We start from the raw sequence: 47,561 nt of genomic DNA, 5'->3' as shown, positions 1-47,561 counted from the left end.
ATATCTACCAAAGACCCAAGAAGTTCGAACAATATAGTATTCATCTAAAATATCACTCACTGCTTCTTCACCAAGCAATTTGGTACGTCCATATTCATTTTGAGGATTTGGCGTGTCATTCTCTTTATAAACACCATCTTTTTTTGTACCATCAAAAACATAATCTGTGCTGATATAAACTAGTTTTGCGCCTACAGATTTAGCCGCTTTAGCAACATTTATCGTACCATCCACATTGATTTTCTCATCAAGTACCTTACCTTCATCTTCAGCTTTATCAACGGCTGTATAAGCAGCGCAATGGTAAATGAGCGTTGGTTTCACTTTTTGAATAAATGAAAGTGTTGCTTTCTCATCCGTAATATCCATTTCTTGCGCATCTGTTGACACATACTCCAATCCTTTTTCATCTAATAAATGACGCAACTCCGTACCAAGTTGTCCATTTCCACCAGTTAGTAATATCATCGTTTATCATCCCTTCAAAAAAAGCAGGTTCCCCTGCTTTCAATTATTGTCCATTTGCAGCATAATTTTTTTCTACTGCCTCTTTCTCAGTAGTCCACCAATCTTTATTGTTGCGATACCAAGCAATCGTATCGGCTAGACCATCTCGGAAATTGGTAAATTCAGGTTGCCAACCAAGTTCTTCTCTCAATTTGGTTGAATCAATTGCGTATCGCAAATCATGTCCAGGTCGATCCTTCACATGATCATAGGCATCTTTTGGTTGATCCATCAGTTCTAAAATCAATTCAATCACTGTCTTATTGTCTTCTTCACCGTCGGCACCAATCAAATAAGTTTCTCCAATTCGACCTTTGGTTAGAATCGCCCAAACAGCTGAAGAATGGTCATTCGTATGAATCCAATCCCGAACATTTTTACCTTTCCCGTAAAGTTTAGGTCTGATTCCACTCAAAATATTAGTAATTTGACGAGGGATAAACTTCTCTATATGCTGATAAGGTCCATAATTATTTGAGCAGTTTGAAATAGTTGCTTGTAAGCCAAAAGAGCGTACCCATGCTTTCACTAACAAATCAGAGCCAGCTTTAGTCGATGAGTATGGACTTGAAGGGTTATACGGTGTTTTATCTGTAAATTTTTCTCCTTCCCCTTCTCCATGGCCAGGAAGATCTTCTCTCAACGGAAGGTCCCCATACACTTCATCTGTTGAAACATGATGATACCTTACATTGTATTTGCGACACGCTTCAATCAATGTATAGGTGCCAATGATATTTGTCTGAACAAAAGGAAACGGATCCTTTAATGAATTATCATTGTGAGACTCTGCTGCATAGTGAACAACGGCGTCGGTATCTTGCACAAGTTTGTCCACTAAATCATGATCCGAGATATCTCCTACAACTAACTCAAACCGTTCTTTTGGTAATCCGCTTAAGTTGTTTTCATTTCCCGCATAAGTTAATTTATCTAGAACTGTCACATGGACGTCAGGATGATTATTGATCACATAATGTACGAAGTTGGAACCGATAAACCCAGCTCCACCAGTTACAACGATTTTTTTCATAGCGTTCACTCCTTAGATTTCACCATAAACAAAGGGATTTTCTGACTCAAACTCTTTTAAAGTTGGATGTTTTGTATCTTTTTCTGATAAAATCGCTTTTTTAACGTCGATTGGCCAATCAATCGCCAAATCTGGATCATCAAAAGCAATTCCCCCATCTGCAGGAGCATTGTAATAATTATCACACTTGTACATAAAATTCACATTTGGTGTCAGAGTTACAAACCCATGAGCATATCCTCTTGGGACTAACAATTGTCTGTGATTATGCTCCGTTAATAAATACCCCTCCCATTTTCCATAAGTAGGGCTCCCTTTGCGAATATCCACGATTACATCAAGAACCGCTCCAGTCACTACTCGAATCAACTTAGTCTGAGCAGCCTCTCCCTTTTGGAAATGGAGTCCTCTTAAAACACCAGCTTCCGCAGATAGAGAATGATTATCTTGTACAAAATCATAATCAATCCCTTCCTCTGCAAATTTTTCCTTTGAATAACTTTCTGTAAAGAAACCTCTATGATCTCCAAAAACGTCCATTTCAATCAATTTTACATCTGCTAAATTTGTATCCATTACTTTCATAAGAGTAGCTCCTTCTATTCAGCTGCTAATCGCAATAAATATTGTCCATACTGATTTTTTTTCAATGGTTCAGCTAAAGCAATCAATTGATCTTTAGTGATGTATCCCATACGGAAAGAAATTTCTTCTAAACAGGCAACTTTAAGATTTTGACGTTTTTCGATCGTTTCAATAAATGTGGATGCTTCGAGTAAAGTTTCATGGGTACCTGTATCTAGCCAAGCAAATCCTCTTCCCATGACTTCAACAGATAATTTATTTCTCTCAAGGTAAACCTTATTAATATCAGTGATTTCTAATTCTCCACGGGCGGAAGGTTTAATATTTTTGGCGATTTCGACTACATCGTTGTCATAAAAATATAACCCAGTCACTGCATAATTCGATTTAGGTTGCATTGGCTTTTCTTCAATTGATAATGCATGCATGTCTTCGTCAAATTCAACTACTCCAAAACGTTCTGGATCATTGACATGATAACCAAATACGGTAGCTCCTGTTTCTTTGCTTGCCGCACGTTGAAGCATTTTAGATAGTCCGCCACCATAATAAATGTTGTCGCCTAAAACTAGACAGACACTATCATTTCCGATAAATTTTTCTCCGATGATAAAAGCTTGTGCTAAGCCGTCAGGACTAGGTTGGACAGCATACTCAATTTGTAAGCCAAGATCCTTTCCATCGCCAAATAATTCTTGAAACCGAGGGGTGTCTTGCGGAGTTGAAATAATCAGAATCTCCTTAATGCCTGCTAACATCAATGTAGACATTGGGTAATAAATCATTGGTTTGTCATAAATTGGCATCAATTGCTTAGAAGTTGCTTTTGTTAATGGGTACAGGCGTGTTCCTGAACCACCTGCTAAAATTATCCCTTTCATGATGAACTCTCCTTATTTAGTATTTTACTTGTTTTCCCACCAAAGCATTATCTCATTTCTATAATACTTTGTCATTTGATTCAAAAGAATGAAACAAAAATGTAATTTTTATTTACCGAAAATTTTTCTTTTTACTATACTAGAAATTAGTGCCCATCGCCAGCAAAATTGTTGTTTGAATGAAGCAGTTGTACTTATTTCACTCGTATTCTCTCCATGTCTGCGATACAACGTCAATGGTTCATGAAGTAATTTAACCCGATTTCCAGCCATCACTCCGATCCACATATCATGCATGGGGATTGCCTTGGGAAATGGCAGAATAGCTGGTTTGAGTTCCTTACGAAAAGCCATACCAGCACCAATGTATTTGTTTTTTAAAATATTCTTAAAAAAACCAGTTTGAACATTTCGATACGCAAAGTAAGAATCTTCAACTGGTACAAGATCCTTATCAACAATAACCAAATCCGAAATAACCACTAAAGAGTTTTTATCCTCTTCAAATATTTTTTTTGTCTGAGCCACTTTATTGGGAAGCCAAACATCATCTTGGTCTGCCAAAAAAATAATGTTCCCTTTTGCATGTCGAATTGCATTCTCAAAGTTTTTAATAACACCTTTTTGAGGACCATCGATTATTTTGATCCTTTTATCTGTGTGGAAACTTTCAAGAATTTTTTTGGTGTTATCGCAGGATCGATCATCTGAAATAATCAACTCATCTGTCTCTGATAGTTGTTGTAAAATGCTGTCTAATTGTTCTTTTAGATATTTTTCCCCATTATAAGTGGCAACACAAACTGAAATCATGATTGTTCCTTTCTAAACGAACGATACTCCGCCCATGTTCTACGATAGAAGGGACGTTTTTTGGCTGACAAAAGCTGTTTAATCGTGCGAAGAAACAACTGATTTCGATGATCCTTTTGCTTCTCTTTATCAAAATTCATATAAAAGTAAGATTCACTCTTAATAATTTGGTCATACCGTTCTTTTGTCATCGTTTGATAATGCATCACAGATAGATCATGTTCAATTATTTCACCTACAACTAAAACAGCATATTTTTCTTGGTAAAGGCAATAAAAAAGCCAGTGATCTAAAAAATCAAGTGGAAAATTTTTATTAAATCCCTTTAGTTTTTTTAGGGCATTTATGGTCACCGCAGTTCCAGAATTTATTGCCATAAGACGACTCGTTTTCTTTCCTACTCCTGGATAAACTAGATTTCTATTGATATAGCGATCAGCCATGACTGGTGAAATTTGTTTTCCTTCGCTAAAAACTAAAGGAACAATTGCCCCAACATTATTATCTATAGACAGACCAAGTAGCAAATCTAAGTATTCCTCTGTTAGAACTGTATCTTGATCCAAGAGTAACAATAAATCATGTCCTTTTGCTAAAGAAAATCCTTTATTGTATGCTTCTGCTAATCCAGAATTAGTTTTATCATGAATATAAGTTACGTCTGAATGACAAAAAAATTCGTCTTCTTGCTTTCTTTTACTATTATCATATATTAACAACTGAATTTTTTTGTTATGAATCGCGTTTTCTAATATCACTGCAGCTAACGATTCTTGCCATTTTTTTTCGTATAAAACGACTGTCACAAACAATCGATTCATTAAAAAAACCTCCAGCCCCATTTATTAAAAAACTTCGTCATTGATTGCATAAAGACACAGAAAAGTTTTAAACTCCTGTGCGCCCCTTTTCCATACAAGTGAACAACTTTTTCAAAGGGAGTATATAATATTCGATAGCCAGCTTTTTCATATCTCAAGCATAAATCATTGTCTTCAAAATACATGAAAAAGCGTTCATCAAAGCCACCAATCTCTTTGAATTTTTCAATATCAATTAACATAAAACAGCCTGATCCCATGCGAATATAACTTGTTTTGTCTTGGGGAAGATTTTGGCATTCATAACTAAATAGACGTTTTCTGAACACTTTCTTTACCCAAGATAATGGGACAAAACGCAAAAAATAGTCAAATACAGCCAATCGTTCTCTTACAAGATGCTGAATGGTACCATCTTCATTTAGAACTTGAGGCACAACTATTGCTGCATCATTATTTTGAATTCTTTTTAATAAGCCATCTAAGGAATTTTTTGACACAAGAATATCAGGATTACAAATAATTCCATATTTTTCAGTCGCATGCATCAATAATTGATTGTGTCCATGCCCAAACCCTAAGTTATCAGAAGCTTGAACAACAGTAACAAATGAATACTGTTGTAGTTTGGCAATATATTCTGAATCAGAGCCATTATCGAATATTTTCACCTCGAAGCGTGGATCATCAGCTATGGCAATACCTAGCTGATCTAGCGTCTTAAAAATATCACGGCTATTATGAGTTACAATACTGATGATTGTTTTGTCCATTTTTGAATTGTCCTTATTTCTAATAGTATTTAAAATGCTAGTCAGTGGATTATTATAACATATCCCTCGAGGTAAAAAAAGAGAGGTCAAATTAAGTGACACCTGCAAAGAAAACATATTTTAAAAACTCCTTTTTCATTGCTTTCATAGACAGAAACTTGAATATTCAATTCTTAAAGGGGGCTTAAATGATTTGTCTTTTCATCTACTCTTAATTCGAGAAAAAACCAGCTAGATAAAATTTCTAGCTGGATCTGTCTACTCTTAGTGAGATATTCATGTAATTCGAATATCCCCTATGGATAAATACGATTCAATAAGCGTGGGAATGGAATGGCTTCACGCACGTGTTCGATACCTGATAGCCATGTAACGGTCCGTTCAAGACCTAGACCAAAACCGGTATGTGGAACTGAGCCATACTTGCGAAGATCTAAATACCAAGAGTATTCATTTTCATCTAATCCGTGGTTACGGATTTGTTCTAGCAAGAATTCATAATCTGTAGCCCGTTCTGAGCCACCGATGATCTCCCCATAGCCTTCTGGTGCAATCATATCTGCACAGATCACGACATCATCTCTTGTTGGATGTGGTTTCATATAGAAAGGTTTGATGGCTTTTGGATAGTTAAGAATAAAGACTGGTTGATCAAATGAGTTTGCAATAAATGTTTCGTGTGGCGAACCAAAATCGTCACCCCATTGAATGTCCTCAAAGCCATTTTTTTGCAATAGTTCTACGGCATCATCATAAGAAATACGAGGGAATGGTAATTTCGTATACTTTTCAAGAATGGCACGATCTCTGCCTAAAACATCTAATGCATAATCACAGTTGTCCAAAACGCTTTGTACAAGGAAAGCAACGTATTGTTCTTGTACTTCCAAGCTTTCTTCTTGATGCATGAAAGCCATTTCCGGTTCGATCATCCAGAATTCGATTAGATGACGACGCGTTTTAGACTTTTCTGCACGGAAAGTCGGTCCGAATGAAAAGACTTTACCAAATGCCATCGCTGCAGCTTCCATATATAATTGACCAGATTGAGATAGGTATGCTTTTTGATCAAAATAGTTGGTTTCAAAAAGATCCGTTGTTCCTTCCGGTGCAGACCCTGTCAAAATTGGTGGATCAATTTTGATAAAGCCATTATTATTGAAAAATTCATAGGTAGCACGAATCACTTCGTTACGGATCTGCATGATGGCATGTTGTTTTGAAGAACGTAGCCATAAATGGCGATGATCCATCAAGAAGTCGGTGCCGTGCTCTTTCGGTGTGATTGGGTATTCATGGCTTTCGCCCACTACTTCAATGCCGCTGATGCCGATTTCGTAGCCAAATTTCGAACGGCTATCTTCACGAATCTCACCAGTTACTAGAACTGCCGTTTCTTGATTTAAATTTTTGGCAAGCTGAAAGACTTCTTCGCCCACTTCGGTTTTTACCACGATACCTTGAAAATATGCGGTACCGTCACGTAATTGCAGAAAGGCAATTTTTCCACTTGATCGTTTGTTTGCGACCCAAGCACCAATCTGTACTGTATCGCCAACATGTTTTTTTGCATCTAAAATTTGAATAGATTCCACACGTTTCTCTCCAATCTGATAATAAGGGTTCCATAAAGCATTTTAAGCTTTTCGGCTTTTCTTTTCAACAAAATCCTGCAAACGTTTTGCGGCTTCTTCCAAGGTTGCCCAATCGGTTGCATAGCTGATCCGTAAATTGTCTGGTGCACCAAACCCAGCACCAGTAACGACTGCTACTCCGGTCTCTTCCAGAATTGCTTCCACAAAATTATTGATGTCTTCATATCCGCACATATTCATTGCTTCCCTGACGTTTGGGAAAAGGTAAAAAGCGCCTTGCGGTTTTACTAATTGAAAACCTGGAATGGCTGCAACAATCGGATAGATTTTATTTAATCGGTCTTCGAATTGCTGACGCATGATTTCAATGGAGTCTTGATTCCCTGACAGTGCTTCAACAGCAGCATATTGACTGACAGCTGTAGGATTGCTAGTTGCTTGAGAAGCAATATCCGTCATCGCTTGAATGATTGTTGGATCGCCGACGGCAAATCCAATCCGCCAACCAGTCATGGCATATGTTTTTGAGACACCATTAATGATGATCGTTTGCTTACGAATAGCCTCAGACAAGCTAGCAATCGGCGTAAAGGAGTGGCCATTGTAAATCAAACGACCATAGATATCATCAGAAACAATCAAAATATGATGTTCAACTGCCCACTCTCCAATAGCCTGTAGTTCTTCTTTCGAATAAATTGCTCCCGTTGGATTGGAAGGCGAATTCAAAATAATGGCTTTAGTCTTAGCTGTTCTAACAGCTTCTAGTTGAGAAACCGTTACTTTAAATTGCTCAGTTTCCGCAGCATAGACGAAGACTGGTTGCCCTCCTGCTAGTTTCACTTGCTCTGCATAGCTGACCCAATATGGCACAGGAATAATCACCTCATCTGCTGGATCGATCACTGCTTGAAACAACGCATAAAGCGCAAATTTAGCGCCATCTGTTACGATCACTTGGTTGGTGTCATACGTTATGCCATAAAACTCCTGCAGATAGCGTAGGATGGCTTCTTTTAGCTCAGGGATCCCAGCTGTCGGGGTATAAAAACTTGCCTTCCCATTTTCAATGGCTTGGATAGCGGCTTGACGAATATTCTCAGGAGTAATAAAGTCGGGTTCTCCTACCGTCAAACTCAATACGTCAACGCCTTGCGCTTTTAACGCCTTAGCCTTGGCAGCTGCAGCTAATGTAACTGAGGGCTCTACTTGATACGCTCGTTTGGAGAGTGTCATGTCAACCATCCTTTCTCTAAATCAAATATTATTGATGGCATTGATTTCCTTGCCGTCTTTAAAACCTAGCAAATAATAATGAAGTTCACCAGAAGCATCTTTCGTCATGATTTCCCAAGCAGCTTGCTCTTTAAACAATCCTAAAGTAGCTTTCTGGATCGTTTCTTCTGGATGCTTTTCGGCAACCAATTGACGAGCGGCTTCTTCCGTTAGACCATCTGATTGTTTAAAAACTGACACTTTTTCACCGCTTTTAGGAATAATGACGACGATTTTATTTTCTTTATCATCTGTACCAACTAAACTAAAAGAAGAGGCTTGACGATTAAACCAATAAAATTGATCGACCTCTTTCAAATCCGTATACTTTTGAGCAATTTCGATTGCTTCATTGCGTGCCTGTCGCATCGGACGAGTCGAACGGATGTAGAAAATCGATGAGAATATGATAACGATCAATAAAAAAACGATCGCACCCAGTAAAATCATCACACGGCGTTGTTCTTTGTCTTTCGTTTTCACTCGTTATCCTCCATAAAAATAATATGCTCTATTATAGCAGATTTCAGCTATCTTTTAAGAAAAATGTTTTTTTGGTGTTTCTTCTGCTCCAGAATCAAAAAACGCCCGTATGTCCTCGGTCATTTCTTGTGGTGTAGCTTCTTTGACCGGCAGATTTTTTGGCAAACCTTTAAGTATTCGCTTGCCATACTTCGTAGAAAGAATCCGACGATCAAGAACCACCATTACTCCTTGATCATTTTCCGACCGAATCAGACGTCCCAACGCCTGACGCATTCGGATAATTGCTTTTGGCAATGCATCCTCCTTGAAAGGATCAATACCTTCCGATGCTAAAAAAGCATGACGTGCTTGAACAAGCGGTCGTTTGGGGTTCTCAAATGGTAAGCGCGTCACAACCGCGATTTTGAGCGCTTGACCGGGTAAATCGATGCCTTCCCAAAAACTATCTGTTCCAAAAAGAATCCCATTTTCCGCCAGTAAAAAGCGCTTGATGATTTTCTCGCGACTACCGCCAGTCCCTTGTGCTACAAGTTCTCGTCCTTGTTCCAAGGCTTTTTTATGCAGTTTTTCATAGACCCGTTTCAATGTTTCATGAGCAGTGAATAATACAAGTGTTGGCTGCAAATTTTCAAATAGCAACGGTGTTAATGCATCGGCCAAATATTGCGCGTATTCTTCATTCGTTGCTTGCTGAATCGAGATTCCTTGTTTGACAATAAACAGGCGTGCTTGCTTTTCATAATCATAAAATGCCGGAATCGTTTTGACCGTCACTTCAGGAATGCCTAATCGGTGAGCAAAGTAAGATTTGTTACCAGGAATTTTCAATGTACCGCCTAAATAAAGAATATGTTTGTACCTTGAATACCATTTGCTTTCGATAATTTGATTTCCCTGCAGGTCTGCCACTTCAATAATCGCTGCAGCAGTCCCTGCTTTTTTCTTGATCCAATGGACATACCGAGGTTGCCAATTCATCAGCCACGATTGGACCGTCGCTGCCTGTACCTCCATATCATGGAAATAATCGAACAAGCGGGCAATCAGGATGCGCTCCCGAGCCAATCGCCGTTCTTCTGTCGCCATGAAGGTTGTCTGCAATCGCTGTTGGATTTCTAAAATTTCTTTATAATACAAATGAATTTTTTGATGGAGACGATCTTGCTGCAAGCTGCCATCGTAAAGATCCTTGCGTTGGACAAGTGTCAGTTCTTCCCCGTTGATCACGAGTGTTTCAAAATAGGCTTCTAGCGTATCGATAATCAATTTGATGGCATCGATATACAATGAAAATAAATGGGAAAGATCGAATTCTTCAGCGACGAGTTGCTTGATCTCTTCAAACAAACCTTCTTCATTCATTTGCAAAAATTGTCGTTTGAACTGTTGGGAATCAAAGGAATTTTGCGAATATCTTTCGGCAATCTCCGGCAAATGCTGGACTTCATCGATCAGCAGAAAGTTACTCGTTGGCAGTAGTGGATACTGACGCCGATTTTCCTGCATCAAAAATGCATGGTTGACAATCAGCACATTGCTTTGTGTCATCTTATTATAGAGATGGCGCACAAAATCCTGCTCATAAAAAGCTTGATTCTTTGCCAAAAAATCCACCCCTCGATGACGGATTTCCAAAAACAGCGGATGATCAAGACGCACAAGATTCAATTCATCAAAATCTCCGGTCTCAGTTTTGGTCAGCCAAACTAAAAGTCCCATCTGGTACTGGGCATACTGTTTTTGTTCAAGCGGTTGTTCTAATGTTGCTTTGAACCGCTGGAGATCAATGTAGTGTTGATGGCTTTTCACAACAGTTGCCAGCAACGGTTGTTCCAGTACTTGATTGACTAATGGGATGTCTTTAGCCAATATCTGATTCTGTAGCAAAATCGACGTGGTACTGACGATTAATGGATTTTTTGGAGTAGCTAAGTAGCTTGCAGGAAATAAGTACCCGATGGTTTTTCCCATGCCGGTTTCTGCCTCAATGATCAGATTTTTTTCTTCATGAGAAAAGTGATCATAAACAGCATTCATCAACCGCGCTTGTTGTTTTCGATAACTGAGGCGACCATCAAAACATTTGATCTTATCCGCTTTAACTTTAGGATACTCTCCTTGAAAATAGCTTGATTCAAACAATGGCACACTCTTTTTTCGTAGAACCAATCCATCGATTTCTTCCAAATGTTCAGGAAGCGGCTCTTCGGTACGTTCACTGACGATCCGCTGAATATACTGACTGGTCTGCATCCCCATTTGACCGCTCAACTGGGCGATTTGCTTTAAAGTCACCCATGGCAGTTCACGCATGATCGATTCGATGTACAGCAATAATGCCGCGGTCACTTCCGCATCGCTATCCGCCTGATGTGGATTCTCATGAACAAATCCGATACTTTCAGCCAGATCTCCCAAACGAAAGCTGCTTTCTGTCGGCAAAAAAACTTGCGCCAATTCCACGGTATCGATTCCTGGAATCTCAAGGGGCGGCATCCCGCATCGGATTAATTCTTGACTTAAGAAATGATAGTCAAAATAAATATTATGAGCCACAAAGACTGTTTGTGTTAACAAATTATAAATCGTATAAGCAACATCTTCGAAATACGGTGCTCGTTTCACTTGTTGATTGGTGATATGAGTCAAATTCTGGATCTGCTTTGATATTCTTCGATCCGGATTGATATCTGTCGCAAATCGATTAATGACCTGACCATCTTGGATCAAAACACAGCCAAATTGGATGATTCGATCAATGGCAGGATCAGTCCCCGTTGTTTCAAGGTCGACCACAGCGTATATGGGTTTCATTTCGCTTCCTCCTTACGCACTTCTTGCATTATACTACAAAATCTTTGCCTCTTACATCTGTTTTAGCCAATAACGAGGAAATCAAATTTTGAGATCAATCAGACGAGAAGCTTGATTTTAGGACTAAAGTCCTCATACGTTCATCCTATCAAAAATCAATGGACCATCCGTATCTTTCGACAAAGGTCAGGAACTTTTTTATAATTTAATTAAGAAGGAGGCGTTTAAATGAAACGGTTTGAAAATAAAAGGGTTATCGTGACGGGTGCAGCATCCGGCATTGGCAAAGCAGTTGCCCAGCAATTTCTGGATCAAGGAGCAGTCGTTGGTCTATTAGACATTGATGAAACAGAATTGAAGGCATTTGTAGAAGCTACTGAAGGTCAATCGATTTATCGTGTGGTTGATGTATCAAAAGGAGAAGAGCTCTTACAGGCAGTCACAGCGTTGGCACAAGAGTTGGGTGGTGTCGATATTCTCCACGTTAATGCAGGGATCAATGGAACCTGGACCCCTATCGAAGAGCTTTCACTAGATGATTGGGATACGACCATTACAACGAATCTTCGCAGTACTTTTGTCACAGTTAAAGCAGCAATTCCTTTTTTAAAAATCAACGGCGGCAGTATCGTGATCACAAGTTCGGTTAACGGCAACCGAATTTTCAAAAATTTCGGCGCTAGTGCCTACAGCACATCTAAGGCTGGTCAAGTTGCTTTCATGAAAATGGCGGCACTCGAGCTTTCCGGCTACAACATCCGAGTCAATGCGATTTGTCCAGGAGCGATTTCAACAAATATTGATGAGAATACGGCTATCGAAGAGGCTGTTGAAAAAATCAAAATCCCAATCGTCTTTCCGGAACGGGAACGTCCTTTGCGTCAAGAGACTGGTATTCCGGAACAAGTAGCTAACCTCGTGCTGTTTCTTTCCTCTGAAGATGCAGGAAACATTTCGGGTACAGAAGTCTATGTTGATGGAGCAGAATCATTGTTATAATAAAAATAGCCTGTGAAACAAGTCTTCAAAAACATACAAGATACTAAGAGCAGAGGAGGAACTCATCGACGGATGAGTTTCTCCTCTGCTCTTAGTATGTTTTTTTCATAGGTAAACTTGTTTCACAGACCATTTCAATTTTTGATTAGGTTTGCGATTTCTTCTAGAAAATTTTCTTTTCCATAGAAATCTGCATTCAATAGTTCTGGAAAGACCGCTTCAAAGAAGTAAGACACACTAGGACGGTGATTAAAATTTTTGACCGTCATTACTGCTTCGCGAAACATTTCTTTGTAGACTTTATCTGGATTGCTTTTTGAAATTTCTTCAAAAGATTCATAAAGCAAATCAATTTTATCTGCGATCGCCAACAATTGGCCTTCCAGGGAATCATCTTTACCATCCGCTAATCTACGACGATAAATCGGCTGAAATGATTCTGGAATCTCTTCTTCGATGAATGTATCTGTCATCTTTTCTTCTACTGTCGAAAGCATTTGCCGCAATTCTTTATTTGCATATTTGACAGGCGTTTTGATGTCTCCAATGAATCGTTCAGTATAATCATGATTTAATGCTTTTTCATAGAGAATCTGCCAATCGATCGTATTTCCCGCCTGCTCTTCAATATCAGCCAATGTCTGGGCAATCATTGCGACTCGAAAAGAATGCGCCGCGACGCTACGTTCTGTAAACTTAAAGAACCCCGGCGCCCGTTGAATCTTTTCCAAATTCGCCAGTCCCAAAATAAATTCATTCAGTCCCATCCTGAGTCCCCCTTTTTTCAAGTATAACAAATACAGAAAAATGCAAACAAATTTAGACTCTACCTTCTTTTGAATGAAAGCACAAAAAAAGAGCAGCTAAGCTGCTCTGATAAGCAATAATTAAGCTTTGTTTACGTTAGTAGCTTGTGGTCCACGTTGTCCGTCTTCGATATCGAAAGTAACAGCTTGACCTTCTTCTAAAGTTTTGAAGCCTTCACCTTGGATAGCTGAAAAGTGAACGAATACGTCGTTTCCGTTTTCTGCAGTGATGAAACCAAAACCTTTGTCTGAGTTAAACCATTTTACTGTACCTGTTTCCATAATAAAAATCCTCCTTGTGTTAAAACACATATTTTGCAATTACTTGTATATGGTGAAAATGTGGGAGATGTTTTAAAATGAAACAAGCTACCATAAATTACCGTAACAAAAACTACACTTCGTATTATAGCACAGTTTTTGCTTCTTGACTATCGCAAACTTAAAAAAAATGAAAACGCAATTATTTCTTAACTTTCTCCACAAAGAAGGCACTTTTTTAGAGAAAAAGCCTGTGACATATGTTCTACAACAAAGGCACTAATCCGAAAAATTCTACGATTGCTCCTACAGTTTGTAAGTTCTAGTAGCAACTATACAAGGGATACGCAATCCTGGTAAATCGTTCAGATTATTCTTCTTGTTGTTTATGTCACAGGCTAATTTATTCAACTGGTGCTTTACGGATATTTAGGAAACTAGTACCGCAAGATCGCAGTCAAACTTTTCTCATCCGGCGCATCTTTTTGCTCCAATATAGAAACTTCTCCACTGTTTTCCAACACATTTTTGGCCAATGTATTCAGCACTTGCCGACGATCATACTCAGTATCCGGGTCTTCTCCGAAGCCATCCACTAAATTTGAAGTGGCGATAAAGAGCTGCGCGATCCGTCCTTCTTTCGCTGCTGGTACAATGTCCACTAATTGATCCATAAATTTGCGGTCAAGCAGTTTGTTGTAAGAAGCTACTTCATTCTGCATCAGATCGTCCATCAATTTTTGCGCACACTCGGCAATTTGTTGTGGGGATAATGAAGCAGGCGATGACGCAATACAAGCATCTTTTTTGAAGTAACTTGTTTTTGCAATCTTCTTAAATAATGTTTGATTTTCAGGGAGTGCAAAAAGATAAAGCGGTAAATTTTCCTCATTTGGAAATTCATTTTTAAAATAATTGTCTACAGCTTGGTAGTAATTGACATGATCGATCTCAACCTCTTCGTCTTTAGCACTGAAGCCGTGGTAGGCAACGCCTTCACCAGAACTGTTTGGTGCACCTTGTGCACTGTAATTGAAATCTCCACCACCGCTGATTTCTTCACCAAGAGCAGTCTCAATGTCAACAGGAGCGTCTTCAGGCAATGCCACTTCAGTGACTTGCTTGTTTTCAACATGGTATACTTTCATGGAATCCCGATTCAATGCAAGTAAATAAAAGGCATAATTGAATTGGGCATTTTTGATGATCGCCAACAGGTAAGGTGTATCTCCGACATAGTATTGATCATCCACGGGAATACTCAAGCGATGGATCAATGTTTCTTCTGCTGTTAAGATCACTGCCACACTTTTGGTGCTGCTGCGCCAAAATGCCTGATCAGCAAGCAGAGTCTCAATTTTTTCCTGGAATTTGTTCCATGAGTGGTCGGGATATCTCTTCTCAAATCGGCGTTTTGCTTCTTTAGCAAAATTTTTGAATTTGATTTGATCTTCCTCAACATTTTGGTGACCTACGTGAGTATTTAGCATGATCGTGACAAATGGTCCATTGATTCCGTCAGTTATTAATTGCGACAAAAAAGCTTTCCCAAATTTTACCATTCAACATTACCTCCTACTTGATCGGTTACACCTAAAGTGTACCATGCCTATTTTTATCCATAAAGCAAAACGATTGCATAAATCGGGTTTCTATTCCTCATCTTCCCTTATCCCGCAACAAAAATAACTATGACTTAGGGTTGCAGGAAGATGAATTTACAGGTAAAATGGGATTGTTGTGTTCCCTTAGTTAAATGGATATAACAAGTCCCTCCTAAGGATTAGTTGCTGGTTCGATTCCGGCAGGGAACGTTGAAAGAACCTGTTAAACTCTTGCTGGACAAGAGTTTTTTTGCTTATCAGATAAAAAAATCTTAGCTGCAACAGAACACTTGTCTAAGAAGCAAGTTAAAACCAAAGATGATAAAACAGATCTGGTCCATCAGCTGTCCGTATCACTGCTCTCATTTCTTAAAGGATTCCTACCTAAAACGCGAGGGGACCATCAGGTATTTTGCTGGTTGGACGACTCGATAAATCAGAAATAGTCTTCTAATATTGGTTTTCCTATTGGAAGATTAGACTTGATGCAGTTTATTGCTGCATCATCTGCCACTAATTGTTCCAAGAAAACCATTGTATCAACTGTTTGGTATCCCATAAATAACTGGACAAAACGCTGCACGGTTGTTTTTACTATTGGTTGTTGCGTCTGCGTTACTTTTTCGATTGAATGCTGACCGTCCTTGATAGAGATTTCATAAATCCCATTGTTCCAAGGCGCATATTTATCTTCTTGGATCTCAATAGCAAAAGCTCCATTTAGCTGATAAGTAAAGGGATATTGCGTCAAAAAGCGATGAACATCGACTACTCGCGCCATCATATCCGGTCTCACCTGATAGTGTGCTATTGGTTTGGCAGCAATTGCCTGGCGAATATCATTGTCATAACCTGGTTGATAAATGATTCGGGCAACAGAATCGGCATGAGAGACAATCAATCGATTCAATCCGTGATAAGCATCAATATTTAAGTAACCCCACTCTTCAATGATGAATTTGCCTTCTTGAATCGTATAAACTAGATAACCGGTATTATTCCCAGCTTCATCGCGGTAAATGGCAAATGTATACGGCTTACGATACGTAAATTTGATCGTTTCCCACCAATCTGCTCGCAGCAATCCGCCTTTTTTATGTCTTGGCATAGCATGATAAATATCGTGGATCACACTTTTAGCCTCTGACCATGGCAGACGCTGAATCGAACCTGTTACTTTGGGACTATCGGCCCATTCATGAGCAGCAACGTCATAGACCATACGTTCAAAGACGTATTCATACCCATAGCGACGATAAAAGGGAAAAGAAAAAGGTGCTAAATAGGAAAGGACAATTCCCTGCTCATAACAATCTTCCAAGATGCGGCGCATGATGCGGTCGATTCTTCCCTGACTTCGATATTCTGGATATGACGCAACAAAACCGATTCCTGCCATCGGATAGCTTGTTCCATGAAAATCAATGGCAAAAGGTGTGGCCATGATTTGACTAGCCAACTTTCCTTGATCATCATACGAACCATAGTTCCATGAATTCTCTGCTAGTAAGCGATAACGCTCTTTATTTTTCTCACTTAATTCCCATTGGAAAGCATAAGCCACTAAGTCCAAAACTTCTTGTGGGCCTGCTTCATCCATTCTACGTACATCACTCATCCGATTTCCTCCTATTACCTACCTGGAAAACACAAAAAAGGCGTCACAGGACCCCTTTAATATGATTCTTCCATCATAACCAGCATTTTTTTGAATTGTTTTCGTTTAAAATAACCTAGAATCGTTCCAAGCAGCATATCATTCATTTGTTGCAAAATACCGAATGACTTCATCGTTTCCGTATAAATTACCTTTGTCTGCTTTTCATTTATCGTTTCCAGCTCATAGCGAACGACAAACTCATTTTTGGTTGTCTCTGTCCGAAACTGATAGACTTGATTCTCAATGACTTCTTCAATTTTGATTTTTGCACGGCTGGAAGCTGAAAATTCCTTGACGTACTCATATCCGGCTAACTGTTTGCGGGAAACCGTTTTGCCTGTTGCCTTGCGGATATCAAATATCACTGAGTCGATTATTTTATCGAAAAAGACTGGACTTGGAACGTTCAATGTTTTTTCAATTTTCATTTAGACTGTCCTCCATTTGATTGATCAGCTTTTTTCTTGCCTTTCATAAACAACAAACCGCCGCCTATCAGCAAAGCAATTCCAGTAGTAAAACTGAAAATGTCTAAACGCATATTGCTTGGGTTCATGCTATACAAAATCACAAGCAACCCGATACTGCACAAAAATAAGCCGTTTTTTATCATTTTGATTCATCCCTATCTATTTAATCGTCCCTGACATCAGTTGTATTACGACATCAAACAGCGGTTGCTTGAAAGTATAGCACAGATCCCCATGGTTGGGCCTTAATCAATTCTTTCGCTTTTTTAGCTGCTGCTTCTGCATCGTCAGCTGTGGTAGTAAAAATCAATTTGATCCCTTGTTTTTCTTTAAATGTGTAAGACACACCGTCTTCATTGTATCCTTCTAATAATTCTTTGATTGCATCTTGTTGCATAGCACTTGCGATTGAGATCATTTTTTATTCCTCCTCGAGCAGTTTTCTTGCTGCTGTTTTCTAACTGTATTCTTAATGAATGAAAAGAAGAACTGCTACCTCAACTATGAAGCGATAGCAGTTCCTCTCGATTAAAGGGCTATTCGCCTAATTTTGGATCAATTTTATTTGCTGAGATAACAAATGGCGCCCAGATGAAGAAGGTGACCACCATACATACTAAAGTGACGATTGGCGCACGCCAGTCTGCACCGGTTGCTAAGAATGATAATAACATTGGCGGCACAACCCAAGTTACTTGTTGAGAAACTGGTGAGACTAATCCCCAGTAAGTAGCTAACCAACCAATTGTTGTAGCAACAAGTGGTGCAATAATGAATGGAATGAACATGATCGCATTCAATACGATTGGCAAACCAAACATGACTGGTTCGTTGATATTGAAGATACCAGGTCCAATTGATAATTTGGCAACTGTCAGATAGTCTGCACGTTTAGAGAAAACTAAGATGGCGATCAAAAGAACGATCGTTCCACCTGAACCACCAAACCATGCAAATGCATCGAATGATCCACGAACCCACATATACGCTTTTCCATCTTCAATGGCTGCTAATACCGCGCTTGTTCCAGTTTTTCCATCATATCCTTTTTGGAAAATATCAATATTGATCAACTGTGCTTGTCCCCAGATACCTTCCAAAACTGGTGCCAATACGTTTGGACCATGGATACCAAAGAACCAGAAGATTTGCACAAAAACAGTAACGATCAAGACTGCACCTATTCCTTGAGAAAGACCCAAGAATGGTTCAGCAATATATTTCTGAACAAGGTCGATAATCAATTGTCCATCCGTCAATTGTCCAACAATAAAGTTAATAATAGCAATAACATACAAAGCGATCGTTGCCGGTAAGATTGCGGCAAAAGCTTTCGAAACTGCTGGTGGAACGGAATCCGGCATTTTGATTGTAATATTGGCTAACATTAATTTACAGAAAATGATGACTGAGATTGCTCCCATGATCATTACAGTAAAGTATGCATTCCCATTTAGATGGTTCAAATTCAACCAGCCCCAGCCGCCAGCTGTAATTCCTTCAGCTGTTGCTGACCAACCAGTTGTTGCTGTACCAGCATTGATTTCATCCATCAAATTTGCAGGAACTGTCGTCGCAACAGACGTGCTATATGAAAAAGCGATTCCTTGGATCAGTGTCGCCATTCCGACGATCCCACCGGCAAGGTCATTGACACGGTATGCTCGGGCTAAGTTATACCCCCAAGAAAAAGCAAAAACCAATCCAGCTACAGCTAATGTACCATTCCAAACAAACCCATTAATACTAATAATTTCACGTATAACTGGAATTGTACTTGCATCATAACTAGGCCAAAACTGTGGCGGCAGATCGCGAATGATCGCATTGATCATTACAGCGATCGAACCAGCCATTGTCGCGGGCATTGTTCCAATAAACGCATCACGCAACGCCACTAAGTGCTTTTGAGCACCGATCTTCGCTGCTACGGGGAGAATGTATTTCTCCATCCAACTCGTTAATCCATCCATTTTTATGTCCTCCTATAAGTTCTATTCGCCAAAGAAGATTTTTCTAAGAGATAAAATCAACAAATAACTACTTCTATCCGTTCAAAGATTATTCGTTACTCATACGTCGATAAATATCAATGATTTCTTTCGCTAGATCTGTAAATGCGATTGATGTCATTAGATGGTCTTGCGAATGAACCGTCAACAAGGTCACTGTCATATGGTTGCCTTGTGCTTCTTGTGTCAACAAACCAGTTTGTGAGTGGTGTGCTTCTACTAAAGATGCTTCAGCATCCGCAATCTTTTGGTCTGCCAATTCAAAATTTCCTTCTTTGGCTGCCGCAATTGCCTCCATTGCATCACTTTTCGCATTTCCGCCATACATGATCAAACCCATAATGGCTTCCAAATTTTGCTCGTCCATCAAAAAAATCCTCCTCTTACTTCACTACTTCATTAAGCTTTCTGCTTGTGCTAAAACTTTTTCGCCATTCATCATGCCATAATCAGCCATGTTGATGACTTCTAAAGGAATCCCTTTAGGTGCTAATTTTTGTTCAAACTGTGATTTCATAAAACGTACTTGTGGGCCTAACAATAGAACATCCACCGGTTTTGATTCTAAATGTTGGTCTGCTTCTGAAGCGGAAACTGCAAAAATATCTGCGTCCATTCCTTTTGCTTCAGCTGCTTTTTGCATTTTTGTTACCAACAAACTAGTACTCATGCCAGCAGAACATACGAGCATAATCGTTTTTTTCGCCATCATTGTCACTCCTTTCTAAATTATTATTTACACTTAACTATAAAGCAAAAAGCGTGCCAAAATAAAAAAAGTGCAAACCTTGATATAACAATGGTCTGCACCAATTTAACGCTTACACACTTTTACTTTTTCTCATTACACACTAATATTGTGTGCGGATTCATGATGATTTTTTATTTCATTTTCTAAGAACATCTGTGTGAGATACGCAATCTCATCTTCAGAGATCTTGATTTGATAATTTTTTTCGATTTGCAGCAAGTTCGTTCGCAATACATCGGTCTCGATTCGATACCGCTTTTGGAAGTTTGCTAAATCCTTAAATGCTCGGGAAGGTTCCTTTTTCAAATTGCTCTCCACAAGAAAAGCTAGGTGGATCACTAACCCGGCATCTACAGTCGGTTCTAGTGTCACATGCAGCTGATTCTGAACCTGATGGACGATTCGTTGCAAGCTCTCGATCAAATGATAGACAGACCCGACATGCGTAAGGGTATTTTCAAGAGAGCGTACAATTTTCTCGATGGGAACTTCATCAGAAACGATTCGCTTCAGCACATTCAACCGTTCGTCATCAAAGACATCATAAGCCGAAAAGAAAGGAATGTTTTGATAATCGATATCTACTGTGCCAGCGATGGCTTTGATCTCATATTCTTCTAGCAACCCATCGATGTGTTTCTTGAAGGTTTCTTTCTCAATAAATTGCATTTGAATAATTTCGACCTTCTCTTGATCGACGACCGGATAGATGCGCTGATACAGCTTGGCAGCGACACCTTCTCCCGTAAAGCACGTAACGATTACTGCCTTTTTATTGCCTTTGGCTTCCCGAACCGTGCGGAATTGCTCTTGAACGATCGTCTCAAAGGAACGCTGGATGTTTTGATAGATATCCTCGAGACTGCGTCCACTCTCTGCCATGCGCAAAGCTTCCAGCACGATCATCGTACTGGACATGGAGATTGCTTTCGTCCGAATGCCCGTTTCTTCATAAATAAGTGTTGCAAAAGAGTTCAATGATCCCATATCAGTGAGAAGCAATAGACCATTACTTAATTTATCTTTATTCTTAGAAACATAGGCCAGTAACTTTTCGTACATTGCGCCCACTTCTGTATCCAATGACATATTCATTGCATAACCGCTAGTGGTTTCCAATAGCTCCTGTGCGGTTTCCAGCATGCTGCTAGCTGTTGCTCTTCCATGCATCAAGACGACGACTTCTACCTTCTCAAGCGGCATGATCTGTTTTTTCACCTGAATAGCTAGAAACATACTAATAAAGCCAATTTCATCGAAGGGGATCTCCACGTGTCGTTCCTCTTCAATAATAGTTGATAGATCCATCGCCACCTGAAACTCTGATTTCAGATTTTTCCGAATCGTATTTAAGTCTGGATGAACGATCATGTGGCCTTCTTTTACGCGTTCTAATGTACTTTGAAGATGAAGTGCAAAGGCAAAACGTGCTTTTTCATTGTATGTACGATCCAATTTTTGCTCAGCGATATCATAAAGGTGATTGGTCAGTTTCCAAATATCTTCTGGAATCAACTCTTTGTGAACGGGATTTTGCGTCAGCTCTTCTACATACATTTCAAAATAGGCATCCACATCCTTGGAAATCAGATTTTCCAGATCGATCGTTGCAACACCTGTCTCGATCAAGCTGCTGACTTTCTCTTCAATCTCATTGTAAACCTGCATATTTCTTTGAGGATCTTGTGACCAAACAACATCTTGATCCCCAGGCTCGAAACTCAAAAAATCGCCTTTGCCTTCTAAAAATCGATCGAGGCGTTCCGACATTTCTTTGATTTTCAACAATCCTTTTTGGACTTGCAATGAACAATCTTCTTTACGAATCAATAAATGCTTTTTGCCGTAGGTCCGATAATGGAGGAATGCTTTGGCACAGACTAATTTCAAATCACGTTTGATTTGGCCGATATTGCCTTCTGCTTCATACAGCATAAAGGCCAAAATCGCATCTCGCTCAACGTCGATCCGTTGATTGAGCCGAGTTGCTTCTTGCTTGATAAATAAGGAGATGATTTCATATCGTTCATCCAGTGAACGACTCTCCACATTCGGCAAAGTGATGGCCATTGGAATCCTTCGGTTGAATGTCGTCAAAAATGTTTCTGAAGATTCTGTTGTAGCACCGATGATCTGCACAGAAGCTTCGTACACTTGATTGCTTTCACCTAGAGGACGATAGACTCCCTTGTCGATAAAGGTAAAGAGCATTTCTTGGCCTTCCGGCGGCAAACGATGAATCTCATCCAGAAACAAAATACCGCCATCGGCTTTCGCCATTAGTCCGGGACTATCTTCCGCAGCGCCAGTGTATGCTCCTTTGCGGATCCCAAAGATATGACCAAATAGCAATTGGGGATTTTGCGCATAGTCCGCACAATTAAACGCAACAAATGGGGCATCTTTTTTCAGCATTTTTGATTCCACAGCGAAATGATACATACACTCCGCAAATAATGATTTCCCGGTCCCGGTTTCGCCGAATATAATAGTATGCAGTCCACGGGGCGGATATAGAATGGCCGCTTTCGCCTGTTGGATACTGACTTTCAAAGAAGCTTGAACGCCCACCAGACTTTCAAAACTAACCTCGGAGGACACATCCACATGAACTTCCTCATTCAATGGTTCATAGATTACTGGACGACCAGCACGCTTGCTGATTTTATTTTCTTTAAATAATTCACTGAGATAACGGCTTGCATTACTGCGATCGATTTGTAAAATCTCCGCAACCTCTAAGGCTGTCAGACCTTGTTTGTGCAGTTCGATCGTCTGAAAGATTTCTTCTTTCCTTGAATTCACGAAAATGCCTCCTCAATATTACACACTAGTAATTAACCACCGTTAATGGTAACACAAAAAGACGCTCAATGGCGTCTTTTGCCTTTATCTTTTTGGTTTTTTTGCTTTTTCTTCGTTTTCTTTGGAATAGTGTGTAATTTTTCAGAAGTTTTTCTGGAATTTTTCTGCACACTCTGCTCTTTTTTAGGTTCACTTTTAACTTCCGGACGCTCTGTGTGAAGCGCACCTCCATGTAAGAAAACTTCTTGCAGCGTTACATCCAGCTGTGCGGCAATTTTCTTTAGATCCTTTAATGTATGGTCTTGGACGATCGTGATCACTGTGCCCTCATTTCCCATCCGTCCCACACGACCTGCTCGGTGAAGATAAGATTCTTTCTCTTGTGGAACCTCGGTGTTGACCACATACCCCAGCTGATCGACATCCAATCCTCTGGCAGCAACATCTGTCGTTAGTAATTCACAAATCTTTCCCTGACGGAACCCATCAAGCGAAGCACGGCGGGTCAGTTTGTTCTGGTCTGAAGCAAGGGAGGCGACTGGCAAACCATGAAAGAGCAGTTTTTCTTCAGCATTACCTAATGCACTTAATTCATTGAAAAAAATCAATCCCTGAAAATCTGGTAAGTAAGCCAACCGGCGCAAAGCATCCACTAGTTTACGACTCGGGTAATTCAAATAATAATGATGGATCACCCCTTTGCTCTGGTCTTCCTCTGTCACATCAATGACCTGTGGTGTTTCAAAAGCCAGTTCTTGAATTTCTTTTAGAACCTCATTGGCAGTTGCAGAGAAGAAACTGCGAGTCGCCTGTTTTGGAATAAGCGTCAAGATTTTGCTAGCGAGCCCAAAGGCCCCTTCTTTCAGTAATTGATCCACTTCATCCAAGACTACCCCGTGAATCTGTTGCGTTTTGACTTTTTTTAATTTGATCAATTCCAATACTCGTCCTGGTGTCCCCACCAAAACTTCTGGTTTGGCCTTCAACTTTTCAATTTGTCGCTTAGTATTTGCGCCGCCAATCAGTGGTAAAATCTGCAAATCTAAAAGCTGGGCCCAATCTCGTGCGACCTGTGTGACCTGCATGGCCAGTTCTTGGGAAGAGGTCAAAATCAGGAGCTGATTGCCTTCACCAACTTTTACAGTTTCCAATAAAGGTAGTAAATAGGCCAATGTTTTCCCTGAACCTGTCGGTGAAACGCCTACTACTGATTGTCTTGATTTCAAGAGGGGGTAAACCCGTTCTTGAATCAGTGATGGCGCAGAAAAGCCGCTGCTTTGCCATTTTTCTTGCCAAACTTCTGCTAAATAAGTTGCTGTCATACATTCCATTCCTTACTCTTTGTCTGCGTCAAAGGAGATTTCTGCGTGTTTTCTCATGAGATAGATCGCTTCATTGACATCACGAGCTAATTCGATCCATTCTTCATAGCGCGCACCCAATTGGGGATCTGCTTTATTTTCGATGACTTCTGCAAAATCTGCAGCTTCTTCGACCATCGGATTTGCCTGCGCAGTCACCGGTAATACCGTTTCATTATTTGTACGGTCATAAAATACCGCTTGTTCAATGGCATTGACTGCATTTAGTTCCAGTGTTCCATTTTCAAAATATATTTCTGATTTCAAGTCAGAGTTGCCGATTTTTCCAGTTTGAATGGTTACGTCAAAAGTTTCATAACGTAAAATGATCGTACCGATCCCATCGACTCCTGTCACGATTTTCCGGGCAAAATAATAAACATTTTGTGGTCTGCCAAACCAAGCTAGTGCTGCATAAACGGGATAAACACCAAGATCTACCAATGCGCCGCCAGAAAAATGGGGAGAAAAAATATTTGGCTCCTCTCCTGCTAACACTGCATCATACCGTGAAGAGTATTTCATATAGGTAAAGTTTGCACCAATGATATTGCCATGTTCAGTTAAGACAGACGCAATGGTGTCAAAACTTTTCTCATGAATGTTGCGCGCTGCTTCAAAAAATAAAACTTGATTTTCATTGGCCAATTCAATGATCTCAGCCATTTCTGATGGTGTCGAAAAGGCAGGTTTTTCGACGATCACATTTTTTCCTGACAAAATTCCTTGTTTTGCTTGTTCAAAATGCAAACTGTTGGGAGATGCAATATATACTGTATCTAATTCTTCTAGTTGAAAGAAAGCCGTTAAATCATCTACACAAGTCACTTCTCCGTATTTCTCTGCAAAAGACTGAGCAGTCGCCAGTTTTCTAGAATAGACAGCCGTTAGATGGTAGCGTCCCGTTTCATGTGCAGCTTGTACAAATTGATCCGTGATCCAATTTGTACCGATTATCCCTAAATGAATCATTCATATTCCCTCTTTCCTTATAAGTTTGGGTCTTCAAAAGCAGCCATAAGATCAAAAGGTACTGCTTTATTAATGGAAATGCTGGTTTCATCCACAAGACAATTATACGCGAAAACTTGGATTCCGTCTGCAATTGCTTGTCCGATTTTTTTTGCTAGCTCTGGTTGCATGGCACGATGGATCGTCGCGACATCAATGTCTTCAAATTGGACGACAAACAATACCGCGGCATAGTACCCTTCTTTCTTGGCATCTATCAGTTCACTTACATGTTTCAATCCGCGACTGGTGGGCGCATCTGGAAAAGCACCCACTCGTTTGTTTTCCAAAGTCATCCCTTTGATTTCTATAAAGCCCTTTTCTCCGACGTCTGTTTCAAAATAAAAATCAAACTTTGAACGGTGATACGTCACTTCTCTCTTTAGTAAAGTTAGATTGCCTGTGATCTGCGGTAAAAGAATCGTTCCGTCCAATAAGGATTCATAGGCCAAACGGTTTGGGACTTGACTGTCGATATTGATCCATTGGTCGCCCTTTTTTACTGCGATCAAATCATAATTAGTTTTTCTCTTTGGACTATTCCAGTATTGCAAAGTGACTAACGCACCAGCAACAAGTACCTCTTTTCCTCGACCAGTATTTTTGACGTGAACGATTACTTCCTCCCCTGACATCAATCGACAGCGGGCAATAAAGCGATTTTCCCGAATAATAAATATCGCTAAGTGACTATTTGGATATTCCATCTTTTTCCCTCTCCATTAATACCTCGGCCTTAAAACAGCCGGACTTCCTTAAATAAACGCTAAATCAGTTGATCTAGTAATTGATGATGTTCTGATTCTCAGTGAAAGACTCTCTTTCAATTAAAGTAGGAGAAAGCAGAAAACTTTCTATCTGATTTTACCATAAGCTATGGAACAATGCTTTGGGTCAGCATCATTGCTGCAGCTATCCGCTGCCGCTGCAATTTTCTGGTATTTTCTGAGGGCTGTAAGATTTTGATAAATGGATTATACGGTCAATTAAAAACTTTTAAAGTTCCGACCAAAGTAGGAGGATTTCTTTGTTCCCCATGGTATACTAGTTCCATCATAGGTAGGAATGGATGTGAAAATGTGAAAAAACGTTTACTGTTGATTGGTCTGTCACTTTTGACCGGTGTTGCCAGTTCGCTCATATTAAGAAAAGAAAAGCAAAAACCTGAGCCCCGCCAACAATTCGTGGGGAAATGGCAGTTCACTTCAAAAATGAAAGACACTGTATCCATTGAGATCACAGAGGAGCATTCACTGACAATTGATGGGAAACATTCACCTACTGTGATCGTTGAGCTGACCCCATCAAGATTGGTTTTACTAGATTCATTGGGTTACCATTTGATCATTGAACAAAAGGACCAGCGCTTCACCCTTTATGATGAAGCAGAAGATTGGCAATATCCTTTGACAAAGATCGAATGATTTCTTCAAAGTTTCTTCATTATTTATTCTTGATTTCCTCTGAAAATGCTCAGACTTTCTACCAGCATTTTTAGACAGTTCATGCTATGATAGTAATAAGAAGTGGTTGAACAAGGTGTTCCGTTGAGTGATAGATGATCGTTCATAGATTAAGGTGTAGGTTCGATTCCTACCTTCCACATTAATTAAAATCAGAAAGAAGGGATTTCTATGTTAGCGACGTTTGTTTCACTTTTTTCAATCTTTGGTTTAGCCGCATTACTTGGAGGAACGCTGTTTCTTGCCCGCCAATTGATGCAGCAAGAAACAAGAGCAGTGAAAGTACCTGTAAAAGTGCAAAGTGAGGATCCCCGAAATCATATTCGCCGATAGTTTTATTAGATAAAAAAACTGCTTTTCTTTGTTCGTTAAAGAAAAGCTTTTTTTTGTGTCTAAAAACAACTATTGCTTCAAGACAAAGCAATCACTGGTGTGATTCGGCAAGAAGAAAAAAGCTGGTTCTTACGAATTTTTGAACTTTCTGTTAGAGTATTGCAACTCAGGAAACTCTTTGTTAAACTTTTGATTTAGATACAGAAACGAAGGAGTTTACCTATGCAGAAATTATCCAAAATCTGGTATTCATTGATTGCGGGTCTAGCAACCCTCTTTTTTATTGCCGGAATACCATTGATCTCCCACGCTGAGGAGACTACATTTACCGCTGAAGAAATCAAAAACTTTTCTATCGATGCAAAAGCTGCTTTTTCAGTGGATTTCGATACAGGCAAGATTTTATATGACCAAGAGGGAGAAACCCCGATGGGCATCGCCTCAGTGACAAAAATCATTAGTCTGTATCTAGTAGCAGAACAAGTCAAGGAAGGCAAATTGACTTGGGAAGACCCTATTGAAATCTCACAATATGCATCCGACCTCAGTGTCACACCTGACTTGTCCAATGTTCCTTTGCATCGTGATGTTCAATACACCGTTAAAGACCTTTATGAAGCGAGCTACATTCAATCAGCTAATGCTGCGGTCGTTGCCCTAGCAGAGAAAATTGCCGGGTCGGAGCCAGCCTTTGTCGATCAAATGAAAGACAAACTCACTGAATGGGGAATCACAGATGCTAAGATTGTCAATGCTTCCGGACTGAATAACACCTATCTGGGAGAAAACCTTTACCCTGGTTCCACTTCCACTGATGAAAATGAATTATCTGCAAAAGATGTCGCCATCGTAGCGAGACATTTGCTCCAAGACTTCCCAGAAGTATTAGAAGTCACCAGCACGGTTACCAAAACATTTGGTGAAGGTTCCTACTCACCAGTTGAGATGGTCAACTGGAACTGGATGCTACCTGGTTTCATCAACGCCAAAGATGGTGTTGACGGTTTGAAAACCGGAACCACTGATTTAGCAGGTGCTTGCTTTGTTGGAACGGCTGTGCGAGATGGCCAGCGTATTATCACCGTAGTGTTAAACGTCAACGGTCATGCTGAGAATCCTAGTGTACGTTTCACCGAAACAGGCAAACTAATGGATTACTCATTTGATGCGTGGGAGCAAGTTCCTATTCTATCTGCTGGTGATCAGTTAGCAGATACAAAAACGGTCGCTGTTAAAAACGGCAAAGAACTTACTGTTCCCATAGCGGTAAAAAAAGATCTTTCTGTTTGGGTACGTAAAGATATGGATCCAAAAGACTTCACCACAACAATCGATTATAACAAAACAATGAACGAAGAAACTGTCTCTGCACCAGTTGCCAAAGCAACGAATTTAGGAAAAGTAACAGCAACGATTCCTGCAGATACATTAGGTTATATGGATGGTAGTAAAGAAGTCCCTACTACTGAGCTGATCACTACTAAAGCCGTTGAAAAAGCAAATATTTTTGTTATCGGCTGGCGATCAGTTGCCAATTTCTTTACAAACCTCTTTTAATCAAAAATAAACTTCCAGTGTTTGGCGTTGCCGGTAAGACCGGTGATCACTAAAACACTGGAAGTTTTTTGTTAAGAGAGTAACTCTTCTTTGGTCACAACAGGCGCAATCGGCTCAATAGGAAAATACAGTTCTACTTCCCCTTCTTGAAAATTAGGCAGGTAGTGTTCCTGAATAGCTGCTGCCAGTTGAACATTATTTTCTGGAAGAACTTCTCTCAACATCTTCTCTGTCATCATGTTTAGATTGGATTCATTTGTTTTTACGACCATGTATTCCATCTCTGGCATTTCCCAACGGACCCAATCTACTGGTGGAAAATTATCCGTAGTGACTTGGACACCCGCAAGGTAACGTCCTGTCTCTTGCCATGGTTCAAGCCAGTTCTCTCCGTCACTCATCAATCCCCAGAACTGCAGATTTTCCGCTTCTTGATCGGCTAGCAAAAAATCGATTTCTTCAAAATCTTTCGTTGCAAGATCCCATAGTGCCGGTACCCATGAAGGGCCTTCTTCAGCAAGACCTTTCCCTTCTTTTCCGACAACATAAAACGCTGGGAGTGTTACTCGGATCACTTCACCTAATTCCATGCTTGTGCCTCCTTCTTTCTTCTCTATCCATTGTAGCGAATTCAAGAAAATTCAGCAACTTTGACCACATCTGCAAGCTTTTTCTTCGAAAATTAGGTATACTGTTCTTAGATTTAAAGGAGTGAAAAGAATGGATTTTACACAAATTGGGCTTTTCAGTATCGCTTATATCTTAGGAGCGATTTTTGTTTTTTGGTACCGCAAGAAAAAAGATGACCCAGATATCTTTTCGAGTGTTGTTGGACGATTGCCGCTTTATTGGCCTATTTGTCCATTTCGGAATTACGTACTGGCAGTTTTTTTATCTTAGCCCCGCTTAGTTTGGCCGGATTATTTTTATATTCCTATTTTAAAAACAAGCATCGTTTAGTGAATGGTTTGCTTTTTAATGTCTTCATCTTGACCTTTGGGATTTATTTGCTCGTTAATCTTTATCGGACAGAAGATATTTTAGTCGGCGGGATTTTAGCTGTTGCATTAGTTGGCTTTCTATTCGTTTTTCTTTTTGGTTTGTATGGATTGATTATTTTCCTCTATTGGAATTCAATCGTCGTTTTACGCCGAGAATCCCACTCATTGGCCAACCTATTGACATTGGTTTTAGCTATCGTTTTAACGATCTTGTTGGTATCGGATTCCTTTTTACATGCCTTACCAAGTTGGGTCAGTGTTTTATTTACAATTTTTCCGGCATCGCTGCTTTATTTTTTTGTGGTTTTTCTTAATTTTTTGTCGATCTCGGTTATTTATCAATTCAATCATCCCCGCTATGACCAGGACTTCATTATAGTTTTAGGGGCAGGGCTCCTTAATGGCGAGAAAGTTTCTCCATTATTAGCCCAACGGATCGATAAAGCCATCGCATTTTATCATCTTCAATTTCGTGCGAAGAAAACAGCCCCTCGTCTTTTGATGTCCGGTGGTCAAGGCAGCGACGAAAAAATTCCTGAAGCAGTGGCCATGAAAGAATATGCCGTTTCTCAAGGAATCCCTGAAAGTGAAATCTTAGTGGAAGCCAATTCGACAACGACTTACGAAAATATGAAATTCTCCAAAGAAATCATGGATTCGTTACGTCCAGAAGGATATCACGCAATCTTTGTTTCCAATAACTATCATATTTTCCGGGCAGGGATGTACGCCGACCAAGCGCATGTCAAAGCAGATGGGATTGGCTCACACACAGCCTTCTATTACTTGCCGAATGCTTTTTTACGAGAATATATCGCCATTTTGTTCATGCACAAAAAAAGACATGCGTTAGCTATAGGCGGAATTGCAATCATCATCTTTTTGATGACTATTCTCGAATTTTTCTTTGGAAACTAGCGTAAGTATGCCCTTTGAATGGAATCATGAGCACCACAATCCAATTGTTTCACCACCATACAAAAAAAGCGCCTGGAATCTGATAAATCACTTCAGATTCTAGGCGCTTGCCTGTTTTATTAGAGATGTGTTGGTCGTTGTTTATGCCAAAACCGTTGTTGCCATTTTGCTTTCATGGCTTGAGTCATTGGTTCTGATGCTTCCTTCACCGCACAATATTTATCCACCATGGTTACGATATAACTTTCTTTATATCGGGGCGGTGCAATGGTTGCTCCCCACATATGTTTCAAAATAATGTCCCGCTCGAGATCACTTAATTCAGTAATTTTCTCTGCGTTTTTAACGGCAATTCGCGGATGCATATAGGCATGTGTTCCTTCATCGAATTTGGTTGTACGCCAATCATAATAGAAAAGGTCATGCAATAATCCAGCCCGAGCTGTTGCACGAGCATTGCCGCCCCATTTTTTTGCCAATTTATAACTGTAATAAGAAACGCTGATCGAATGTTCTAAACGTGTGGAACTCATATGTTGAACATAATTGGCTAATTTTTTTACAGCTTCTGTCTCTAACAAATCTGCTACATAAGACATATACTCGCTATCTTCTTGCCATTTTTCTGTCATAGATTTATGCCTGCCACCTTTTTGATACTGCTTATTTCTTACAAATAGAAGTATAGCATCTGCTCAGACAGAATTCTAGGAGAATCCAAAGAGTTGCTTTGAGTTTAACAGTTCCTTAAAAAAGTCTAACTGACAAAAAAGTACATCAAAATACCGGCAGCAATAGCTACATTCAGTGATTCTGCTTGCCCATAGATAGGAATATAGACATTTTGATCGGTCAACGCTAAAATATCTGGATGGACGCCTTGTCCTTCGTTCCCTAAGATAAACGCAGCTGTTCCTTTCTTAGATAACTCCGTATAAGAAACCGCTTCTTTATTCAACTCAGTCCCGTAAATAGCAGTCCCTTGGACTTTTAATTTTTGAATGAATGCTGGCACATCCCCTTCAAGGATCGGTAAATGAAAGTTGCTGCCTTGCATACTACGCAAGACTTTTGTGCTGTAACGATCAGCTGTGCCTGTTCCTAAAAAGACCCCAGCAAAACCCGCAGCATCGGCTGTACGAATCATGGTCCCAACATTCCCTGGATCCTGGACATTATCTAAAATCAGCCAATTTCCATGAATCGTTTCTTGAACCGTCTCTTTTTCGATCACTGCAAAGATCCCTTGGGGTGTCGGTAAATCTGATAGAAAAGCAGCTACTTCATCGGAGATACGAAATACTTTGTCTTGATAGTCTTTTAACTGATTGCCGGTTTCTTGGATTCCTTTATCAGTAACAAATAGATAATTGATCGGTGCCGATGCTGCAATGGCTTCTTGTACCAAATGCCAACCGTCGATTATATACGTATTGGTTTGATTGCGGTATTTTTTTTGTGCGAGTTTTTTGACCTCTTTGATCAATGTATTTTTTTTTGAAAGAATTTCCCTCATCCTGTTCACCTCGCCTCATTATAGCATGAGTCAAAGGATGAAACTTGTTCTTTCGTTAGAAAAACGCTATCATATACCATAGAGGTTGACTGAAACGAGGGGGTGATTTGATGAAAAAAATACGCATTCAAGTTCAAGGCCGAGTCCAAGGAGTCGGTTTTCGTTACACGACAAAATTGTTAGCGGACCGGATGGGGATCCAAGGATCCGTCAAAAATGAATCTGATGGTTCAGTAACGATCGAAGCTATCGGCGAAGAGAAACAGGTAGACGCTTTTGTTGAAGCAGTCAAAGATTCACCGTCTCCTTCTGGTAAAGTGACAAGTACAAAGATCCAAGAAGATCCTTCTATCAAGGAAAGAACAAGTTTTGATGTTGAATATGGTTACTAAATCTACGACGAAAGATTGATTTTTCAATGAATTTCCTTTTGTACATTGAAATAGTCGGTCTTTTTTAGTATAGTTATTTTTGTCTAAATTTATAGTGAAGAGGAAGAAAAGAATGTCAAAAATGAATAAATGGCTGCTCTCGTCTGGATTGTTAGGACTTTTACTGACTTTATCCGGATGTGTCAGCACAAACTCTGATGGAACACCGAATGAAAACGGCATGATCTATCGTTTCTTAGTGAAACCATTAGGTAATTTGATCACCATGCTGGTAGAAAACTTCGATTGGTCTTATGGTTGGGCAATTATCGCTGTGACAATCGTTGTACGCCTTATTATCTTACCGCTTGGGATCCATCAATCGAAGAAAACGATGATCCAAAGTGAAAAAATGCAGTTCTTGAAACCGCAGGTAGATATCGCACAAGCCAACTTGAAAAAAGCGACCACTCGTGAAGAACAAATGCAAGCACAAGCAGACATGCAAAAAATTTATTCTGAAAATAATGTCAGCATGTTTGGCGGAATCGGTTGCTTGCCGCTGCTGATTCAGATGCCAATATTTTCAGCTTTGTATTTTACTGCTCGTTACACACAAGGGATTCAAAATTCGGAATTCTTTGGGATTTCCTTAGGACAACCAAGTTTCCTATTTGTAGCCATTGCTGGTATTTCGTATCTCATACAAGGATATATTTCAACCATTGGAATCCCAGAAGAACAGAAAAAAACGATGAAAACAATGTTGATCGTTTCGCCATTGATGATTGTCTTCATGTCATTAAGTGCACCTGCTGGTGTAACGTTATACTGGGTTGTCGGCGGGGTCTTCAGCTGCCTGCAAACCTTTATTACAAATGTCATCATGAAACCTAAGATTCGTGCGCAAGTTGAAGCAGAAATGAAAGCCAATCCGCCTAAAACGGTCGTGACGCCTCGGAAAGATGTCACTCCTACGCAGCAGACGCAGCCTACAACGCCAAAAAACTTGAATCATAAAAATGCAAAAGGCCGTAATGCCGGCAAACAACAACGAAAATAAATTTAGAACTATGACCGACTCTTCTCGGTCATAGTTTTTTTATATGTTTGAAAACCACCTGCTGTGCTGGTGGTTCAAAAGAGCTTCCAGCGTGGTATTAAAAAGACCTCCCAAAATTGCTAAACTGATGTTGGTTTCCCGACCGCATCACCATCAAAGATAGGAGGTGTCCTTATGGAAAAGGACAAAGAAAGTTTATCACATAGTAAATGGAGATGTAAGTATCACATCGTGTTTGCGCCAAAATATCGGAGACAGATCATTTACGGAAAATATAGAGAAAGTATAGGTGAGATTCTTCGCACGCTCTGTGAAAGAAAAGGAGTAGAGATCATTGAGGCAAATGCTTGTGCAGATCATATTCATTTGCTTGTAAGTATTCCACCAAAGTTAAGTGTTTCGCAATTCATGGGCTATTTAAAGGGAAAAAGTAGTTTAATGATATTCGACCGTCATGCAGAGTTGAAATATCGCTATGGGAACCGAAAATTTTGGTGTCGAGGGTACTACGTGGACACGGTTGGACGAAATAAGGAGCAGATAGCTGAGTATATTCGTAAACAAATAAAAGAAGATTATTCAGCAGATCAGCTTACGTTGTTCGAAGAAGTTGATCCGTTTACAGGAGTTAAAAACAAAAAGAGATAGAGTGAGATTCTTTTAGAATCAGCGAGTAGAAGTGGTGCGGGGGGAAGCTTTCAGAGGGCCTTTTAGGCCGAGGCCGGTAAGAGAGGCTTCTAGCCGAAGAGCAAACCACCCGTTTCACGGGTGGTTATGATTGATTGCTTTTTTGGGGTATTCTTTTCTGATTGAATTGATTATGGAATCAAGATTCGCTATAGTGAAAGGGAGGTGAGTTCATGTTCCAAGCATATAGCAATATTTTTGTGATTTTTAGTTTGATGTTTATTGGCTACTGGTTGTCTTTTAAGCAATGGTTCTCAAATCGTACAGCAGATACCTTTTCAAAACTTGTTTTGAATCTCTCACTGCCGGCAAGTATGTTTTTGAATATCATCAAGAATTTTACCCGCGATGAATTCCTTTCATTGTTTTCTGGAATGATCATTCCATTATTATCCATTGTCATTACTTATGGGATCAGTAAACTTTGGCAGCGTTTCTTTCAAGTAGCTCCCACTCATCATGGATCCTTCTCCACCATGTTTACTTTTTCCAATACAATTTTTATTGGATTACCGATCAACCTGGCTATTTTTGACGAAAAGGCTGTTCCTTATGTCTTGCTTTATTATATTGTCAACACTAGTTTGTTTTGGACGGTTGGGATCTATGAAATCGCTCGAGACAGCCCTAGTTTCGAAGAAGCAAAAGTCTCCTTTCACCCTTTAGTTGTGTTGAAAAAAATCTTCTCTCCTGCATTGATTGGGTTTATTATTGGATTGATCTGGATGCTCTTCGATTTTCCTTTACCGAAATTTATTGCAGGCCTAGGAGGCTATCTTTCTGAGTTGACCACGCCTCTATCCATGTTTATCATTGGGATCATCGTTTACTATAGTGGTATCAAGAATTTACGTATGACCAAGGATCTTGCCGGTGTCCTCGCAGGTCGTTTTCTCCTCTCTCCATTGATCGTGTGGCTGATTGGTCAATGGATACAGGTTCCTTCATTGATGTTGCAAGTCTTTATCATCCAAGCATCGATGCCTGTTCAAAATTCTGTGCCGATCCTGGTTAGAAATTACCAGGGAGATGAAGAGTTTGCTGCTTCTTCATTAGGCTACTCCGTTTTGATTTATATGATTTACATTCCATTATTGTTGATGGTTTTATTATGACATGCAGCAAAAGTGTCGATGTATAAAACAAAAAAACGATTCGAGGACCTATCATTTCTGAGAAAGATAGTGCCTGCGAATCGTTTTTATAGTTGATAATAAATTTCTTCCTTATAGCATATCAAACAACGACAATTGATTTTCATCCGGTAAATCTTTCAAGACACCATTGTCTGTCATATATTCGATTAATGTTTTGGAAACTTTTCCTCGGTTGGCCAGATCTTCTTTGGACAAGAACGGACCATCTTTCCGGGCCTCACAGATTTGTTTGGCTACGTTTAGACCTAAACTTGGTACAGCTCGAAATGGTGCGATCAGCTTGTTGCCATCGATCACAAAATTCTCAGCATCCGATTTATATAAATCGATCATGCCAAATTCATAGCCTCTTTCCAACATTTCATTGGCCAATTCTAAAACAGTCAGCAAGTTTTTTTCTTTTGTCGATGCATCCATGCCTTTGTCATTGATTTCTTGCATCCGCTCTTTTACCGCTTCTTTGCCTTTTGACATGGCGATCAAATCAAAGTCGTCCGCACGAACAGAGAAATAGGCACAGTAATACAGAATTGGGAAATATACTTTGAAGTAAGCGACCCGCAATGCCATCAATACATAGGCTGCCGCATGGGCTTTGGGGAACATATACTTGATCTTAGAACAAGAATCGATATACCATTCAGGGACATTATTTTCCCGCATCGCTTGCAGATAAGTATCTCGCAAATCATCCGGGATCTTGTTCCATTGTCCTTTACGAACCGTCTCCATGATTTTGAAAGCCATACCGTCATCTAATCCTGCATGAATCAGATAGACCATGATGTCATCCCGACAACCAATGACTTCTGCCAAGTTGGCATCACCGCGCCGAATCAGTTCCTCGGCATTTCCTAGCCAAACATCCGTTCCGTGGGAAAGTCCTGAAATCTGCAACAACTCTGCGAAGGTGGACGGATGGGTCTGTTCCAACATCCCCCGTACGAAACGGGTCCCAAATTCAGGAATCCCTAAGGTACCAGTTTTAGAATAAATTTGCTCTTCTGTTACACCTAAAACATCCGTTCCGCCAAAAATACGCATAACTTCTGGATCATCGGTAGGGATCGTTTTTGGATCAATTCCAGATAAGTCCTGTAACATCCGAATCACTGTCGGATCATCATGTCCTAAAATATCCAGTTTCAAAATATTGTCATGGATCGAGTGGAAATCAAAGTGTGTCGTCTTCCATTCAGAATTCATATCATCGGCTGGGTATTGAATCGGTGTGAAATCATAGACATCCATATAATCGGGGATTACAATGATCCCCCCTGGATGCTGTCCGGTGGTGCGCTTCACTCCGGTAGCCCCTTTGGCCAATCGGTCCACTTCTGCTGCACGATAATGAAGATTGTGATCCCGCTCAAACCCTTTTACAAAACCGAATGCGGTTTTGTCTGCTACCGTACCGATCGTTCCTGCACGGTAAACATAATCTTCTCCGAAAAGAACCTTTGTATAATTGTGCGCTTCGGGCTGGTATTCCCCAGAGAAGTTCAAATCGATATCGGGGACTTTATCTCCATGGAAACCTAAGAAGGTTTCAAACGGAATGTCATGACCGTCCTTGTTTAGTCGGGTGCCGCATTTCGGACATTTTTTTTCTGGCATATCATAGCCAGAACCATAAGACCCGTCCTCATAAAACTCCGAGTACTGACAGTCTGGGCAATAATAATGAGGAGCTAATGGATTCACTTCAGTGATCCCCGTCATCGTTGCGACAAAACTGGAACCGACAGATCCCCGCGAGCCCACCAAGTAGCCATCTTCATTGCTCTTGTGTACCAGTTTTTGGGAGATCAGGTAAATCACGGAGAAGCCATTTCCGATAATGGAATCTAATTCTTTTTTCAATCGCTTTTCAACGATCTCAGGCAAAGGATCCCCATATAATTCTTTGGCACGATTGTAACTTAGATCTGTGATTTCTTGTTCGGAACCTGGGATTTTTGGCGTATACAAATCATCCTTGACTGGAATGACCTTTTCACACATATCCGCGATTTTGTTGGGGTTTGTCACGACGATTTCTTTGGCTGTATCTGGGCCTAAAAATTGAAAAGCGGTCAGCATCTCATCTGTCGTCCGAAAGTGAACAGCTGGCAGACTATGGCGATTCAGAGGATTGGCTCCCCCCATTGAATTGATCAAAATCTTACGATAGATCGCATCTTCTTCATTCAAATAATGTACATTCCCTGTAGCTACCACCACTTTGCCTAATTCGTTCCCAATCTCGATCAGGTTGCGAATAATGTCTTCTAGGTCTGATTCATTCTTAACAAGTTCGGTCTCAATCAAATGAGCGTAAACTTCTTTGGGCATGACTTCAATATAATCGTAGAACTCTGCTAATTTACGGGCAGCATCCACCCCTTTTTGCATCATGGCGACAAAGACTTCTCCCTTGTCACAGGCGGTTCCTACAAGTAATCCTTCCCGCAGCTTCACCAATTCCGAGCGAGGAATTCTTGGGACTTTGTCATGGAAATATTTCACGTTCGACATCGAGATCAATTTAAATAAATTTTTTAATCCGGCTTGCGTCTTCGCCAAGATCGTCGCATGGAATGGTCGCGCCGCTTTGAAGGAGTTCTCTCCTCCCACATGGCGGTTCAAGTCTTCATGCAGCAGCATGCCATGCTTTTCCATCGCTTCTTTGACAAAGATCCAAGCTAAATGGCCCGTGGCTTCCGCATCATAGATCGCTCGGTGATGCTGTTCTAAGCTGACGCCGAATTTTTTAGATAAGACGCCTAGACCAAAACGTTTGAACTCAGGATATAAGTAACGTGCCAGTTCTAATGTATCAATAACTGGATTTTCGGCTTCTGGAATCCCATATTTTCGATAACTCGTATTTAAAAAGCCCATATCGAAAGAAGCATTGTGGGCAACCAAGATTGCTCCTTCAGAAAACTCTCTAAAGAGTCGCAATACTTCTTCTTCTGATTTAGAACCGCGAACCATTTCATCCGTGATCCCTGTAAGCTCTACGGTGGTGCGAGACAATGGGTGTCCTGGATCAATGAATTCATCAAATGAGCCTTCCACATTGCCTTTATGCATGCGGACAGCCGCTAATTCGATAATTGTATCATAAACGGCAGATAGCCCCGTCGTTTCCACGTCAAACACAATATACGTGGCATCCGTCAAAGGAACTGGTTTAGGGTTATAAGCCACTGCAACGCCATCATCAACGATATTGGCTTCAACCCCATATAAAATCTTAACACCAGCTTTTTCACCCGCATGATGGGCATCTGGGAAAGCTTGCGCGCCACCATGGTCCGTAATAGCGATCGCCTTATGTCCCCATTTTCCAGCTTGTGCAACTAAATCACTGATATTATTCGTGGCATCCATCGTACTCATATTTGAATGAAGATGGAGTTCCACCCGTTTTTCTCCTTCAGGTGCATAGTCTTTCCGAATCTCGTGTTTTACCTCAATCAAGTCTTGAGCATTCATAACAAGATCTCGCATAAAGGTATCTTCCTGCACGCTTCCGCGAACTTTTACCCAGCTGCCTTTGGCGATTGCCTCAAAGATTTGTTCATCTTTTTCATTATTGGAGAACTTTTTGACACTGAAAGATGACGTATAATCCGTGATTTTCAGAATCAAGATCTTCCGCTTTGAACGTAATTCCCGAACTTCTTTATCAAAGACATATCCTTGGATCGTCACACGGCGTTCTTCCTCAATGATATTAATCATTGGGGTAACGGGTTCATCGGCTGGAATATTCCTTCCCAATGCAATCGGACCGTCAAATTCAACAGCTTTCACTTCTTTTTTCCGCTGTTCATGGGCGATCAAGTTCTCAGCAGCCTGTAATTGGAAAGCAGCAGTCTGTTCTTCTTTACGAGCTTCCAATTCTTTTAAAGCTTCTTCTGCTTGTTCGGCATCCATTTCAGGAATGATACGAAATTTTTGAAAACCAAATGTTTGATAGTTTTCTTCAATGATTGGTAAATATTGTTGCTGCAAAATCGCGATTACCGCTTCATTGGTAACAGGCAGGATCACTTTTTTCTCATTCACTACCGGTAGCTGATTCTTAATGACTTGCTGTACTAGTGGACGATCACAGTTTTGATTTGCGAGTGCTAATGGCCAGTACTCTTGGATCAGTTGTTGATCGAAGGCATTATCCTTGGCTTCAATGATCATTCGCACCGCAGCGATTTCCTTAAAGGCCAGTTCCAAATGTTGTTTGAACGATTGATACACCATAACGGGTAGCAATGTATCAAACTGCAAGTAAAATGTCCAAGCTTTTGACTGGCGATGGACCACGACTTGTTTGATTTGAGCGGTCTGTATCAAAGGATGTTGGCGTAAATCAGGACCAGCATTGATTTGCTCTAATAAAATCTCAAAGGTCTCTCTTTCTTTTGACAATTGACCATCCTCCTTTTTCTCAGTATTAATTAGTATACCTCTTTTTCTTTTGTCTTTCATTAAAAAATCGAGAAAGGGCTCCCCCTTCCTCGATTTTTGTCACGGATCATTCAGATGCAGTCAACAAGATCGTTAATGTCGTAGCCACTTCCTCTTTACGAACTTCAACGGTTGCATTTGTGTGTTTGATTTTTATTTCGACAATCCCTTCTGTCGCTTTGTTGCCAATGGTCAATCGAATCGGACAGCCTATCAAATCCGCATCCGCAAATTTGACACCAGCACGTTCGTTGCGATCATCTACTAAAACTTCATAACCGACAGCAAGCATCGCTTGCTCTACTTCCTCGCACAAAGCAGTTTGATACGAGTCTTCCATTGTGGTTTGAATAATATGGATATCATAGGGTGCAATCTCTTTCGGCCAATCGATTCCCTCTTCATTGCCGTGCTGTTCAACGATTGTTGATAGAAGACGAGATACACCGATGCCATAACACCCCATCATGACTGGCGTCTCCTGACCGTTCTCATCGACAACTGTCGCACCAAGTCTTTCACTGTATTTGGTTCCTAGCTTGAAAATGTGGCCAACTTCGATTCCTCGTGTGAAAGTTAGGACCCCTTTGCCATCTGGAGAAGGATCACCTTCTTGCACCAATCGAAAATCAGCAAATGCCAATGGGGAAAAATCTCGTCCTACATTTGCGTTTTGATAGTAATGGCCCGGTTGATTTCCAAAGACGATCACATTTGCTAAATCTTGTACATGCTGATCAGCATATAAGCGGACATTTTCCGGCAGCGCAATGGGACTGATTGCTTCAGTTTGCAGATGACAACGTAATTCTTCTGGTGTAGCTATTTTCAATTGATCGGCTTCTAGAAAATTTTTGACTTTTGCTTCGTTCAATTGATGATCGCCACGTAGAAGAATCATGACCGGTTCTCCATCAGCAAACAAAAGAAAGGACTGAACGATCTTAGTCAAGTCACTCTCACAAGCTGCAGCTACTTCTTCCAGAGAATAAGGTGGATCAACCTGCAACTCTGCGCGCTCAAGAAAGGTTTCGTGAGATTTCTTTGATACATACAAACTTGTGGCCATTTTCCAATTCGCCACGTAGTCGCTTTCCGTTGAGTAGCAAATTAGTTCTTCACCAATCTGCGACAGTGCCATGAATTCTTTGGAATCATGCCCTCCCATCAGACCGTTATCACCAATCACTGCGCGATACTCCAGACCACAACGCTGCAAAATCGCGTGATAGGCTGCTTCATACCGACGATAAGTCGTATCTAAACTTGACTCATCGGCATGAAATGAGTAGCCGTCTTGCATGATGAATTCGCGACTGCGAATCAAACCGAAGCGCGGACGTTGTTCGTCTCGGTATTTTGACTGAATCTGATACAAACTGATCGGCAGACGTTTGTAGGAAGAGATCTCACTTTTGATCAATTCCGTAAAAGGCTCTTCATGGGTTGGCCCCAAGACATACTCCCGCTCGTTTCGATCCGTTAACTGATACAGTGAGCGCCCATAAAGCCCGTCTCGCCCAGTACTTTGCCATAGTTCCAAGGGCAATAAAACTGGCATCGTCATTTCTACTGCATCAATTTTGGCTAATTCTTCCCGCATCAATTTTTTAATTTTCTCCAACACCCGCTGGGCTAAAGGCAAATACATGTAGATGCCTGCTGCCACTTGCCGAATATAACCGGCTCTAACTAAAAGTTGATGACTCAATGTTTCCGCATCACTTGGTATTTCCCGCAATGTCGGAATAAACAGTTTCGACTGCTTCATTTTTTTCTCCTTTGCTGCAAACACTTTGCTATACCATACACCCTGCTTGGCCCATATCAGCTGCTTCCTCTAATCAAAAGAAAAAGCGCTGAATATCATTCCAAGTCACTAACACCATCAGCAACATCAAAAAACCAAACCCAATTAACGTGATGATTCCTTCTTTTTCTTGACTGATCGGTTTACCTCGGACACCTTCAAGAATGTTCAAAACGAGTTTGCCGCCATCCAATCCTGGAATAGGCAACAAATTGAAGATTCCTAAGTTGATGGAGATCGCCGCCATCATCATGACGACAGAAGCTACCCCTTGTGAGGCTGCTTGTGAGGACAATTGGAAAATGGCCACCGGACCGCCTAATTTGTCCAGATCTGGTTGTACGATCAAATTACCGACAGCTCGGAAAATCAGTAAAGCATTGTTGAAGGTCAATTTCAAGCCACCTAATAGCTTGTCACCAAGACTTGTTTTCAAGCCAGGACTGATTCCCATAAATCCTACTTTTTCTCCTTCAGCATATTTCCCTTCTGGCGTTGCTTCAATCGTTAATGTATCACTTCCCCGCTTCACTTCAAGGGGGATCTTCGTGTCAGGATAATTTTGGATCTCACTGCTCAATTCCTGCCAGTTGGATACTGTCTTGCCATTGACTGCTAAGATCTCATCGCCATCTTTCAAGCCTGCCTCAGCGGCTGGTGAACCATTTTGGATACCAGAGATGCTGGTCGTATTCACATCTTGTACACCACCCTGTGCAAACACTAACCCTGTGAATAAAACAAAAGCTAAGATGAAGTTATTCATCGGTCCAGCAAAATTGGTCAACATTCGCTGCCAAAGTTTCGCTGACTGAAATTGAACATCTTTCGGTGCAATCCTTACTTCCACACCGTCTTCATGAATAATGGTTGCATCATGATCGACCGCATAAGCGACTTTTTCTTGTTCATTTCCATTGATGTACCCTGCAATCGTCAACTTTTCTTCGAGATCAAAGTCTACCACTTCCATCGGAATCGCATGAGGCAACTGCACCTTTTTGCTAGTATTGATCTTGATGACTTTTCCATCCTTGTCTTGCACAAGTGAGATCGGCATACCTGGTGTCAGCTCTGTCTCATCTTCGCCCCAGCCTGCCATTTGAACATAGCCACCTAATGGTAACATTCGAATCGTGTAAGTCGTTCCATCTTTTCCTTGATGGGCAAAAAGCTTTGGACCCATTCCAATGGCAAATTCCCGAACTAAAATCCCTGCACGTTTGGCAAAGAAGTAGTGTCCAAATTCGTGGATTACGACCACAACAGAAAATATGATAATAAACACAAGAATCGTTTTCATTCTGTTTCCTCGCTTTCACTGTTCCCTCTTGCTAAAGGGGAAACCTTTCTTTATTTTATCACACCCACACCTAATGAGGAACTTCCGGCGTTATTGTAACAAGAATTTAAAGAACCAAGCTCTAACACGCATAAAAAGACTGTGGCTCTTTCTCTCAACACATTCCTTAACAGGAAGAGTGTTCTTTTTTCCTTATCCTCGCATTCTTCACAGGGGTCCGTCAAAAAAGCTTCGACCGCCAAGTAGTCGAGAACTAAAAAACCTCTAAATGTCTGGTCCCGTGAAAACAGGCTTCATTTAGAGGTTGAAATAAGGTTAAAATGAGGTTAAAAATTGTCTTCTTTCTGCGGAGCTGATCAAACAAATTAATGACCTAGCACTTATCTAGTCAAGCAAGTGATTATTGCTCGTTTATCTAGACTAACTAAATGATTGCTTTAGAAAACATCTAATAAGTACATGATTGGAAAAACAAACAGCATACTATCAAAACGATCAAGAATCCCGCCGTGGCCAGGCAAAATATTGCCTGAATCTTTTACTCCGTAGTGTCGCTTGATAGCTGATTCGACAAGGTCACCAAACTGACCAGCAATCGAAAAAATAATCGTCAATACGATCATGATCAGACTTCCATGGCCAAAGTAATCGTTGCCTGGGAATGCCAACAAATAAAGAGCTGCCACAACGACTGCCGAAACAATTCCGCCCAATGCCCCTTCAACGGTCTTGTTCGGTGAGATCTCCGGCCATAGCTTATGTGCGCCGAATCGGCGGCCAACCATATAAGCACCAATATCTGTCGCCCAAACAATAAACAAGCCAAAAATCAGCACAACTAATCCGTTTGGTACTAATCTAGCCGTCAAGAAACGTTCAAAGCCGACACCCACATACAGACTGACTAAAACGGGGAAACCTGCTTCATCAATGGTGTACATATTTTTGGAAACGACAGCGATCCCTAGCAACAACAAGACAATCAGATAAAACAAAGCACTTTTATCTGTATTTGCTGGTAAGAAAGCAAACCAAGGATCTTTAGGTAAGACTAAGATCACAGCCCCAAGAATCGATAACACCCCTTCAAAACTGAGAACCGCTAGTCCTTTCATCCGAAATAATTCAAACACACCAATTCCGGCAAGTAAAGCTGCCGTCAACTCGATGGCTATTCCACCGACATAAATAACTGGTAAAAAAAATGCTAATGCCACCACTGCGGTGATCACACGTTGTTTCACTTTTTGTCCTCCTTCTTGTTCAACCCGCCAAAGCGCCGATTTCGCTGTTGAAAACTGCCGATGGCAGCTTCTAACAATTGGGCATCAAAGTCAGGCCATAATGCTTTAGTGAAAAAGAGCTCGCTATAAGCAATTTGCCAAAGAAGAAAATTACTGATCCGTTCTTCACCACTCGTTCGAATCACCAATTCAGGATCGCGAAGTGCAGCAGGCAAGAAACCAGTCATGAGATGCTGGTCCATCATTTCTTCGGTGATTTCCACCGTCTCCTGTGTGTGGTCTAGTTCTTCATACAGCTTTTGGATCGCCTGCAGCATTTCAGCACGACTGCCATAGTTCAAAGCGAAATTCAGGACCATTCCTGTATTCTCCTTGGTCTGTTCGATGGCACGATTGACAGCATCTTGAGTGTGAGCAGGCAAATATTCAGTAAAGCCCATCACATGGACCTTCACATTTTCTTTGATCAGCTCTGGTACAAACGTGTCAAAAAAATCAACTGGCAATTGCATCAAGTAATCGACTTCTTCATTTGGTCGTTTCCAATTTTCCGTTGAGAATGCGTACAATGTCAAGACTTTGACTCCAAGCCGCGAGGCATGGGTCGTGATCGTCTTCACTGTCTCCATCCCTTCTTTGTGCCCTGCCACCCGCGGTAAACGCCGATTCTGAGCCCAGCGGCCATTTCCGTCCATAATGATCGCGATATGCTGAGGCACAGGTAATGCCGGATCAAGTTCGTATTCAGTTTCTTCCTTAACATATTTGTCTTTTTGTGGAAAAAAACGCAACATATGATTCGCTCCTCTTCCATTTCGTAAAATTCATCTTTTTCATTATAACAATAATCATATTTCTTGCCTATGAAAAGTAAAAAAAGAAATCTATATTAAAGAAAAACAAAAACATTTTCTCTTTGTTAGGAATAAAAAAAGGGCGCTTGTGCGCCCCTGCTTCTTATACTTCTAATAATTCTTGTTCTTTTTCAGCTGCGATCTGATCGATTTCTTTAATACTGTTGTCTGTCAATGTTTGAACTTCTTTTTCTGATTCTCTTAAATCATCGACCGTGATATCGCCAGATTTTTCTTGCTTCTTGTAAGCATCCATCGCATCACGACGGATATTACGGACAGCAATTTTCGCATTCTCCGCTTCTTTTTTCACATCTTTTGCCAATTCTTTCCGGCGCTCTTCCGTCAATTGCGGAATGACTAAACGGATTACTGTACCATCATTAGCAGGTGTGATACCGATGTCGCTTTGCATGATCGCTTTTTCGACTTCTTGGATCATTGTTTTGTCGAAAGGCGTAATCATCAAAATACGCGCTTCAGGAATCGTGATTGATGCCATTTGATTTAGTGGTGTTGGAACACCATAGTAGGTTACCATCACACGGTCTAAAATACTTGCGTTCGCACGGCCAGCACGAATTTGTCCTAACTCGCGCTGCAAGTTTTCTGCTGCTTTTTTCATTTTATCTTTTGCTTCTGTTAAAATTTTGTCAGCCATTCTATTTCCCCCTTACTGTCGTTCCAATATGTTCTCCTAAGATTGCACGGCGAATATTTCCTTGTTCATTTAAATTAAAGACAACTAACGGAATATCATTATCCATGCTTAATGAGCTTGCAGTGGAATCCATGACTTGCAATCCTTTCGAAATCACTTCTAGATGCGTAAGCTCTTCAAACTTCACTGCACTTTGATCGATTTTTGGATCTGCTGAGTAGACACCATCGACGTTATTTTTTGCCATCAAGATCACATCTGCATTGATTTCAGCTGCTCTTAAGGCAGCCGTAGTATCTGTTGAGAAATAAGGATTCCCTGTGCCGCCAGCAAAGATCACTACACGCCCTTTTTCTAGATGACGTTCTGCCCGACGGCGAATATAAGGTTCTGCGATTTGGCGCATTTCGATCGATGTTTGGACGCGAGTCGGTACGCCAGCGTTCTCAAGAGTGTCTTGCAACGCCAATGCATTCATGACCGTTGCCAACATTCCCATATAGTCTGCTTGCGCTCGTTCCATGCCCATTTGTGCACCAATCTGACCACGCCAAATGTTACCACCGCCTACTACGATCGCCATTTCAACACCAAGTTCATGGACTTCTTTGATCTCTTTGACGATTTCTTGGATCGTTGGCGGTTTGATACCAAATCCTTCATCCCCTGCCAATGCTTCGCCGCTCAATTTTAACACAACACGTTGATATTTTGGTTTACCCATGATGATTCCTCCGTACATTCTCCAATACTATTGTAGCATATTGGCGCCATTCTGTTTGAATTTGTGCAATTTTTTTGAAAATCGGTTTTTGCTTAAAAAAAGGGAGCGCACTTCCATGCGTTCCCATCTGTTCGAGGAACAGAATTATTTTTTGACTTGGCTCATAACTTCTTCTACAAAGTTATCTTCGCGTTTTTCGATACCTTCGCCGACTTCAAAACGAACAAATGATTTCACTGTTGCGCCTTTTGAAGCAACAAATTTTTCAACAGTCATGTCAGGATCTTTAACGAATGGTTGGTCAACCAAAGCGATTTCTGCTTTGAATTTTTTCAAACGGCCTTCAACCATTTTTTCAACGATGTTGGCTGGTTTGCCTTCGTTCAATGCTTGTTCAGTCAAAACTTGTTTTTCGTGATCCAATTCTTCTTGTGAGATTTGAGATTCATTCACATAGCGAGGATTGATTGCAGCAACGTGCATAGCGACATCTTTTGCAACTGATTCGTCTGTTGTTCCTTCAAGAACAGTCAAGACAGCGATACGTCCGCCCATGTGCAAGTAGCCACCGAAAGCAGAGTTGTCATCTTTTTCAACAACTTCAAAACGACGGAAGCTGATTTTTTCACCGATAACTTGAGTTGCTTCGATCAATGCTGCTTCCATTTTACCTTTTGATGTTTCCAACTGCAAAGCAGCTTCCATGTCAGCAGGTTTGTTTGCAGCGATTACTTCTGCGATTTCTTTAACTAAATCTTGGAACATTTCGTTTTTAGAAACGAAGTCTGTTTCAGAGTTTACTTCAACGATTGCAGCAGCATTCCCGTTGATAGCAACAGATGCCAATCCTTCAGCAGCAATCCGATCATTTTTCTTTGCAGCTTTAGCCATTCCTTTTTCACGTAATAGATCAACGGCTTTTTCGATATCTCCTTCGACTTCAACTAAGGCACGTTTTGCATCCATCATACCTACACCAGTCATGTCGCGCAATTCTTTTACTAATTTAGCTGTTACTTCTGCCATTTTTTGTTTTCCTCCTAAATGTCATTTAACAAGCCTGAACTTGCCTTTTAAAAAAGCTGTTTCAAAGGAGAGTGAGGCTTGGCGCCTAGCCT

44 protein-coding genes, 1 tRNA gene and 1 pseudogene are annotated in these 47,561 nt (G+C 40.6%); 10 read left to right on the top strand and 36 right to left on the bottom strand.

Translation table 11 applies throughout. The features are described from left to right. The 11 genes from AB5Z52_RS05430 to AB5Z52_RS05380 all read right to left on the bottom strand — a co-directional run. The coding region (locus tag AB5Z52_RS05430; RefSeq protein WP_368266838.1) for an NAD(P)-dependent oxidoreductase at window positions 1-468 on the bottom strand (468 nt) is incomplete at its 3' end. A gap of 43 nt (window positions 469-511) precedes the next feature. Then, window positions 512-1,540, bottom strand: a complete 1,029-nt coding sequence (rfbB, locus tag AB5Z52_RS05425; protein ID WP_156247282.1) for a dTDP-glucose 4,6-dehydratase — start codon at window positions 1,538-1,540, stop codon at window positions 512-514. 12 nt (window positions 1,541-1,552) lie between these two features. Continuing rightward, a complete protein-coding gene (rfbC, locus tag AB5Z52_RS05420; RefSeq protein ID WP_156247281.1) occupies window positions 1,553-2,125 on the bottom strand; it encodes a dTDP-4-dehydrorhamnose 3,5-epimerase in 573 nt (190 codons plus the stop codon). A gap of 14 nt (window positions 2,126-2,139) precedes the next feature. Then, a complete protein-coding gene (gene rfbA / locus AB5Z52_RS05415) occupies window positions 2,140-3,006 on the bottom strand; it encodes a glucose-1-phosphate thymidylyltransferase RfbA (protein ID WP_156247280.1) in 867 nt (288 codons plus the stop codon). 108 nt (window positions 3,007-3,114) lie between these two features. Next, on the bottom strand, window positions 3,115-3,819 hold the full coding sequence (locus AB5Z52_RS05410) for a glycosyltransferase family 2 protein (protein ID WP_288551623.1): 705 nt from the start codon (window positions 3,817-3,819) through the stop codon (window positions 3,115-3,117). After that, entirely contained in the window at window positions 3,816-4,640 is an 825-nt protein-coding gene (locus tag AB5Z52_RS05405) for a glycosyltransferase (RefSeq protein ID WP_257602757.1), read from the bottom strand. Before AB5Z52_RS05405 ends, AB5Z52_RS05410 begins: the two co-directional genes overlap by 4 nt. Continuing rightward, a complete protein-coding gene (locus AB5Z52_RS05400) occupies window positions 4,640-5,413 on the bottom strand; it encodes a glycosyltransferase family 2 protein (protein ID WP_029487006.1) in 774 nt (257 codons plus the stop codon). Before AB5Z52_RS05400 ends, AB5Z52_RS05405 begins: the two co-directional genes overlap by 1 nt. Window positions 5,414-5,709: 296 nt before the next feature. Beyond that, complete coding sequence (asnS, locus tag AB5Z52_RS05395) at window positions 5,710-7,008, bottom strand: asparagine--tRNA ligase (protein ID WP_288551622.1); 1,299 nt, start codon at window positions 7,006-7,008, stop codon at window positions 5,710-5,712. Window positions 7,009-7,050: 42 nt separating this feature from the next. Beyond that, the gene (locus AB5Z52_RS05390) at window positions 7,051-8,244 is read right to left on the bottom strand and encodes a pyridoxal phosphate-dependent aminotransferase (protein WP_288551621.1); all 1,194 of its coding nucleotides are present in this window, start codon (window positions 8,242-8,244) and stop codon (window positions 7,051-7,053) included. Between the two features lie 21 nt (window positions 8,245-8,265). Continuing rightward, window positions 8,266-8,766: a DUF5590 domain-containing protein gene (locus AB5Z52_RS05385; protein ID WP_003126923.1), complete on the bottom strand. Its 501-nt coding sequence runs from the start codon at window positions 8,764-8,766 to the stop codon at window positions 8,266-8,268. 54 nt (window positions 8,767-8,820) lie between these two features. After that, window positions 8,821-11,583, bottom strand: coding sequence for a helicase C-terminal domain-containing protein (locus AB5Z52_RS05380; RefSeq protein WP_288551620.1), 2,763 nt, complete (start codon window positions 11,581-11,583; stop codon window positions 8,821-8,823). 228 nt (window positions 11,584-11,811) lie between these two features. On the opposite strand from AB5Z52_RS05380, the gene AB5Z52_RS05375 reads away from it, so the two are divergent. Beyond that, the gene (locus tag AB5Z52_RS05375; RefSeq protein ID WP_003126921.1) at window positions 11,812-12,582 is read left to right on the top strand and encodes an SDR family NAD(P)-dependent oxidoreductase; all 771 of its coding nucleotides are present in this window, start codon (window positions 11,812-11,814) and stop codon (window positions 12,580-12,582) included. Between the two features lie 134 nt (window positions 12,583-12,716). Here AB5Z52_RS05375 and AB5Z52_RS05370 read toward each other — a convergent pair whose 3' ends face one another. The 3 genes from AB5Z52_RS05370 to AB5Z52_RS05360 form a co-directional block, all read right to left on the bottom strand. Beyond that, window positions 12,717-13,349, bottom strand: a complete 633-nt coding sequence (locus AB5Z52_RS05370) for an HD domain-containing protein (RefSeq protein ID WP_288551619.1) — start codon at window positions 13,347-13,349, stop codon at window positions 12,717-12,719. Between the two features lie 120 nt (window positions 13,350-13,469). Continuing rightward, a complete protein-coding gene (locus AB5Z52_RS05365; protein WP_003126918.1) occupies window positions 13,470-13,670 on the bottom strand; it encodes a cold-shock protein in 201 nt (66 codons plus the stop codon). Window positions 13,671-14,086: 416 nt separating this feature from the next. Continuing rightward, entirely contained in the window at window positions 14,087-15,211 is a 1,125-nt protein-coding gene (locus tag AB5Z52_RS05360; RefSeq protein WP_288551618.1) for a hypothetical protein, read from the bottom strand. A gap of 180 nt (window positions 15,212-15,391) precedes the next feature. On the opposite strand from AB5Z52_RS05360, the gene AB5Z52_RS05355 reads away from it, so the two are divergent. After that, a tRNA-Arg gene (locus AB5Z52_RS05355) sits at window positions 15,392-15,463 on the top strand. 226 nt (window positions 15,464-15,689) lie between these two features. On the opposite strand, the gene eis is transcribed toward AB5Z52_RS05355, so the two are convergent. The 11 genes from eis to sfsA form a co-directional block, all read right to left on the bottom strand. After that, a complete protein-coding gene (gene eis, locus AB5Z52_RS05350; protein WP_368243427.1) occupies window positions 15,690-16,871 on the bottom strand; it encodes an enhanced intracellular survival protein Eis in 1,182 nt (393 codons plus the stop codon). A 56-nt stretch (window positions 16,872-16,927) separates the two neighbouring features. Continuing rightward, window positions 16,928-17,341 carry a DUF3284 domain-containing protein gene (locus AB5Z52_RS05345; protein WP_003126911.1) on the bottom strand — a complete coding sequence of 138 codons (414 nt, stop codon included), beginning with the start codon at window positions 17,339-17,341 and terminating at the stop codon, window positions 16,928-16,930. Further along, a complete protein-coding gene (locus tag AB5Z52_RS05340) occupies window positions 17,338-17,526 on the bottom strand; it encodes a DUF3188 domain-containing protein (RefSeq protein WP_003126909.1) in 189 nt (62 codons plus the stop codon). Before AB5Z52_RS05340 ends, AB5Z52_RS05345 begins: the two co-directional genes overlap by 4 nt. Before the next feature lie 53 nt (window positions 17,527-17,579). Beyond that, a complete protein-coding gene (locus tag AB5Z52_RS05335; protein WP_003126906.1) occupies window positions 17,580-17,801 on the bottom strand; it encodes a hypothetical protein in 222 nt (73 codons plus the stop codon). A 118-nt stretch (window positions 17,802-17,919) separates the two neighbouring features. Beyond that, a complete protein-coding gene (locus tag AB5Z52_RS05330) occupies window positions 17,920-19,356 on the bottom strand; it encodes a PTS sugar transporter subunit IIC (protein ID WP_003126904.1) in 1,437 nt (478 codons plus the stop codon). Between the two features lie 88 nt (window positions 19,357-19,444). After that, window positions 19,445-19,762, bottom strand: a complete 318-nt coding sequence (locus tag AB5Z52_RS05325) for a PTS lactose/cellobiose transporter subunit IIA (protein ID WP_003126901.1) — start codon at window positions 19,760-19,762, stop codon at window positions 19,445-19,447. A 24-nt stretch (window positions 19,763-19,786) separates the two neighbouring features. After that, on the bottom strand, window positions 19,787-20,104 hold the full coding sequence (locus tag AB5Z52_RS05320) for a PTS sugar transporter subunit IIB (RefSeq protein WP_003126900.1): 318 nt from the start codon (window positions 20,102-20,104) through the stop codon (window positions 19,787-19,789). A gap of 135 nt (window positions 20,105-20,239) precedes the next feature. Next, the gene (locus AB5Z52_RS05315; protein ID WP_103299890.1) at window positions 20,240-22,951 is read right to left on the bottom strand and encodes a sigma 54-interacting transcriptional regulator; all 2,712 of its coding nucleotides are present in this window, start codon (window positions 22,949-22,951) and stop codon (window positions 20,240-20,242) included. Window positions 22,952-23,016: 65 nt separating this feature from the next. Then, complete coding sequence (locus AB5Z52_RS05310; RefSeq protein ID WP_368243424.1) at window positions 23,017-24,273, bottom strand: DEAD/DEAH box helicase; 1,257 nt, start codon at window positions 24,271-24,273, stop codon at window positions 23,017-23,019. Window positions 24,274-24,285: 12 nt separating this feature from the next. After that, entirely contained in the window at window positions 24,286-25,284 is a 999-nt protein-coding gene (locus AB5Z52_RS05305) for a Gfo/Idh/MocA family protein (RefSeq protein WP_003126897.1), read from the bottom strand. Between the two features lie 17 nt (window positions 25,285-25,301). Next, on the bottom strand, window positions 25,302-26,030 hold the full coding sequence (gene sfsA, locus AB5Z52_RS05300) for a DNA/RNA nuclease SfsA (protein ID WP_003126896.1): 729 nt from the start codon (window positions 26,028-26,030) through the stop codon (window positions 25,302-25,304). 372 nt (window positions 26,031-26,402) lie between these two features. On the opposite strand from sfsA, the gene AB5Z52_RS05295 reads away from it, so the two are divergent. The 3 genes from AB5Z52_RS05295 (at window position 26,403) to AB5Z52_RS05285 (ending at window position 28,676) form a co-directional block, all read left to right on the top strand. Then, window positions 26,403-26,747 (top strand): DUF4828 domain-containing protein, encoded by a 345-nt coding sequence (locus AB5Z52_RS05295; protein ID WP_368243422.1) that lies wholly within the window; start codon window positions 26,403-26,405, stop codon window positions 26,745-26,747. A 210-nt stretch (window positions 26,748-26,957) separates the two neighbouring features. Next, window positions 26,958-27,119, top strand: a complete 162-nt coding sequence (locus tag AB5Z52_RS05290) for a hypothetical protein (protein ID WP_003126893.1) — start codon at window positions 26,958-26,960, stop codon at window positions 27,117-27,119. Window positions 27,120-27,341: 222 nt separating this feature from the next. Further along, window positions 27,342-28,676: a serine hydrolase gene (locus AB5Z52_RS05285; RefSeq protein WP_003126890.1), complete on the top strand. Its 1,335-nt coding sequence runs from the start codon at window positions 27,342-27,344 to the stop codon at window positions 28,674-28,676. 71 nt (window positions 28,677-28,747) lie between these two features. On the opposite strand, the gene AB5Z52_RS05280 is transcribed toward AB5Z52_RS05285, so the two are convergent. Beyond that, window positions 28,748-29,266 (bottom strand): GyrI-like domain-containing protein, encoded by a 519-nt coding sequence (locus tag AB5Z52_RS05280; RefSeq protein WP_288551615.1) that lies wholly within the window; start codon window positions 29,264-29,266, stop codon window positions 28,748-28,750. A 130-nt stretch (window positions 29,267-29,396) separates the two neighbouring features. Here AB5Z52_RS05280 and AB5Z52_RS05275 point away from each other — a divergent pair. Further along, window positions 29,397-30,595: pseudogene (locus AB5Z52_RS05275) on the top strand (YdcF family protein). A 119-nt stretch (window positions 30,596-30,714) separates the two neighbouring features. Here AB5Z52_RS05275 and AB5Z52_RS05270 read toward each other — a convergent pair. After that, window positions 30,715-31,227: an HD domain-containing protein gene (locus AB5Z52_RS05270; RefSeq protein WP_003126881.1), complete on the bottom strand. Its 513-nt coding sequence runs from the start codon at window positions 31,225-31,227 to the stop codon at window positions 30,715-30,717. Between the two features lie 125 nt (window positions 31,228-31,352). Beyond that, a complete protein-coding gene (locus tag AB5Z52_RS05265; protein ID WP_242387636.1) occupies window positions 31,353-32,111 on the bottom strand; it encodes an RNA methyltransferase in 759 nt (252 codons plus the stop codon). Between the two features lie 110 nt (window positions 32,112-32,221). On the opposite strand from AB5Z52_RS05265, the gene AB5Z52_RS05260 reads away from it, so the two are divergent. The 4 genes from AB5Z52_RS05260 (at window position 32,222) to AB5Z52_RS05245 (ending at window position 35,347) form a co-directional block, all read left to right on the top strand. Further along, on the top strand, window positions 32,222-32,503 hold the full coding sequence (locus AB5Z52_RS05260) for an acylphosphatase (RefSeq protein WP_005472207.1): 282 nt from the start codon (window positions 32,222-32,224) through the stop codon (window positions 32,501-32,503). Window positions 32,504-32,615: 112 nt separating this feature from the next. Further along, entirely contained in the window at window positions 32,616-33,545 is a 930-nt protein-coding gene (gene yidC, locus AB5Z52_RS05255) for a membrane protein insertase YidC (protein WP_005472205.1), read from the top strand. A 174-nt stretch (window positions 33,546-33,719) separates the two neighbouring features. Beyond that, the gene (tnpA, locus tag AB5Z52_RS05250; RefSeq protein WP_048720443.1) at window positions 33,720-34,193 is read left to right on the top strand and encodes an IS200/IS605 family transposase; all 474 of its coding nucleotides are present in this window, start codon (window positions 33,720-33,722) and stop codon (window positions 34,191-34,193) included. Window positions 34,194-34,405: 212 nt separating this feature from the next. Beyond that, window positions 34,406-35,347 carry an AEC family transporter gene (locus AB5Z52_RS05245; protein ID WP_288551820.1) on the top strand — a complete coding sequence of 314 codons (942 nt, stop codon included), beginning with the start codon at window positions 34,406-34,408 and terminating at the stop codon, window positions 35,345-35,347. A 111-nt stretch (window positions 35,348-35,458) separates the two neighbouring features. On the opposite strand, the gene AB5Z52_RS05240 is transcribed toward AB5Z52_RS05245, so the two are convergent. The 8 genes from AB5Z52_RS05240 to tsf form a co-directional block, all read right to left on the bottom strand. Continuing rightward, a complete protein-coding gene (locus AB5Z52_RS05240; protein ID WP_003126876.1) occupies window positions 35,459-39,808 on the bottom strand; it encodes a PolC-type DNA polymerase III in 4,350 nt (1,449 codons plus the stop codon). 106 nt (window positions 39,809-39,914) lie between these two features. Beyond that, entirely contained in the window at window positions 39,915-41,618 is a 1,704-nt protein-coding gene (locus tag AB5Z52_RS05235) for a proline--tRNA ligase (protein ID WP_288551821.1), read from the bottom strand. A gap of 73 nt (window positions 41,619-41,691) precedes the next feature. Then, window positions 41,692-42,960, bottom strand: a complete 1,269-nt coding sequence (gene rseP, locus AB5Z52_RS05230; RefSeq protein ID WP_003126873.1) for an RIP metalloprotease RseP — start codon at window positions 42,958-42,960, stop codon at window positions 41,692-41,694. Window positions 42,961-43,397: 437 nt separating this feature from the next. Continuing rightward, complete coding sequence (locus AB5Z52_RS05225) at window positions 43,398-44,204, bottom strand: phosphatidate cytidylyltransferase (protein ID WP_288551822.1); 807 nt, start codon at window positions 44,202-44,204, stop codon at window positions 43,398-43,400. Then, a complete protein-coding gene (locus AB5Z52_RS05220) occupies window positions 44,201-44,998 on the bottom strand; it encodes an isoprenyl transferase (protein WP_003126871.1) in 798 nt (265 codons plus the stop codon). The genes AB5Z52_RS05225 and AB5Z52_RS05220 overlap by 4 nt, the downstream gene beginning before the upstream one ends. A 163-nt stretch (window positions 44,999-45,161) precedes the next feature. Next, complete coding sequence (frr, locus tag AB5Z52_RS05215; RefSeq protein WP_003126870.1) at window positions 45,162-45,719, bottom strand: ribosome recycling factor; 558 nt, start codon at window positions 45,717-45,719, stop codon at window positions 45,162-45,164. Window position 45,720: 1 nt separating this feature from the next. Next, window positions 45,721-46,443, bottom strand: a complete 723-nt coding sequence (pyrH, locus tag AB5Z52_RS05210) for a UMP kinase (protein WP_003126869.1) — start codon at window positions 46,441-46,443, stop codon at window positions 45,721-45,723. Between the two features lie 144 nt (window positions 46,444-46,587). Further along, window positions 46,588-47,469, bottom strand: coding sequence for a translation elongation factor Ts (gene tsf / locus AB5Z52_RS05205; RefSeq protein ID WP_005472197.1), 882 nt, complete (start codon window positions 47,467-47,469; stop codon window positions 46,588-46,590). Between the last annotated feature and the right edge of the window lie 92 nt (window positions 47,470-47,561).

Origin of the sequence: Enterococcus sp. RTP21361st1_A6_RTP21361_211029, assembly GCF_040910045.1 — a bacterium.
Taxonomy (GTDB): domain Bacteria; phylum Bacillota; class Bacilli; order Lactobacillales; family Enterococcaceae; genus Enterococcus_D; species Enterococcus_D gallinarum.
This window is presented reverse-complemented; position numbering and strand designations above follow the sequence as displayed.

Coding starts and splice junctions, on each gene's coding strand:
- rfbB (WP_156247282.1), bottom strand. CDS start 1,540: ATGAAAAAAATCGTTGTAACTGGTGGAGCTGGGTTTATCGGTTCCAAC.
- rfbC (WP_156247281.1), bottom strand. CDS start 2,125: ATGAAAGTAATGGATACAAATTTAGCAGATGTAAAATTGATTGAAATG.
- rfbA (WP_156247280.1), bottom strand. CDS start 3,006: ATGAAAGGGATAATTTTAGCAGGTGGTTCAGGAACACGCCTGTACCCA.
- AB5Z52_RS05410 (WP_288551623.1), bottom strand. CDS start 3,819: ATGATTTCAGTTTGTGTTGCCACTTATAATGGGGAAAAATATCTAAAA.
- AB5Z52_RS05405 (WP_257602757.1), bottom strand. CDS start 4,640: ATGAATCGATTGTTTGTGACAGTCGTTTTATACGAAAAAAAATGGCAA.
- AB5Z52_RS05400 (WP_029487006.1), bottom strand. CDS start 5,413: ATGGACAAAACAATCATCAGTATTGTAACTCATAATAGCCGTGATATT.
- AB5Z52_RS05390 (WP_288551621.1), bottom strand. CDS start 8,244: ATGACACTCTCCAAACGAGCGTATCAAGTAGAGCCCTCAGTTACATTA.
- AB5Z52_RS05380 (WP_288551620.1), bottom strand. CDS start 11,583: ATGAAACCCATATACGCTGTGGTCGACCTTGAAACAACGGGGACTGAT.
- AB5Z52_RS05375 (WP_003126921.1), top strand. CDS start 11,812: ATGAAACGGTTTGAAAATAAAAGGGTTATCGTGACGGGTGCAGCATCC.
- AB5Z52_RS05370 (WP_288551619.1), bottom strand. CDS start 13,349: ATGGGACTGAATGAATTTATTTTGGGACTGGCGAATTTGGAAAAGATT.
- AB5Z52_RS05365 (WP_003126918.1), bottom strand. CDS start 13,670: ATGGAAACAGGTACAGTAAAATGGTTTAACTCAGACAAAGGTTTTGGT.
- AB5Z52_RS05360 (WP_288551618.1), bottom strand. CDS start 15,211: ATGGTAAAATTTGGGAAAGCTTTTTTGTCGCAATTAATAACTGACGGA.
- eis (WP_368243427.1), bottom strand. CDS start 16,871: ATGAGTGATGTACGTAGAATGGATGAAGCAGGCCCACAAGAAGTTTTG.
- AB5Z52_RS05345 (WP_003126911.1), bottom strand. CDS start 17,341: ATGAAAATTGAAAAAACATTGAACGTTCCAAGTCCAGTCTTTTTCGAT.
- AB5Z52_RS05340 (WP_003126909.1), bottom strand. CDS start 17,526: ATGATAAAAAACGGCTTATTTTTGTGCAGTATCGGGTTGCTTGTGATT.
- AB5Z52_RS05335 (WP_003126906.1), bottom strand. CDS start 17,801: ATGATCTCAATCGCAAGTGCTATGCAACAAGATGCAATCAAAGAATTA.
- AB5Z52_RS05330 (WP_003126904.1), bottom strand. CDS start 19,356: ATGGATGGATTAACGAGTTGGATGGAGAAATACATTCTCCCCGTAGCA.
- AB5Z52_RS05325 (WP_003126901.1), bottom strand. CDS start 19,762: ATGGACGAGCAAAATTTGGAAGCCATTATGGGTTTGATCATGTATGGC.
- AB5Z52_RS05320 (WP_003126900.1), bottom strand. CDS start 20,104: ATGGCGAAAAAAACGATTATGCTCGTATGTTCTGCTGGCATGAGTACT.
- AB5Z52_RS05310 (WP_368243424.1), bottom strand. CDS start 24,273: ATGACAGCAACTTATTTAGCAGAAGTTTGGCAAGAAAAATGGCAAAGC.
- AB5Z52_RS05305 (WP_003126897.1), bottom strand. CDS start 25,284: ATGATTCATTTAGGGATAATCGGTACAAATTGGATCACGGATCAATTT.
- sfsA (WP_003126896.1), bottom strand. CDS start 26,030: ATGGAATATCCAAATAGTCACTTAGCGATATTTATTATTCGGGAAAAT.
- AB5Z52_RS05290 (WP_003126893.1), top strand. CDS start 26,958: ATGTTAGCGACGTTTGTTTCACTTTTTTCAATCTTTGGTTTAGCCGCA.
- AB5Z52_RS05285 (WP_003126890.1), top strand. CDS start 27,342: ATGCAGAAATTATCCAAAATCTGGTATTCATTGATTGCGGGTCTAGCA.
- AB5Z52_RS05280 (WP_288551615.1), bottom strand. CDS start 29,266: ATGGAATTAGGTGAAGTGATCCGAGTAACACTCCCAGCGTTTTATGTT.
- AB5Z52_RS05270 (WP_003126881.1), bottom strand. CDS start 31,227: ATGACAGAAAAATGGCAAGAAGATAGCGAGTATATGTCTTATGTAGCA.
- AB5Z52_RS05265 (WP_242387636.1), bottom strand. CDS start 32,111: ATGAGGGAAATTCTTTCAAAAAAAAATACATTGATCAAAGAGGTCAAA.
- AB5Z52_RS05260 (WP_005472207.1), top strand. CDS start 32,222: ATGAAAAAAATACGCATTCAAGTTCAAGGCCGAGTCCAAGGAGTCGGT.
- yidC (WP_005472205.1), top strand. CDS start 32,616: ATGTCAAAAATGAATAAATGGCTGCTCTCGTCTGGATTGTTAGGACTT.
- tnpA (WP_048720443.1), top strand. CDS start 33,720: ATGGAAAAGGACAAAGAAAGTTTATCACATAGTAAATGGAGATGTAAG.
- AB5Z52_RS05245 (WP_288551820.1), top strand. CDS start 34,406: ATGTTCCAAGCATATAGCAATATTTTTGTGATTTTTAGTTTGATGTTT.
- AB5Z52_RS05235 (WP_288551821.1), bottom strand. CDS start 41,618: ATGAAGCAGTCGAAACTGTTTATTCCGACATTGCGGGAAATACCAAGT.
- rseP (WP_003126873.1), bottom strand. CDS start 42,960: ATGAAAACGATTCTTGTGTTTATTATCATATTTTCTGTTGTGGTCGTA.
- AB5Z52_RS05220 (WP_003126871.1), bottom strand. CDS start 44,998: ATGTTGCGTTTTTTTCCACAAAAAGACAAATATGTTAAGGAAGAAACT.
- frr (WP_003126870.1), bottom strand. CDS start 45,719: ATGGCTGACAAAATTTTAACAGAAGCAAAAGATAAAATGAAAAAAGCA.
- pyrH (WP_003126869.1), bottom strand. CDS start 46,443: ATGGGTAAACCAAAATATCAACGTGTTGTGTTAAAATTGAGCGGCGAA.
- tsf (WP_005472197.1), bottom strand. CDS start 47,469: ATGGCAGAAGTAACAGCTAAATTAGTAAAAGAATTGCGCGACATGACT.